This window comes from Pseudomonas sp. 58(2021) (assembly GCF_017491585.1).
Lineage (GTDB): Bacteria > Pseudomonadota > Gammaproteobacteria > Pseudomonadales > Pseudomonadaceae > Aquipseudomonas > Aquipseudomonas fluorescens_BT.
In genome coordinates this window covers 1-52584 of record NZ_JAFGYZ010000035.1, presented here as the reverse complement: position 1 = coordinate 52584, position 52584 = coordinate 1, and the positions used below count along the sequence as shown (strand labels likewise).

At 61.7% G+C, this 52584-nt stretch carries 44 protein-coding genes; 18 read left to right on the top strand and 26 right to left on the bottom strand.

Annotated features, from left to right (window positions below; all coding sequences use genetic code 11):
- On the bottom strand, nt 1-1357 hold a 1357-nt coding region (locus tag J5M72_RS27675), incomplete at its 3' end, for an acyclic terpene utilization AtuA family protein (RefSeq protein WP_207868108.1).
- Between the two features lie 187 nt (nt 1358-1544).
- Between J5M72_RS27675 and J5M72_RS27670 the strand changes: the two genes are divergently transcribed.
- From J5M72_RS27670 to J5M72_RS27660, 3 genes are all read left to right on the top strand, one after another.
- Entirely contained in the window at nt 1545-2168 is a 624-nt protein-coding gene (locus tag J5M72_RS27670; RefSeq protein WP_207868106.1) for a TetR/AcrR family transcriptional regulator, read from the top strand.
- Nucleotides 2169-2259: 91 nt separating this feature from the next.
- Nucleotides 2260-3057, top strand: coding sequence for a transporter substrate-binding domain-containing protein (locus tag J5M72_RS27665; protein ID WP_207868104.1), 798 nt, complete (start codon nt 2260-2262; stop codon nt 3055-3057).
- An 87-nt stretch (nt 3058-3144) separates the two neighbouring features.
- The gene (locus tag J5M72_RS27660) at nt 3145-4158 is read left to right on the top strand and encodes a GNAT family N-acetyltransferase (protein ID WP_207868102.1); all 1014 of its coding nucleotides are present in this window, start codon (nt 3145-3147) and stop codon (nt 4156-4158) included.
- A gap of 70 nt (nt 4159-4228) precedes the next feature.
- On the opposite strand, the gene J5M72_RS27655 is transcribed toward J5M72_RS27660, so the two are convergent.
- Nucleotides 4229-4783 (bottom strand): RNA polymerase factor sigma-70, encoded by a 555-nt coding sequence (locus J5M72_RS27655; RefSeq protein ID WP_169431282.1) that lies wholly within the window; start codon nt 4781-4783, stop codon nt 4229-4231.
- 379 nt (nt 4784-5162) lie between these two features.
- On the opposite strand from J5M72_RS27655, the gene J5M72_RS27650 reads away from it, so the two are divergent.
- From J5M72_RS27650 to J5M72_RS27640, 3 genes are all read left to right on the top strand, one after another.
- Complete coding sequence (locus tag J5M72_RS27650) at nt 5163-18164, top strand: non-ribosomal peptide synthetase (RefSeq protein WP_207868100.1); 13002 nt, start codon at nt 5163-5165, stop codon at nt 18162-18164.
- Nucleotides 18165-18312: 148 nt separating this feature from the next.
- A complete protein-coding gene (locus J5M72_RS27645) occupies nt 18313-19137 on the top strand; it encodes an alpha/beta fold hydrolase (protein WP_207868098.1) in 825 nt (274 codons plus the stop codon).
- Nucleotides 19138-19258: 121 nt separating this feature from the next.
- Nucleotides 19259-20782 carry a hypothetical protein gene (locus J5M72_RS27640; protein WP_207868096.1) on the top strand — a complete coding sequence of 508 codons (1524 nt, stop codon included), beginning with the start codon at nt 19259-19261 and terminating at the stop codon, nt 20780-20782.
- A gap of 48 nt (nt 20783-20830) precedes the next feature.
- On the opposite strand, the gene dsbG is transcribed toward J5M72_RS27640, so the two are convergent.
- Genes dsbG through dsbD form a run of 3 tightly spaced genes read right to left on the bottom strand, consistent with a single transcriptional unit; the run spans nt 20831 to nt 24182 of the window.
- Nucleotides 20831-21601: a thiol:disulfide interchange protein DsbG gene (dsbG, locus tag J5M72_RS27635; RefSeq protein ID WP_207868094.1), complete on the bottom strand. Its 771-nt coding sequence runs from the start codon at nt 21599-21601 to the stop codon at nt 20831-20833.
- Nucleotides 21577-22449, bottom strand: coding sequence for a TlpA disulfide reductase family protein (locus J5M72_RS27630; RefSeq protein ID WP_169431277.1), 873 nt, complete (start codon nt 22447-22449; stop codon nt 21577-21579). Before J5M72_RS27630 ends, dsbG begins: the two co-directional genes overlap by 25 nt.
- Entirely contained in the window at nt 22449-24182 is a 1734-nt protein-coding gene (dsbD, locus tag J5M72_RS27625; protein ID WP_207868092.1) for a protein-disulfide reductase DsbD, read from the bottom strand. Before dsbD ends, J5M72_RS27630 begins: the two co-directional genes overlap by 1 nt.
- A 153-nt stretch (nt 24183-24335) precedes the next feature.
- Between dsbD and J5M72_RS27620 the strand changes: the two genes are divergently transcribed.
- The 5 genes from J5M72_RS27620 to J5M72_RS27600 all read left to right on the top strand — a co-directional run bounded on the left by J5M72_RS27620 (nt 24336) and on the right by J5M72_RS27600 (nt 28787).
- Complete coding sequence (locus J5M72_RS27620; RefSeq protein WP_114884486.1) at nt 24336-25016, top strand: response regulator; 681 nt, start codon at nt 24336-24338, stop codon at nt 25014-25016.
- Nucleotides 25016-26338, top strand: a complete 1323-nt coding sequence (locus J5M72_RS27615; protein WP_207868088.1) for an ATP-binding protein — start codon at nt 25016-25018, stop codon at nt 26336-26338. The genes J5M72_RS27620 and J5M72_RS27615 overlap by 1 nt, the downstream gene beginning before the upstream one ends.
- A gap of 99 nt (nt 26339-26437) precedes the next feature.
- Complete coding sequence (locus J5M72_RS27610; protein ID WP_169431274.1) at nt 26438-26923, top strand: GNAT family N-acetyltransferase; 486 nt, start codon at nt 26438-26440, stop codon at nt 26921-26923.
- A 143-nt stretch (nt 26924-27066) separates the two neighbouring features.
- Nucleotides 27067-28479, top strand: a complete 1413-nt coding sequence (locus J5M72_RS27605) for an aspartate aminotransferase family protein (protein ID WP_207868085.1) — start codon at nt 27067-27069, stop codon at nt 28477-28479.
- A gap of 83 nt (nt 28480-28562) precedes the next feature.
- Complete coding sequence (locus tag J5M72_RS27600; protein ID WP_169431272.1) at nt 28563-28787, top strand: MbtH family protein; 225 nt, start codon at nt 28563-28565, stop codon at nt 28785-28787.
- Between the two features lie 83 nt (nt 28788-28870).
- On the opposite strand, the gene J5M72_RS27595 is transcribed toward J5M72_RS27600, so the two are convergent.
- The 11 genes from J5M72_RS27595 to soxR form a co-directional block, all read right to left on the bottom strand.
- On the bottom strand, nt 28871-29770 hold the full coding sequence (locus J5M72_RS27595; protein ID WP_207868084.1) for a zinc ABC transporter substrate-binding protein: 900 nt from the start codon (nt 29768-29770) through the stop codon (nt 28871-28873).
- Nucleotides 29771-30670 (bottom strand): metal ABC transporter permease, encoded by a 900-nt coding sequence (locus J5M72_RS27590; RefSeq protein ID WP_007906536.1) that lies wholly within the window; start codon nt 30668-30670, stop codon nt 29771-29773. It lies immediately after the preceding gene.
- Nucleotides 30670-31413 carry a metal ABC transporter ATP-binding protein gene (locus J5M72_RS27585; RefSeq protein WP_169431270.1) on the bottom strand — a complete coding sequence of 248 codons (744 nt, stop codon included), beginning with the start codon at nt 31411-31413 and terminating at the stop codon, nt 30670-30672. The genes J5M72_RS27590 and J5M72_RS27585 overlap by 1 nt, the downstream gene beginning before the upstream one ends.
- Nucleotides 31410-32339: a metal ABC transporter substrate-binding protein gene (locus J5M72_RS27580; protein WP_169431269.1), complete on the bottom strand. Its 930-nt coding sequence runs from the start codon at nt 32337-32339 to the stop codon at nt 31410-31412. Before J5M72_RS27580 ends, J5M72_RS27585 begins: the two co-directional genes overlap by 4 nt.
- Before the next feature lie 35 nt (nt 32340-32374).
- Nucleotides 32375-32950, bottom strand: coding sequence for a DUF6162 family protein (locus J5M72_RS27575; RefSeq protein WP_207868082.1), 576 nt, complete (start codon nt 32948-32950; stop codon nt 32375-32377).
- Nucleotides 32947-33279, bottom strand: a complete 333-nt coding sequence (locus J5M72_RS27570; protein WP_207868080.1) for a hypothetical protein — start codon at nt 33277-33279, stop codon at nt 32947-32949. Before J5M72_RS27570 ends, J5M72_RS27575 begins: the two co-directional genes overlap by 4 nt.
- Nucleotides 33276-33818 (bottom strand): thiamine pyrophosphate-binding protein, encoded by a 543-nt coding sequence (locus J5M72_RS27565; RefSeq protein WP_207868078.1) that lies wholly within the window; start codon nt 33816-33818, stop codon nt 33276-33278. The genes J5M72_RS27570 and J5M72_RS27565 overlap by 4 nt, the downstream gene beginning before the upstream one ends.
- Nucleotides 33815-35014: a PepSY domain-containing protein gene (locus J5M72_RS27560; RefSeq protein WP_169431265.1), complete on the bottom strand. Its 1200-nt coding sequence runs from the start codon at nt 35012-35014 to the stop codon at nt 33815-33817. Before J5M72_RS27560 ends, J5M72_RS27565 begins: the two co-directional genes overlap by 4 nt.
- Before the next feature lie 223 nt (nt 35015-35237).
- Nucleotides 35238-36113, bottom strand: coding sequence for an alpha/beta hydrolase (locus tag J5M72_RS27555; protein ID WP_207868076.1), 876 nt, complete (start codon nt 36111-36113; stop codon nt 35238-35240).
- 142 nt (nt 36114-36255) lie between these two features.
- Nucleotides 36256-36714, bottom strand: a complete 459-nt coding sequence (locus tag J5M72_RS27550; RefSeq protein ID WP_207868075.1) for a VOC family protein — start codon at nt 36712-36714, stop codon at nt 36256-36258.
- A 291-nt stretch (nt 36715-37005) separates the two neighbouring features.
- Nucleotides 37006-37467 (bottom strand): redox-sensitive transcriptional activator SoxR, encoded by a 462-nt coding sequence (gene soxR / locus J5M72_RS27545; RefSeq protein WP_207868074.1) that lies wholly within the window; start codon nt 37465-37467, stop codon nt 37006-37008.
- A gap of 90 nt (nt 37468-37557) precedes the next feature.
- On the opposite strand from soxR, the gene J5M72_RS27540 reads away from it, so the two are divergent.
- A complete protein-coding gene (locus J5M72_RS27540; protein WP_207868072.1) occupies nt 37558-37923 on the top strand; it encodes an antibiotic biosynthesis monooxygenase in 366 nt (121 codons plus the stop codon).
- Here J5M72_RS27540 and J5M72_RS27535 read toward each other — a convergent pair.
- The 4 genes from J5M72_RS27535 to msuE are packed head-to-tail and all read right to left on the bottom strand — an operon-like array spanning nt 37920 to nt 41964.
- The gene (locus J5M72_RS27535) at nt 37920-39023 is read right to left on the bottom strand and encodes a sigma-54 dependent transcriptional regulator (RefSeq protein WP_085710689.1); all 1104 of its coding nucleotides are present in this window, start codon (nt 39021-39023) and stop codon (nt 37920-37922) included. The two genes, J5M72_RS27540 and J5M72_RS27535, sit on opposite strands and share 4 nt — an antisense overlap.
- Before the next feature lie 23 nt (nt 39024-39046).
- Nucleotides 39047-40234 (bottom strand): acyl-CoA dehydrogenase family protein, encoded by a 1188-nt coding sequence (locus J5M72_RS27530; protein WP_207868070.1) that lies wholly within the window; start codon nt 40232-40234, stop codon nt 39047-39049.
- A gap of 10 nt (nt 40235-40244) precedes the next feature.
- Nucleotides 40245-41390 carry an FMNH2-dependent alkanesulfonate monooxygenase gene (gene ssuD, locus J5M72_RS27525; RefSeq protein ID WP_007955828.1) on the bottom strand — a complete coding sequence of 382 codons (1146 nt, stop codon included), beginning with the start codon at nt 41388-41390 and terminating at the stop codon, nt 40245-40247.
- Between the two features lie 10 nt (nt 41391-41400).
- Nucleotides 41401-41964 carry an FMN reductase gene (gene msuE, locus J5M72_RS27520; protein ID WP_207868068.1) on the bottom strand — a complete coding sequence of 188 codons (564 nt, stop codon included), beginning with the start codon at nt 41962-41964 and terminating at the stop codon, nt 41401-41403.
- A gap of 390 nt (nt 41965-42354) precedes the next feature.
- On the opposite strand from msuE, the gene J5M72_RS27515 reads away from it, so the two are divergent.
- From J5M72_RS27515 to J5M72_RS27500, 4 genes are all read left to right on the top strand, one after another.
- Nucleotides 42355-42624 (top strand): hypothetical protein, encoded by a 270-nt coding sequence (locus tag J5M72_RS27515; protein ID WP_207868066.1) that lies wholly within the window; start codon nt 42355-42357, stop codon nt 42622-42624.
- 101 nt (nt 42625-42725) lie between these two features.
- On the top strand, nt 42726-43340 hold the full coding sequence (locus tag J5M72_RS27510) for a LysE family translocator (RefSeq protein ID WP_207868064.1): 615 nt from the start codon (nt 42726-42728) through the stop codon (nt 43338-43340).
- Between the two features lie 206 nt (nt 43341-43546).
- On the top strand, nt 43547-44713 hold the full coding sequence (locus J5M72_RS27505) for an aminotransferase class V-fold PLP-dependent enzyme (RefSeq protein WP_207868062.1): 1167 nt from the start codon (nt 43547-43549) through the stop codon (nt 44711-44713).
- A 57-nt stretch (nt 44714-44770) separates the two neighbouring features.
- Nucleotides 44771-46579, top strand: coding sequence for an aminopeptidase P family protein (locus J5M72_RS27500; RefSeq protein ID WP_207868060.1), 1809 nt, complete (start codon nt 44771-44773; stop codon nt 46577-46579).
- On the opposite strand, the gene J5M72_RS27495 is transcribed toward J5M72_RS27500, so the two are convergent.
- A complete protein-coding gene (locus J5M72_RS27495; protein WP_207868058.1) occupies nt 46572-47480 on the bottom strand; it encodes a LysR family transcriptional regulator in 909 nt (302 codons plus the stop codon). The two genes, J5M72_RS27500 and J5M72_RS27495, sit on opposite strands and share 8 nt — an antisense overlap.
- A gap of 112 nt (nt 47481-47592) precedes the next feature.
- On the opposite strand from J5M72_RS27495, the gene J5M72_RS27490 reads away from it, so the two are divergent.
- The gene (locus J5M72_RS27490; RefSeq protein ID WP_207868056.1) at nt 47593-48591 is read left to right on the top strand and encodes a zinc-dependent alcohol dehydrogenase family protein; all 999 of its coding nucleotides are present in this window, start codon (nt 47593-47595) and stop codon (nt 48589-48591) included.
- Here the strand turns inward: J5M72_RS27490 and J5M72_RS27485 are convergent.
- A complete protein-coding gene (locus J5M72_RS27485; RefSeq protein WP_207868054.1) occupies nt 48588-49178 on the bottom strand; it encodes a 2-hydroxychromene-2-carboxylate isomerase in 591 nt (196 codons plus the stop codon). The genes J5M72_RS27490 and J5M72_RS27485 overlap by 4 nt on opposite strands.
- Before the next feature lie 35 nt (nt 49179-49213).
- On the bottom strand, nt 49214-49942 hold the full coding sequence (locus tag J5M72_RS27480; RefSeq protein WP_169431250.1) for an SDR family oxidoreductase: 729 nt from the start codon (nt 49940-49942) through the stop codon (nt 49214-49216).
- 93 nt (nt 49943-50035) lie between these two features.
- Here J5M72_RS27480 and J5M72_RS27475 point away from each other — a divergent pair, with 93 nt between their 5' ends.
- Nucleotides 50036-50605 carry a TetR/AcrR family transcriptional regulator gene (locus J5M72_RS27475; protein ID WP_169431249.1) on the top strand — a complete coding sequence of 190 codons (570 nt, stop codon included), beginning with the start codon at nt 50036-50038 and terminating at the stop codon, nt 50603-50605.
- 12 nt (nt 50606-50617) lie between these two features.
- On the opposite strand, the gene J5M72_RS27470 is transcribed toward J5M72_RS27475, so the two are convergent.
- The 3 genes from J5M72_RS27470 to J5M72_RS27460 all read right to left on the bottom strand — a co-directional run.
- Complete coding sequence (locus tag J5M72_RS27470; protein WP_041069802.1) at nt 50618-50899, bottom strand: hypothetical protein; 282 nt, start codon at nt 50897-50899, stop codon at nt 50618-50620.
- Between the two features lie 169 nt (nt 50900-51068).
- Nucleotides 51069-51956 carry a threonine/homoserine exporter RhtA gene (gene rhtA, locus J5M72_RS27465; protein WP_169431248.1) on the bottom strand — a complete coding sequence of 296 codons (888 nt, stop codon included), beginning with the start codon at nt 51954-51956 and terminating at the stop codon, nt 51069-51071.
- Nucleotides 51957-52199: 243 nt separating this feature from the next.
- Nucleotides 52200-52584 (bottom strand): hypothetical protein (locus tag J5M72_RS27460; RefSeq protein ID WP_243433522.1); only part of this gene is annotated, 385 nt, incomplete at its 5' end.

Genomic DNA, 52584 nt, shown 5'->3' with positions numbered 1-52584 from the left:
GATGAGAATGGCCGTCGATGTCGATCTGCAATGTGCAGGCGCTTTTGTCGATCAGGAACGAGAACAGCCGGATCAGCGGATACACCGTCGGCCGCCCGCCGACGATGCCGGTCAGGCCCGGCGCCATGCCGGTGGCGGCCTGGGCGATCTCGCGGGAGAACAGGATCAGCGCCTGTTTGTTCGGGTGGCGCACGGCGAGTTTGATCACCACTTCGCGGCTGTCCCGGCGCTGGCCGTGAGGGCCGTAGGTGGCTTCGCTGCCAAGCAGCTCGATATGGGTTTCGGTGTAAGGGCCCCAGCCGCGTTGCTCGAGCATTTCCGAAGTCTTGTCGATGATCGCCTGACTGACGCGCCGAGCCTTTTCCACCGCATCGATGCCGGCGATCAGGCAACTGGCGGTACAGCGGAAACCGTCCGGGTATGTCGCACTGACCTTGTATTTGTCGCTGGGTGGCAGGCCTTTGGCGCCGTGGACCCGAACCGCGTTTTTGCCTTGTTGCTGAAGTTTGACCTGACTGAAATCGCAGACCACATCGGGCAACAGATAGGCCTGGGGATCGCCGATTTCGTAAAGCATCTGTTCGCCGACGGTCAGCGGCGTGACCAATCCGCCGGAGCCTTCGGGTTTGCTGACAATGAACTGGCCGTCGGCGCTGACTTCGACGATCGGAAAGCCGATGTGTTCGTAATCCGGCACGTCGCGCCAATCGGTGAAGTTGCCGCCGGTGCACTGCGCGCCGCATTCGATGATGTGCCCGGCCAGGGCGGCTTGCGCGAGTTTGTCGTAGTCGTGCCACGACCAGCCGAATTCATGCGCCAGTGCGGCGCTGACCACTGCACTGTCGACCACCCGGCCTGTAATCACAATATCGGCGCCCAGGCGCAGCGCTTCGACAATGCCCGGCGCGCCGAGGTAGGCGTTGATCGACACGCACATCGGCGGCAGCGGGGCGCCGCTGAACATTTCCGTGATGCCTTGGGAGGCGAGGTGTTTGAAGTGAGGTTGCAGGTCATCGCCCGACAGCACGGCGATTTTCAGTGCCACGCCAGCCTTGTCGCAGGCCGCTTGCAGGGCGGCGGCACAGGCCTGGGGATTGACCCCGCCGGCATTGCTGATGACGCGTATCTTCTGTTCGGCCAGTTGCGGCAGCAGGGGCGCCAGGACTTCGATGAAGTCCCCGGCGAACCCAGCCTGCGGGTCCTTCATTCGCGCGCCGGCCATGATCGACATCGTGATCTCGGCCAGGTAGTCGAACACCAAATAATCCAGCTTTCCACCGGCTACAAGCTGCGCGGCGGCGGTCGAGGTGTCTCCCCAGAATGCGCTGGCGCATCCGATGCGAACCGTGGTGGGCATTTTCATCTCCGACTCAGCAACCTGTGACAGAAGTGCATCGAGGCTACCAAGCAAGCGCTTGGTTTGTAAACAGGCGAAATTATCTTCTGCCCAAGCGCTTGCTTGGTCGCGGCCGGCGGCTTAAATTGCCCGCGCAACCCTGCGGTTTCAGGGCGGCAGACGACTGAACGACTGTAGGAGAGAACGGGTGGACGAGCAAAAAGCCCTGAAGGTCATGCGCGAACTGGTCGACGAAGGCCAGTTGACCGACCCGGACAGCGCTCGCGGCAAACTGCTGCAAGTGGCGGCCCACCTGTTTCGCAACAAGGGCTACGAACGCACCACGGTGCGCGACCTGGCGGGCGCCGTGGGTATTCAGTCAGGCAGCATCTTTCATCACTTCAAAAGCAAGGATGAAATCCTGCGCGCAGTGATGGAAGAAACCATCCGCTACAACACGGCGCTGATGCGGGCGGCCCTGGCCGATGCGGCCAATGTCCGCGAGCGGGTGCTGGCGCTGATCCGCTGCGAATTGCAGTCGATCATGGGCGGCAGCGGCGAAGCGATGGCGGTGCTGGTGTATGAATGGCGCTCGCTGTCCGAAGACGGTCAGGCCAAAGTGCTGGCGCTGCGGGACATCTACGAAGAACTCTGGCTGCAAGTGCTGGGCGAGGCCAAGGAGGCAGGGTTCATTCGAGGTGACGTGTTCATTACCCGACGTTTTCTCACGGGCGCGCTGTCCTGGACCACCACCTGGTTCCGCGCCGGCGGCAGTCTGAGCCTCGATCAACTGGCCGAAGAAGCGCTGATTCTGGTGCTTGAAGAAGGCTGATCACTTTCTATCGGCCCGGGAAACTGGCTAACTGGGCGAAACCGCCTAGCTTGAATGCATGGAACGGTACTTTTTCGGGGAGTGGGGTGTTTTGAAGTCTTCGTCAAATCGGACGGCCGCCGGGCTGATGTTCGCAGCGCTGGCTGCATCCTGGGTTTTGCCTGCTCAGGCGGTGCAAGTGGTTCGGGTGGGGGCTGCGCATTTCCCGCCTTACACCATTCGCCCGGAAAACGGCGCCGACACGGGGCTGCTGCCGGAATTGGTCGCTGCATTGAACAGTGCTCAGAGCGACTACCGTTTTGAGCTTGTCCCCACCTCGATTCCACGACGGTTCGGCGATTTCAAGGAGGGCCGCACGGACATGGCGATCTTCGAGAATCCGGACTGGGGCTGGAAAGACATTCCCCACACCACGGTCGACATGGGGCTGGAAGACGCGGAGATTTTCGTCGCGGAAAACGAACCCGGTCGCCAGCAGAATTACTTCGCCGATCTCAAGGGCAAGCGCCTGGCGTTGTACAGCGGCTATCACTACGAGTTCGCCAACTTCAATGCCGACCCCAAATACCTCGCGGAAACCTACAACGCCACGCTGACCTATTCCCACGACAGCAACCTGTTGATGGTGCTGCGCGGTCGGGCGGACATCGCCCTGGTCACTCGCTCGTATCTGTTCGATTACCTGCTGCGCAACGCAAAGGTACGCGACGAGTTGCTGGTGTCCCAGCGCATCGACCAGATCTACCACCACTACGCGATTCTCAGGCCAGAGGCACCGATTACCGGCGAAGCGTTCGGCAAGCTGCTGCAAGGCCTGCGTGACAGCGGGCAGATGCTGAAGATCTTCGATCCGTACAAGATCGCCGTGGTGCCGGTGCCTCGCCCATGAGTTGCGGTTTTTACCGTCCGGCCTAAATTTCCCGCCCCGGCTCACGTCCCATCGTTGAACTGTCGACGATTATCGTGAGCCCGACCCATGTCCAATCTGAATGACCTGATTGCCCTGGCCTTGCCTTCGGGCAGTCAACTGATAGCCGATGCCACTGAAAGCCGTCTGAGCCTGAGCCTGGACGGGCAACCGCTGATTCGCCTGCGCCTTGATCGTGAAGGTCAGGGGCCGATCCAGATCGATGAACGTTATGCATTGCCACCGGGCCAGGCGCTGTGGGCAGCCTGTTATTGGCTGTTTGCCCGGGATCCGGCGCGTCAGCAATTGATCTGGCAACTGGATCAGGCGCCGACCGAAGCCTTGCTCAGCGGTTTGCTGGTGAGCACGGACGTGGCGGGCGAATACCGCTGTGAACGCACACTCTTCTGGCAACTGCCGCAACCGTGGCTGGGTACTTCGCTGACCGGCAGCTACCCGCAGCAAATGGTCATCAGCAACGGCAAGCGTCATCCGCTGCGTCCGGTGAAGCCGCGAGGTGAAGTCTATCGGCGTTTCGATGCGCGTCTCGGTGCGTGGATTTCCCTGCGGACCGTGGAGATCGAGCAGGATCTGGCGCGTTTCAACCGCTGGCAGAACAGTCCGCGAGTCGCCAGTTTCTGGCAGGAAGAGGGCAGCCTGGAACAGCATCGCGAGTACCTGAGCAAGCTCGACGCCGATCCGCATACGCTGACTCTGATCGGCTGTTTCAACGACCAGCCGTTCGCTTACTTCGAAGCCTACTGGGCCAAGGAAGATCGCATCGCGCCGTTCTACGATGCCGACAATTACGACCGTGGCATTCACATGCTGGTCGGGGAAGAAGACCATCGCGGCCCGCACAAGGTGGCGAGCTGGTTGTCGGCATTGGTGCACTACCTGTTTCTGGATGATCCGCGTACTCAGCGCGTCGTCGCCGAGCCGCGTGCCGACAACGCGAAGATGATCGGCCACATGCACAACCAGTGCTTCCACTGCGAAAAGGAGTTCGACTTCCCGCACAAGCGTGCGGCGTTGATGATCCTGGGGCGCGAGCGGTTTTTTGATCGCTGCAAACTGGCGTGACGTTTCGCTGAAACAAAAAAGATCGCAGCCCTTCAACGAAGGCTGCGATCTTTTTTTGGGTGGCCTGCTGTCAGCGACGGTTTGCGGTCATGACATCTGCACGGCTGCCCGACACCTTGCGGCAATGCACCAGCGCATCGCGAATCATGAAATTGACCAGGGTCGGCGAAACGCCGAGTTCCTTGGCGATGTCCTTTTGCGGTACGCCGTGCAGACGGTACATCTCGAAGGCGTAGCGCGTGCGGACCGGCAGCTCGGTCAATGCATCGGCAATGTGTTCCAGGGTCGAGAAGTTGATGTGCGAGGTTTCCGGCGAAGCGCCCTGAATGACCACGTTCAACCCTTCCTCCTCGGGGCCGGCGTACTTCTGCTCCAGCGCCTGTTTGCGGTAGTGATCGATGGCCAGATTGCGCACGATCTGGAACAGATAACTCAGCTGGGCCTTGATCGACGACGTGATCGGCGGCGCCGATTGCAGTCGGAAGAACGCATCCTGCACCACATCTTCGGCGCGTGACCGGCAGCCGGTAATGCGAGCTGCAATCTTGACCAGAATCAGTCGATTGTCGACGAATGCCTGAAGTAGCGGTGAATCGCACCTGCTTGTGGATACTTGTTCCGTCATGGAAATCACCTTGCTGCCAATAGGTTAGTGGGACGTCTGGGGGACGGGCCGTCCTACACATCGAGCGACAAATTATGTTGAATGATAATGATTGTCAATTGAGAAAGAGGGCTAATGATCCATAACGGTGCGAACTGAGAACTGCGACACGCCGCCGCACTCGTCCAAGCGCCCAGCCCCATTGGCGATCCAGCCTGCCGACTAATTATTTCAAGACGTCATCCGTTCTCATTGGTGAATGGATCCGGGTACGCAGCCCCGGACCTACCGCATTCCAATGCCTTGCACGGTCGGCGAAGACCGTGTCCCGCATGCCTTGCTCAGGCATGCCGCAGCCAACCCGATTCCACCAGCAAGCCGAATTCAGGCAGGAAACCTCATGACCGACGCGTTCGAACTCCCCAGCACCCTGGTCCAAGCCCTTCAGCGCCGCGCGGCCCTGACGCCGGATCGGCTGGCCTTGCGCTTTCTCGCCGAAACCGAGGAGCAGGCTGTGGTGCTCAGTTATCGCGAACTCGATCAGCGCGCCCGCACCATCGCCGCGGCGTTGCAGGCCGAGGCCGGATTCGGTGATCGCGCGGTGCTGCTGTTTCCCAGCGGCCCGGATTACGTCGCGGCGTTCTTCGGTTGCCTGTACGCGGGTGTGATCGCGGTGCCGGCCTATCCGCCGGAGTCGGCCAAGCGTCACCATCAGGAACGCCTGCTGTCGATCATCGCCGACGCCGAACCGCGTCTGCTGCTGACCAGCGCCGGCCTGCGCGACGCCTTGCAGCAAATCGAAGGCGCGCCGCCGCTGTTGTGCGTCGACACCCTCGACAACGCGCTGGCCGAGCGTTGGGTCGAGCCGACCTTGCCGCAAGACCACATCGCTTTCCTGCAATACACCTCCGGCTCCACCGCGCTGCCCAAAGGCGTGCAGGTCAGCCACGGCAACCTGGTGGCCAATGAACTGCTGATTCGCCACGGTTTCGGCATCGACGTGAACCCGGACGACGTGATCGTCAGCTGGCTGCCGCTGTACCACGACATGGGCCTGATCGGCGGTCTGCTGCAACCGATCTTCAGCGGCGTACCGTGCATCCTGATGTCGCCGGCATACTTCCTCGGCCGGCCGTTGCGCTGGCTCGAAGCGATCAGCCAATACGGCGGCACCATCAGCGGCGGACCTGACTTTGCCTATCGACTGTGCAACGAACGGGTCAGCGAATCGGCGCTGGAACGCCTCGACCTGAGTCGCTGGCGCGTGGCCTATTCGGGTTCCGAACCCATCCGTCTCGACACCCTCGAACGCTTCGCCGAGAAATTCACCGCGTGCGGTTTCAGCGAAGACAGCTTCATGGCGTCCTACGGTCTGGCGGAAGCGACCCTGTTCGTCGCCGGCACACCGCGCGGCACAGGGATTCCTGCATTGCGCGTCGACGATCAGGCTCTCGCGCAGAACCGCGCCGAAGCGGGCGAGGGCAGTCCGATCATGAGCTGCGGCATCAGCCAGCCCGATCATGCGGTGCTGGTCGTTGAGCCGAGCACGCTTGAAGCGCTGGCCGACAACGCTGTGGGTGAAGTCTGGGCCGCCGGCCCGAGCATCGCCCTCGGCTACTGGCGCAACCCCGAGGCCAGCGCCAGGACCTTTGTCCAGCACGCCGGCCAGACCTGGCTGCGCACCGGTGACCTGGGCTTCATTCGCGGCGGCGAACTGTTCATCACCGGTCGCCTGAAAGACATGCTGATCGTGCGCGGTCACAACCTCTATCCGCAGGACATCGAGAAGACGGTCGAGAACGAAGTGGAGGTGGTGCGCAAGGGCCGCGTTGCGGCGTTCGCGGTCAATCAGAATGGCGAGGAAGGCATCGGCATCGCAGCGGAAATCAGCCGCAGCGTGCAGAAAATCCTCCCGCCCGAAGCGCTGATCAAAGCCATTCGCCAGGCCGTGGCCGAGGCGTATCAGGAAGCACCGAGCGTGGTGGTGCTGCTCAATCCAGGCGCATTGCCGAAGACCTCCAGCGGCAAGCTGCAACGTTCGGCCTGCCGCAATCGTCTGGCCGACGGCAGCCTCGACAGCTACGCCGTATTCCCATCAGGCACTGCTGAAACCGCTCATGAGTCGACCGCGTCCGCCTCCGAACTGGAAACGCTGATCGGCAAAATCTGGGCTGAGCAACTGAACGTCCAGCAAGTCAACGCCGACGATCACTTCTTCCTGCTCGGCGGTAACTCAATCGCCGCCACCCAAGTGATCGCCAAGGTTCGCGAAGAGCTGAGCCTGGAGCTGAACCTGCGCATGTTGTTCGAAGCGCCAACCCTGTCCGCTTTCGCCGCTGCCGTGGCGCAGCAGCAACAGGACGGCAGCAGCGCCCAAGGGGAAATCACTGCGTTGTCGCGCAACGAAGCACTGCCGCAATCCCTGGCGCAAAACCGTCTGTGGATCACCTGGCAGCTCGACCCGCACAGCAGCGCCTACAACATTCCCGGCGCCCTGCGCCTGCGTGGCGAACTGGACGAGGATGCCCTGCGCGCCAGTTTCCAACAACTGATCGAGCGCCACGAATCCCTGCGTACGCGTTTCTTCGAACGCAACGGCGTGGCCCTGCAACAGGTCGAAGCGGCGGGCGAGTTCAACCTGCAACTGATCGACATCAGCGACCTGCCGGCCAGCGAGCGTGAAGCCCGCGCACAACAGATCCGCGAAGACGAAGCCCGTACCCGGTTCGACCTGGAGGAAGGCCCGCTGCTGCGGGTGACGCTGGTTCGCCTCGACGACGAAGATCACCAACTGCTGGTGACGATGCACCACATCATCGCCGACGGCTGGTCGCTGAATGTGCTGATCGACGAGTTCTCGCGTCTGTACGCCGCCGCTTCCCAAGGCCAGCGTGTAGAGCTGGCGCCGCTGCCGACCCAATACGCCGATTACGGCAGCTGGCAGCGCCAGTGGCTGGCGCAAGGCGAGGGCGAGCGGCAACTGGCGTACTGGAAAGCGCAATTGGGTGATGAGCATCCAACGCTGGAACTGGCGACTGACCATCCGCGTTCCGCCAAACAGATTCACAGTGCTGCACGCCACAGCGTTCGACTGGGGACCAGCCTCAGCGAATCAATCCGCCAGACTGCCCAGGCCCATCAATCCACGCCGTTCATGTTGTTGCTCTCGGCGTTCCAGAGCCTTTTGCATCGCTACAGCGGCCAACGCGACATCCGCATCGGCGTACCCAACGCCAACCGTCCGCGTCTGGAAACCCAGGGCCTGATCGGCTTCTTCATCAACACCCAGGTGCTGCGCGCCGACGTCGATTCGCGACTGCCGTTCACCGAACTGCTGGCGCAAACCCGTCAGGCTGCGCTTGATGCTCAGGCGAATCAGGACCTGCCATTCGAACAACTGCTCGAAGCCTTCCCGCAGGCGCGCGAACAAGGTCTGTTCCAGGTCATGTTCAACCACCAGCAACGCGACCTGAGTGCGCTCAAACGTCTGCCGGGCCTGCTCGCCGAAGAACTGCCGTGGCACAGCCGCGAGGCCAAGTTCGATCTGCAATTGCACAGTGAAGAAGACCGTAATGGTCGCCTGAGCCTGTCGTTCGACTATGCCGATGAGCTGTTCGACGCGACGACCATCGAGCGCCTTGCCGAACATTTCAGCAACCTGTTGCGCGCTGTCTGCGAACGTCCGGAGCAGGCCATCGGTGACCTGCCGCTGCTGACCGGCGGCGAATATTCTCAGCAAGACGCGTGGAGCGTCGCCCCGTGCGCCCCGGCGCAACAATGGCTGCCGGAGCTGCTGAATGATCAAGCGCGTCAGACGCCTGATCGCACCGCGCTGGTGTGGGACGGCGGCAGCCTGGACTTCGCCGAACTGCACGCCCAGGCCAACCGTCTCGCCCATTACCTGCGCGACAAAGGTGTCGGCCCGGACGTCTGCGTGGCGATAGCCGCCGAGCGTTCGCCGCAACTGCTGATCGGCCTGCTGGCGATCATCAAGGCTGGCGGTGCCTACGTGCCGCTGGATCCGGATTACCCGGCCGAGCGCCTGGCCTACATGCTCAGCGACAGCGGTGTCGAACTGCTGCTGACCCAGACTGCATTGCTCGACCGCTTGCCGGCCAGCGAAGGCGTCAGCGTGATCGCCATGGACACCCTGCACCTGGAAAACTGGCCGAGCCAGGCGCCGGGCCTGCACCTGCACGGCGACAACCTCGCCTACGTGATTTACACCTCCGGTTCCACCGGCCAGCCGAAAGGCGTGGGCAACACTCACGCGGCGCTGGCCGAACGGCTGCAATGGATGCAGAACACGTATCGTCTTGACCATACCGACGTGCTGATGCAAAAGGCGCCGATCAGTTTTGATGTGTCGGTGTGGGAATGCTTCTGGCCGCTGATCACCGGCGCGCGCCTGCTGATCGCCGGCCCCGGTGAGCATCGCGATCCGCATCGCATCGCGCAGCTGGTTCAACAGTACGGCGTGACCACGCTGCACTTCGTGCCGCCGCTGCTTTCGCTGTTTATCGATGAACCGTTGAGCGCCGAATGCACCAGCCTGCGTCGCGTATTCTCCGGCGGTGAAGCGCTGCTGGCGGAATTGCGCAACCGCGTGCTGGCGCAACTGCCGGCGGTGCAACTGCACAACCGTTATGGCCCGACCGAAACCGCGATCAACGTCACCCATTGGCATTGCAGTGTGGCCGATGGCGAGCGTTCGCCGATTGGCCGTCCGCTGGGCAACGTGGTCTGCCGCGTGCTCGACAGCGATCTCAATCCAGTGCCGTCCGGTGTGCCGGGTGAACTGTGCATCAGCGGCATCGGTCTGGCCCGTGGTTACCTCGGTCGCCCGGCGCTGACCGCCGAGCGTTTCGTGGTCGATCCGCTGGGCGAGCAGGGCGCACGCCTATACCGCACCGGTGACCGCGCACGCTGGACGAATGATGGCGTGATCGAATACCTCGGCCGTCTCGATCAGCAGGTCAAACTGCGTGGCTTCCGCGTCGAGCCGCAAGAGATCGAAGCCTGTCTGCTCGCTCAGGACGGTGTGGCTCAGGCCGCCGTACTGGTGCGTGAAACCGTCGCCGGCCCGCAACTGATCGGCTACTTCACAGCCGCGGACGCCAATGAAGATCAGGACGTACAAATCGCTCGCCTGATAACCGCACTGGCCGCCGAACTGCCGGAATACATGGTCCCGGCGCAACTGATGCGCCTGGACGCAATGCCCCTGAGCCCGAGCGGCAAACTCGACCGCCGCGCCTTGCCCGAGCCGCAATGGCAGGTGCGCGAACACGTCGAGCCGGTCACCGAGCTGGAACAGCAGATCGCCGCAATCTGGCGCGAAGTGCTCGGCCTGAAACAGATCGGCCTGCGCGACGACTTCTTCGCCCTCGGCGGTCACTCGCTGCTGGCCACGCAAATCATCTCCCGCACCCGCCAGGCCTGCGACGTTGAGCTGCCGCTGCGTGCCTTGTTCGAGCACAGCGAACTCGGTGATTTCGCCGAGCAGATCCGCCAGATCCAGGCCAGCGGCCGTACCAACAAACAGCCGCCGATCGCCAAGGTTGATCGCAGCAAACCGGTGCCGCTCTCCTATTCCCAACAGCGCATGTGGTTCCTCTGGCAGATGGAGCCGGACAGCCCGGCGTACAACGTCGGCGGCATGGCGCGGCTGCGTGGCGTCTTGCATGTCGAGCGTTTCGAAGCGGCGCTGCAAGCGCTGATCCTGCGCCACGAAACCCTGCGCACCACGTTCCCGAGCATCGACGGCGTGGCCCGTCAACAGGTGCATGCCGAGACCGGTGTGCGCATGGACTGGAAGGATTTCTCGACACTCGCCGCCGATGTGCGCGAACAGAAAGCCCAGCAACTGGCCGACGACGAAGCGCACCTGCCGTTCGATCTGGAGACCGGCCCGCTGCTGCGCGCCTGCCTGGTCAAGACCGCCGAGCACGAGCATTACTTCGTCCTGACCCTGCACCACATCGTCACCGAAGGCTGGGCGATGGACATCTTCGCCCGGGAACTCAGTGCGCTGTATGAAGCGTTCGTCGATGACCGCGAATCGCCGCTGGAACCGCTGACGGTGCAGTACCTCGACTACAGCGTGTGGCAGCGCAACTGGCTGGAGTCCGGCGAGCGTCAGCGTCAGCTCGACTACTGGACCGCGCAACTGGGCCGCGTACATCCACTGCTGGAACTGCCGGGCGACCGTCCGCGTCCGCCGGTGCAAAGTCACCGGGGCGAGCTGTTCCGTTTTGACCTCAGCGACGACCTCGCTGCCCGCGTCCGGGCATTCAACGCGCAGAACGGCCTGACCCTGTTCATGACCATGACCGCCGCCCTCGCGACCCTGCTTTACCGCTACAGCGGCCAGACCGATCTGCGCATCGGCGCGCCGGTGGCCAACCGGATCCGCCCGGAAAGCGAAGGCCTGATCGGCGCGTTCCTCAACACTCAAGTGCTGCGTTGCCAGCTCGACGGCCAGATGTCGGTCGGCGAATTGTTCGAGCAGGTGCGCCACACCGTGATCGAAGGTCAGTCCCATCAGGACCTGCCGTTCGACCATCTGGTGGAGGTGTTGCAGCCACCGCGCAGCGCGGCGTACAACCCGTTGTTCCAGGTGATGTGCAACGTGCAGCGCTGGGAATTCCAGCAGAGCCGCATGCTCGCCGGCATGACCGTCGAGTACCTGGCCAACGATGCGCGGGCGACCAAGTTCGACCTCAACCTGGAAGTCACCGACCTCGACCATCGCCTCGGTTGCTGCCTGACTTACAGCACCGACCTGTTCGACGAACCGACGATTGCACGCATGGCCAGGCACTGGCGCAACCTGCTGGAAGCGCTGATCGCCGACCCGCAGCAGCGCCTCAGCGAATTGCCATTGCTCGATGCACCTGAGCAACAACAGTTGCTCGACAGCCTAGGCGTCGAGCCGGGCGAGCATCGTCTCGACCAGTGCATCCATCACCTGTTCGCCGAACAGGCGCTGGCGCGTAAAGATGCGCCGGCCCTGACCTTCGCCGGACGGACCCTGAGCTACGCCGAACTCGACGCCCGTGCCAATCGTCTGGCCTGGGCCCTGCGTGAACGCGGTGTCGGCCCGCAAGTGCGGGTCGGTCTGGCGCTGGAGCGCTCGCTGGAAATGGTCGTCGGCCTGCTGGCGATCCTCAAGGCCGGTGGCGCCTATGTGCCACTGGACCCGGAATACCCGCTCGACCGTTTGCATTACATGATCGAAGACAGCAGTGTCGGTCTGCTGCTCAGCGACCGCGCGATGTTCAAGGCCCTCGGCGAACTGCCGTCGAACGTGGCGCGCTGGTGCCTGGAGGATGACAGCGCGGCGCTGGCCGATTACCCGGCCACCGAACTTCCGTTCATCAGCCTGCCGCAGCATCAGGCGTACCTGATTTACACCTCGGGTTCCACCGGCAAGCCGAAAGGCGTGGTGGTGTCCCACGGTGAAATCGCCATGCACTGCCAGGCGGTGATCGAGCGCTTCGGCATGCGTCCCGACGACTGCGAACTGCACTTCTATTCGATCAACTTCGACGCCGCCACCGAGCGTCTGCTGGTGCCGCTGCTCAGCGGCGCGCAGGTGGTGCTGCGTGCGCAAGGTCAGTGGGACGCGGAAGAAATCTGCGGCCTGATCCGCGAACACCGGATCAATATTCTCGGCTTCACCCCGAGTTACGGCAGCCAGTTGGCGCAGTTCCTCGCCACGCAAAACGACATCCTCCCTGTGCGGATGATCATCACCGGCGGCGAAGCGCTGACCGGCGAACACCTGCAACGGATTCGTGCAGCATTCAAGCCGAGCCTGTTCTTCAACGCCTACGGCCCGACCGAAACCGTGGTCATGCCGCTCGCCAGTCTCGTGCCAGAAGTGCTGGAAGAGGGCGCCGGCAGCGTGCCGATCGGCAGTGTGATCGGTGATCGCGTGGCCTACATTCTCGACGCCGATCTGGCGCTGGTGCCGCAAGGCGCGACGGGTGAATTGTTCGTCGGTGGCGCCGGTCTGGCGGTGGGGTATCACGAGCGTGCGGGCATCACCGCCGAACGTTTCGTCGCCGACCCGTTTGCCGCCGATGGCGGGCGCATGTACCGCACCGGCGACCTGGTGCGCCAGCGCGCCGACGGTCTGGTGGAATACCTGGGGCGTATCGACCATCAGGTGAAAATCCGTGGTTTCCGGATCGAACTGGGCGAGATCGAAACGCGCCTGCTCGATCACGACTCGATCCGCGAAGCGGTGGTGCTGGCGCTGGAGGCACTGAGTGGCAAGCAACTGGTCGGCTATCTCGTGACCGAGGTCGCTTCGCGAAGCGAAGCCGAGCAAGCCGAACTGCGCGAAGCCCTGAAGGCGCACCTGAAGACGCAACTGCCGGACTACATGGTGCCCACGCATCTGATTCTGCTGGCGAGCATGCCGCTGACCGCCAACGGCAAACTCGATCGCCGCGCCTTGCCGGCACCGGACCCGGAGCTCAATCGCCAGGATTACGTGGCGCCCAGCAACGAGCTGGAGCAGGCCCTGGCGCAGATCTGGTGCGAAGTGCTCAACGTCGAGCAGGTCGGTCTGAAGGACAACTTCTTCGAACTGGGCGGCGACTCGATTCTGTCGATTCAAGTGGTCAGCCGTGCGCGTCAGCAAGGCATTCACTTCAGCCCGCGTGACCTGTTCCAGCACCAGACCGTGCAGACGTTGGCGGCTGTCGCCAGCCGCAGTGAAACCGTGACCGCCGAGCAAGGTCTGGTGACTGGCGAATCGCGTCTGACGCCGATCCAGCACTGGTTCTTCGACACCGAAATTCCCGAGCGTCAGCACTGGAACCAGGCGTTGCTGCTGGAGCCGACTGTTGCGCTGGAACCTCATCGTCTGGAGCAAGCGCTGTTGGCGGTAATCGAGCAGCATGACGCCCTGCGTCTGCGCTTCAGCGAGATCAACGGTGCATGGCAAGCGACCCATCTACCGGTGACCGATGCCGCCGTGCTGTGGCAAGTCCGCGTGCCGTCGATGGACAAGTGCACCGAGCTGTTCGCCGATGCTCAGCGCAGTCTCGACCTCACCCAGGGCCCGCTGCTGCGCGCAGTGCTGGTCGATGGGCTGGACGCTCAGCAACGGCTGTTCATCGCGATTCATCACCTGGTGGTCGACGGTGTGTCGTGGCGCGTGCTGCTCGACGATCTGCAAACTGTGTATCGCCAACTCGACGCCGATCAGTCGGTGAAACTGCCGGCGAAAACCAGCGCCTTCAAGGACTGGGCGGCGCGTTTGCAGGCTTACGCCGGCAGCGAATCCCTGCGTGAAGAACTGAGCTGGTGGCAAGCGCAACTGGCCGGTCCGAACGCCGATTTGCCGTGCGAACGTCCCGAGGGCGGTCGCGAGAATCGCCATGCGCAAACCGTCAGCGTGCGTCTGGATGCCGAGCGCACCAAGCAGCTATTGCAACAGGCACCGAGCGCCTACCGCACGCAGGTCAACGACCTGTTGCTGACGGCGCTGGCCCGCGTGCTGTGCCGCTGGAGCGGTCAGCCGTCAGCGCTAATTCAACTGGAAGGCCACGGCCGTGAAACCCTGTTCGACGAGATCGACCTGACCCGCACCGTCGGCTGGTTCACCAGCGCTTATCCGTTGCGCCTGACCCCGCACAACATCGAAGAAGCCGCAGGGCAGGGCGCTTCGATCAAGGCGATCAAGGAACAACTGCGCGCCGTGCCGCACAAAGGGCTGGGCTATGGCGTGCTGCGTTATCTCGCCGATGACGCCAGTCGTCAGAGCATGGCGGCGTTGCCGAACGCGCCGATCACCTTCAACTACCTCGGCCAGTTCGACCAGAGCTTCGGCAGCGACACGCTGTTCCGTCCGCTGGATGAATCGGTCGGCGCGGCCCACGATCCGCATGCACCATTGCCGAACGAGTTGAGCGTCGACAGTCAGGTGTACGGCGGGGAACTGCTGCTGCGCTGGACGTTCAGCGCCGAACGCTACGACGCGCAGACCATCAACGAGCTGGCCGATGCCTACGTCGGCGAGTTGCAGAGCCTGATCGAACATTGCCTGCAGGACGAGGCCGGTGGCCTGACGCCGTCGGACTTCCCGCTGGCGAAACTGACCCAGGCTCAACTTGACGCACTGCCGGTGCCGGCGGCGCACATCGAAGACGTGTACCCGCTGACGCCGATGCAGGAAGGCATGCTGCTGCACACCTTGCTAGAACCGGGCACCGGTCTGTACTACATGCAGGATCGCTACCGCATCAACAGCGAACTCGACCCCGAGCGTTTCGCCCAGGCGTGGCAAGCGGTGGTCGCCCGTCACGAAGCGTTGCGTGCATCGTTCTGCTGGAACGTCGGCGAAGACATGTTGCAAGTGATCCACACCCCGGGTCGCACGCCGATCGAGTATCTGGACTGGAGCGCCATCGCTGACGTGGAGCAGGAACCGAAACTGCAAGCGCTGCTCAAGGCCGAGCGCGAGGCCGGGTTCGATCTGCTCAATCAGGCACCGTTCCACCTGCGCCTGATCAAGGTCGGCGCGGCGCGTTACTGGTTCATGATGAGCAACCACCACATCCTGATCGATGCCTGGTGCCGCTCGCTGCTGATGAACGATTTCTTCGAGATCTACACCGCGCTGGGCGAAGGTCGCCAAGCGCAACTGGCAGTGCCGCCGCGCTACCGCGATTACATCGGCTGGCTGCAACGCCAGAGCCTGGCCGAGGCACGTCAGTGGTGGCAGCAGAACCTGCAAGGGTTCGAGCGCACCACGCCGATCCCGAGCGACCGTCCGTTCCTGCGTGAACACGCCGGTGAAAGCGGCGGCATGATCGTTGGCGACCGCTACACCCGACTCAAAGTCGAGGACGGCGCCCGTCTGCGCGAACTGGCTCAGGCTCATCAGCTGACCATCAACACCTTCGCCCAGGCGGCGTGGGCGCTGGTGCTGCGCCGCATGAGCGGTGATCGGGACGTGCTGTTCGGCGTGACCGTGGCCGGGCGTCCGGTGGAGATGCCGGAGATGCAACGCACCGTCGGCCTGTTCATCAACAGCATCGCGCTGCGGGTGCAGATCCCGGCTGACGATCAGCGCGCCAGCGTGCGTCAGTGGCTGAGCGCTCTGCTCGACAGCAACATGCAATTGCGCGAGTACGAATACCTGCCGCTGGTGAACATCCAGGAACAAAGCGAACTGCCGAAAGGCCAGCCGCTGTTCGACAGCCTGTTCGTGTTCGAAAACGCCCCGGTAGAAGTCTCGGTACTGGACCGTGCGCAGAGCCTCAACGCGACCTCGGACTCGGGCCGTACCCACACCAACTTCCCGCTGACCGCCGTTTGCTATCCGGGCGACGACCTGGGTCTGCATCTGTCCTACGACCAGCGTTATTTCGACGAGTCGACCATCGAACGCATGCTCGGCGAGTTCAAGCGTCTGTTGCTGGCGCTGGTCGACGGCTTCCATGGCGACATGGCTGACCTGCCGCTGCTGGGCCATGAGGAACAGGACTTCCTGCTCCACGGCTGCAACCAGAGCGAGCACGACTATCCGCTGGAGCAGAGCTACGTCGAGTTGTTCGAAGCGCGGGTCGTGCAACATCCGCAACGCACCGCCGCCAGTTGCCTTGATCAGCAACTGAGCTATGCCGAGCTGAACCGGAACGCCAACCGTCTCGGCCATGCACTGGTCGCGGCCGGGGTGCAGATGGATCAACCGGTGGCGCTGTTGGGTGAACGTAACCTGGATCTGCTGGGCATGATCATCGGCAGCTTCAAGGCCGGTGCCGGTTATCTGCCGCTGGATCCGGGTCTGCCGAGCCAGCGTCTGCAACGCATCATCGAACTCAGTCGCACGCCAGTGCTGGTGTGCACCGAGGCTTGCCGTGAACAGGCGACGACCTTGCTGGATGAGTTCAGCTGCGCCAACCGCCCCCGTCTGCTGGTGTGGGAAGAGGTTCAGGCCGGCGCGGTTTCGTCGGCGAATCCGGGCCTCTTCAGCGGCCCGGACAACCTGGCCTACGTGATTTACACCTCGGGCTCCACCGGATTGCCGAAAGGCGTGATGGTCGAGCAGCGCGGCATGCTCAACAACCAGTTGAGCAAGGTGCCGTACCTGAACCTGAGCGACGCCGATGTGATTGCCCAGACCGCTTCGCAAAGCTTCGACATTTCGGTCTGGCAGTTCCTCGCCGCGCCGCTGTTCGGGGCGCGAGTGGACATCGTGCCGAACACCATCGCCCACGATCCGCAAGGCTTGCTGGTGCATGTTCAGCAGCAGGGCATCACCGTGCTGGAAAGTGTGCCGTCGCTGATTCAGGGCATGCTCGCTTCGGATCGCTTGAGCCTGGATGGCCTGCGCTGGATGTTGCCGACTGGTGAAGCAATGCCGCCGGAGCTGGCGCATCAGTGGCTGTTGCGTTATCCGGAGATTGGTCTGGTCAACGCTTATGGCCCGGCGGAGTGCTCGGACGACGTGGCGTTCTTCCGCGTCGACATGGCCTCGACTCGCGGCAGCTACCTGCCGATCGGTACGCCGACCGACAACAACATGCTGTACCTGCTCGATGGCGCACTGGATCTGGTGCCGTTGGGTGCGGTGGGTGAGTTGTGCGTAGCGGGCACCGGTGTCGGTCGTGGATATGTCAGCGATCCGCTGCGCACTGCGCCGGTGTTCGTGCCGAATCCGTTCGGAGCGCCGGGTGAGCGGCTGTACCGCACCGGTGACCTGGCGCGCCGCCGCAGTGACGGCGTGCTGGAGTACGTCGGTCGGGTCGACCATCAGGTGAAGATCCGCGGTTACCGGATCGAACTGGGTGAAATCGAGGCGCGTCTGCACGAGCAACCGGAAGTCCGCGACGGCGCGGTGGGTGTGCAGGAGGGCGTCAACGGCAAGCATCTGGTCGGCTACCTGGTCGCCGCAGATTGCGCATTGAATCAGAGCGAACGGCTGGAGCGGATCAAGCAGCGCCTGCGCGCCGAACTACCGGAATACATGGTGCCGCTGCACTGGTTGTGGCTCGACCGGTTGCCGCTCAACGCCAACGGCAAACTCGACCGCAAGGCCCTGCCGGCGCTGGAAATCGGCCAGTTGCAGAGCCAGGATTACCTGGCACCGCGCAGCGATCTGGAGCAGACCCTGGCCGATATCTGGGCCGAGGTGCTGAAGGTCGAGAAGGTCGGGGTACGCGACAACTTCTTCGAACTTGGCGGCCATTCGCTGCTCGCCACGCAGATCGCTTCGCGGGTGCAGAAAGCCCTGCAACAGGACGTGCCGCTGAGAGCGATGTTCGAGTGCAGCACGGTGGAGGAACTGGCCGAATACATCGAAGGGCTGGCGGCCAGTGACATTACCGAGGAGAAGGTGGATCGGCTCAATGACCTGATGGCGGCGCTGGAAGGGCTGTAAAGCACAGCCTGCGACAATGGCTATCGAAACCTGCGTTTCGTTGTGGCCGTTGTCGCAGATCGGGCTTTGTAATCCTTTCATATCATTGACGGCCGAGGCCGGTCCGCTCAGTCTTCGGGCTCCAGTTTCTTTGCCAGGGGGGTTATCGATGCCTTTTTTCACGGTTGACGGACAGGCGCTTCACTACATTGATCAAGGCACGGGCCCGGCGGTATTGCTGGCCGGCAGTTACCTGTGGGACCAGGCCATGTGGGCGCCGCAGATCGCAGCGCTGTCGCCTCACTATCGGGTGATTGCGCTGGACCTCTGGGGCCATGGTGAATCGGGGCGTTTGCCTGAAGGCACCACATCACTGGATGACATCGCACGCCAGGCGCTGGCCTTGCTCGATCATCTGGACATCGACCGGGTGACGCTGGTCGGGCTGTCGATCGGCGGCATGTGGGGCGTGCGCCTGGCACTGTCGGCGCCGCAGCGGCTCAACGGTCTGGTGCTGATGGACACTTACGTCGGCGTCGAGCCGGAGCCGACTCGCCAGTACTACTTCTCGCTGTTCAAACAGATCGAGGAAAGCGGCGGGATCTCCGAGCCACTGCTGGATATCGTGGTGCCGATTTTCTTCCGCCCGGGCATCGATAAAGAGTCGGCGCTGTATCAGGATTTCCGCGCAAAACTCGCCGGCTATTCAGCTGAACGCCTGCGCGAGAGCATCGTGCCGATGGGGCGCATCACCTTTGGCCGTGATGACCTGTTGCCGCGTCTGGGAGAGCTGAATGCGGCGACCACACTGGTGGTCTGCGGCGACCAGGACAAGCCACGCCCGCCGTCGGAAGCACGGGAAATGGCTGAGTTGATTGGCTGTTCGTGTGTGCTGGTGCCGGAAGCGGGGCATATCTCCAATCTGGAGAATCCCGGGTTTGTGACGGAGGTGTTGTTTACCTTTTTGTCTGAACAGAACCCTTCCGTCGACTGAATCACCTTTCTGCGTCCCGCGCTACTGTCAACTCTGACAGTAGCGCGCTCTTCTTGAGCAGGCATTAAATGGTTTTGCCCATTGTGGGCTGAATCGTGTGATCGCCGACAGGAGAGTCGTCATGTCCAGCCAATCAGCAAATGTTCCTGAGCTTCCGGTTCCATTGGTATCTGATGCTTCGCACAACTCAACATTACAACCTGCCAAGGTTCTGGGCGGTACAACCGTAGAAATCGTTTTTCCAGGGCTCACTACGGAACATAGTGTCCGGCTCTTCTGGGCAAGGTCCGGCCATATCGAAGAATTTACCACTCAGTCGAAGGAGGCTTCGCTTCCCGCTGAGGTTTTGATCCCTGCGTCGGTCATCGGTGAATCTGTCGGTAAACCCGTGCGAGTCTGGTACGAGGCAATCTTGAATGAAGAAGTGCAGCTTTCCCATACACTTGAGCTGACGGTAGAACACATTTCTCCCGAGGAGTTGCCGAAACCGCAGTTACCCGATGTCGTCAAGACCGAAGGTACTGAATTTCTGGACATGCGCAGGTTTTCAGGCAACGCGCGTGTTCGGCTTTTACCTTGGTTGTTCATCGCGCCGGGGCAGCTCATCTGGATCAACGTTGTCGGACAGCGCAATTATCCAACCCACGAAACGCTTGAATTGGTCAAGGCGCTGGAAGTGACATCCGAGCAGGTGAGCAACGGTCTGGAATTGACTATTGATCGAAACTTTTTGACTCAGCTTGACGATATATCGGCACTGACGCTAGAGGTGTTTGTCACGTTCGACAACAATCCGGATATTGGCACCGCGCATGAATTGCCGCGCTGGACAGCACTTTTGCGGAAATCCGACACCGATTTACTGGCACCGACTGTCAAACAGACACAGCATCAGGTGCTGAATCCGGAACTGGTCCCGGACGAGGCGATGATGGTCATCAAGTACAAGGACATGCGCCCTACCGACAGGATCATGCCGTTGTGGCGTGGCACTGCGGGCGAGGGGTCACCTGAACTGAAAGCGATAGATGGCAATTCATCAGGCGAGGTTACAGTCACCGTGAGTGCATCGGCAGTGGCTGCCAGTGAAGGTAAAACGGTTGACGCGAGCTACATCGTCTCGCGGGAGGATATCGATCGGCCATCACCCATCACTCGAGTAACGGTGCAGAAGCAGCGCTATGTTCATGAGGAAAATTTTGATAATCACGAAATAAAACTTGTCAGCGCCGCTGACAATTACACTTTCACCTTGCCCACCATGTCGATCACGCTGCTGGACGGGGCGGGATCGGCAGGCATCATGCGTTTTGGCTACAACACTATCGGGTTCATTGAAGAACTCTCTTTTGGCATGTGTATCAACTCGCCCAAGACATCGCCGCCTCAACACATTCAGTTTGAATTCAAGGCGGACTACGATCGAATTTCGTTCACTTGGGCCCACCTGCATCTTAAAGGCACCGTCGAATACTTTGATGCCAGTGGTGTATCCCTGGGAAGCAAGGATTACCACGGCCTGAACCAGGGCGGCGCCTTGCATCAATTGATCGACTTCGTGGCGCCACCGCAAACACGCATCAAGTCCATGACAGTGACATGCGAGGACTATAGCTTTCTCGACAACTTCATAAAGTGCGGTTGATTGTTCGAGCCACAATCAATGCCCGCTCCTGAGAGTGGGCTTTTTTCATTATTTCGGGCCGAGAATCTTCGCCAGTTTGTCCGGCGTCGGCGCGCCTTGCTGTTGTTGCAGTTCACCCTTGTCGTCCATGTAGAAGATCGCCGGGGTGGCCTGCAATTCCAGGTCTTCCATCAATTGCATGTTCGCTGCAAGTTTGGTCTGCACGGCGGCCGGAATGTTCTTCAAGGCCTTGAGTGTGCTGGCCTTGCCGGCCTTCTCGTGATCTTCCAGGGCCTTGGCCGGGTCTTTGGCAGCCAGCAGCGCAGCGGATTTGGCCGGGCTGTCTTCGCGGATGATGCCGACCATGATGTGCCGCAACTGCACCTTGCCGGCCTTGACCCAGGGGCGGGCCTGTTCCCAGAACATGTTGCAGTACGGGCAGTTCGGGTCGCTGAACAGGTACACGGTGCGGGGGGCATCCTTGTTGCCGTCCTGAATCCAGTTGCTTGCCTCGAACTTGGCCCAGACTTCCTTGGCCATCGGCGCGTAGACCAGTTTTTGCAGCGGCGCGCTGCTCAGGTCGTTGCCGTCGGCGTCGTACAGGTTGCCCAGCAGCACGTGCTTGCCGTCCGGCGTCAGGTACAGCGCCATCCCGCGGTTCTGGTATTGCGCGGCGTAACCACGCAGGCCGTCGGGCGCGTCGAACTGACCGACGATCCTGGCGCCCTTGGCTTCGATCTTCTTGATCGCTTCAGGCAGTTCTTCAGCGGCCTGGACCGACGGCAAGTGCAGCAGGGCGGCGCCCAGAGTCAGCGTCAGCAGGTGGCGGAGGCGGGGCATGGCAGTTTCCTTGAAGAAGTGGTGGCCGGATTCGGGCTGGAGGCCGGGGTGTCGAAGCTTTCCAGGGCGCGGGCCAGGCTGGCGTTCGACAACTCGCCCAGATGGCTGCCCAGCAGACGACCGTCCGGGCTATAGAACAGGGTAGTCGGCAGGGCCATGGAGCCCACGGCCTGGCCGAGGCGTCCGCTGCGGTCGAACAGCACGTTGTTCAGGCTCAGGCCCTGGGTTTCGAGAAACGTGGCGACGCTTTGCATGCTTTCGGCCTGGTTGACGAACAGGAACGTCAGGTCCGGGCGTTGTTGCTGGGCGTTCTCCAGCACCGGCATTTCCCGGCGGCACGGCGGGCACCAGGTGGCCCACAGGTTGATCACCAGCGGTCCGCCCTGATAATCGGTGAGTTTCACGGTTTCCCCGGCGGCGTTGCGCAGAGTGATGTCCGGCAGGCGCGTGCCTTGCTCGTAGATGTTCAGCGACAAGGTCGCCATCACCCAGAACGCCACACCGCTGACCACACCGAAACCCAGCGGTCGACGCAAGCCCGGCCGGCGCCAGCCGCGATACAGCGCCGCCAGCAAGAGCACGATCACCCCCGGCCAGGCGAGGAAACCGCCGTCGCGCAGATCGATGATCTGCCAGAGATCGTTGCGATAGTGGCCCCAGTACACAGCGACAAACGCAATGCGCGCCGCGAGCATGCCCAGCAGGAACAGGCTGAACAGCGCCGACTCGGGATTATCGCCGCCGCGCTTGGCCACCCGCCAGCCGACGAACGTCGCCAGCGCCAGGGCACTGATCAGCAGCAGGTGGTTAAGCGCGATGGCAAAGGTGCCGAGGGTGAAAGTCAGCATTAACGGGCATCTCGGGTGGTGGTCCAGCGTTGCAGGAAGGTGTCGGCATCGACCTCGCCGGTAATGCGCTGGCTGCGGCGCTCTTCACCGTCGGCACCGATCCACACAAAACTCGGTGGCCCCGGCACTTTGTAGCGGCCGAGCAGTTCGCGGCTGGCGGCATTGTCGGCGGTGACGTCGAGCCGCAGCAGACGCACGTCGTTCAGGGCCTGCATGACTCGCGCCTGGCCGAACACCTGTTTTTCCATGATTTTGCAAGACACACACCAGTCGGCGTAATAGTCGATGAGCACCCACTGGCCCTGGGCCTTGGCGGTATCGAGTTCACGTTGCAGGGCCGCGGGGTCCTTGATCGTGGTGAACGCCTCGTGGCCGTCCGGTATCGCGGCACCGGTGCGTCCGGCGCTGTAGATCTGCAGCGGCTGATACGGATCGTCGCCACCGCCCGCCGCGCCCACCAGCAGCAAGCTGCCCCATATGCCCAGCAACAGCGAACTGGCTCCAAACAACTGTGCGACCCGGCCGAAGCCTTCGGACTGTTTCCAGGCGCAATATGCCGCAATCAGCAACAGGGCCCCGCACAGCGCGAGCCACAGCGAAGGATCCAGCACCGGCCGCAACATCAGCACCGCCGTACCCAGGAACAGGAAGCCGAATATACCCTTGAGCAGGTTCATCCACGCGCCGGGTTTTGGCAGGAAGCGATTGCCGACGGTCACCAGCAACAGCAGGGGCACGCCGATGCCAATCCCCAGAGCAAACAGAATCAGCCCACCGTGCAACGCATTGCCGCTTTGCGCGATGTAGAGCAGAGCACCGGCCAGCGGCGCGGTCATGCACGGGCCGACCAACAGGCCTGACAGGGCCCCCAGAACACCTGCACCGATCAGGCTGCCGCCGCTGCGACTGCGCGAGGCATGCTCCAGCCGGTCACGCAGGGCCACCGGCAGTTGCAGTTCGAAAAAGCCGAACATCGGCAGTGCCAGGATCACGAAGATGGCCGCGAAAGCACCCAGCAGCCACGGATTCTGCAACCACGCCTGCAGGTTCGCCCCCAGCAGCGCCGCGATCACGCCCATCGATGCATAGACCAGTGCCATACAGATCACATAACTGCTGGCGAGCGCGAAACCGCGACGTGGCGTGGCACCGCTGCCGACCACCATGCCGGCCAGAATCGGCAACATCGGCAACGAGCACGGCGCAAAAGCCAAGAGCAGGCCGAGCCCGAAGAACACCAGCAAACTCCACCCCAGTGTGTGTTGTTGCAGGCCGCTGGCCAGCGCTTGATCCTGTGCCTCATCCGCCACCGCAGCGGCCGCTTTGCCTCCGAGGTCGATCACACGGGTCTGCGGTGGATAGCACAGGCCGGCATCGGCGCAGCCCTGATAACTGACCTTGATCTGGCCTTTGGCTGCTGCCGGGATTTTCAGTTCAAGACCCTGGCGATAGACCGGTTGCTCGCCGAAATACTCGTCACTGTGGGATTCGCCTACGGGCAGGGTCGGGGCATTCTCCGCCGCCAATCCATCGAATTTCAGGCGTTTCTGATACAGGTAGTAACCGTCGGTGATCTGCCAGAACAGTTGGGTTTCGCCGGAATCCAGACGTTCGGACGTCAGGACGAAGGCCTTGTCGACCGGGAGAAATTCCGGTTTTGTCGAAAAAGGATCGTTCCCTGCCTGGGCCAGACCCGAAATCAAAAATGCTAACAACAAAAAAATATGACGCATGGAGGAGCCTTGTCCCTGTGCAAGTGATGAGCACAATGGGCGGCGGCGATTAACCGATGATTAACCGCGGCACCCTTGTCGCTGTGGCGTTCGGGGCATAATGTCAGCTTAATCGGCCAACCGCCTAATCGGCTTTTTTCTACGGGACTCACCATGCACGTACTGGTTTGCGAAGACGATGAGTTGATCGCCAGCGGCATCGTCGCCGGGCTGACGGCCCAGGGCTTGACGGTCGAACACGTCAATACGGCCTCCAAGGCCCGGGCGATCCTCAAGGTCGCCGAATTCGACGTGATGGTGCTCGACCTCGGTCTGCCGGATGAAGATGGCCTCAAACTGTTGCAGCAACTGCGCCAGCAAGGTCTGGAAATTCCTGTACTGATCCTTACCGCGCGGGACTCGGTGACTGACCGGGTCGACGGTTTGCAGTCCGGTGCCGACGATTACCTTCTCAAGCCTTTCGATTTGCGGGAACTGTTCGCCCGTCTGCAAACCCTGTTGCGCCGGGTGGCCGGGCGCAGCGTCAACCTGATCGAGCACGGCGCGCTGACCTACGATCCGAGCAGTCGCGAAACCACCCTGGCGGGCCGTTCGGTGGACCTGTCCCGCCGCGAACAGTCCCTGCTGCAAGCCCTGCTGCACAACCGTGGCCGGGTGCTGTCCACCGAGCAATTGAAGGACAGCGTCTACGGTTTCAGCGATGAACTGGAAAGCAACGCGCTCAACGTGCACATCCATCACCTGCGCAGCAAACTCGGCAAAGGCATCGTCGAAACCGTGCGTGGTCTCGGTTATCGCCTGGGCCCGGCCGATGGTGGAGAACCTGACAAGTGATGAGTCTGCGCCTGCGCCTGAGCCTGACCCTCGGCGCCGCGTTCGCGCTGATCTGGGCCCTGGCGGCTGCCTGGATGCTCAGCGACCTGCGCAATCAGATGATGTTTTCCCTCGACCAGCGGCTGGTGGCGTCGGCGCGGATGGTTGCCGGGCTGCTGGAGCAGTTGCCTGCGATACCGAGCAAGGGCGACGGAACGCACTTCAGTGCAGAACAACTGAACATTCCCGGCGGTATGGCCTGTCAGGTCAGTTCGCTGCGTGGCGAAATCCTCGCCCGCAGCCACAACAATCCGGAACAGGCACTGGAGGCGCAGAAAATGGGCTTCCACGACCAGATGATCGATGGCGCGCCATGGCGCACGTTCACTTTGGCCCGTGGCGATGTGCGCATCACCACCGCCGACCGGGTGATCGAGCGCGAAGCCCTGAACATGTCGATCCTGCTGGCGGCCTCGGTGCCGGTGGGGGTGGCGCTGCTCGGCTGCCTGTGCCTGCTGTGGCTGGGGATCGGCCAGGGGCTGGCACCGCTCAATCGCTTGCGCGAAGCCTTGATGCGCCGCAACGCCGATTCCCTCGAACCGTTGCAGTTGCAGTCATTCCCCAGCGAGCTGAAACCATTGCTTGAAACCCAGAACCAACTGTTCCAGCGCATCGGCAAAACCATCGAGCGCGAACGTCGCCTGACCGGTGACGCGGCCCATGAACTGCGCAGTCCGCTGACGGCGATCAAGACCCACCTGCAAGTGGCGCGGATGACCGATGGCAGTGCCCGCGACCAGTCTCTGGCCCGGGCCGAGGAGGGCGCCGACCGCCTGCACCGGACCCTGGAGCAATTGTTGTTGCTGGCGCGGGTCGAGGGCAGTCTGTCGTTCGACGACGGCGTGCAGTGCAGTGCCGAGCAGGTTGCGAAACTGGCGATTCAGGACTCGGCCAGCGACCAGCGCCAGCGCATCAGGCTGCACCTGCCTGAACACTTGTCCGCTGCGCCCCTGCAAATGCCGGCGGTGCTGTCGATCGCGGCTCTGCGCAACCTGCTGGATAACGCTTTGCGTCACACGCCGACGGATGGCGCGGTGGACCTGAGCCTGGAAACCACCGCCAATCGCGTGCGTTTCGTGGTCCGCGATCATGGGCCGGGGATCGCCCCGGATGATCTGCAACACCTGACCCAACGCTTCTGGCGCAACGGTCAGAGCACCGGTTGCGGGCTCGGACTCGCGATTGTCCAGGCGATTGTCCAGCGCTGTGCCTGCACCCTGCATTTCGACAGCCGCCCGGACGGTTTGCGGGTCGAGCTGACCATGCCGCTGCAACCGGCCTGAGCCCGGCACATCAAATGTAACCTCTCTGCATTGGTCATCGGTCGGTTGCAACGCTATTGTCGCCCGGCCTTTGACTCAATGGACTGAGGGAACTGCGCCATGGATGCACCCATCTACATTTGCCCGGCCTCTGCGGCCGATGCCGGCATCATCAGCCGTATCGTCGAGCGTTCGATCCGCGTCGGCTGCGCGCTCGATCATCGAAATGACCCACTCCTCGTCGAGGCCTGGATTCGCCAGCAATCTCAGGAACACATCAGCGCCTGGCTCGCCGATCCGCAGCATTATCTGAACATTGCCCTGTTGCAGGACAAACCGGTCGGCGTCGGCATGGCCACTGTCGATGGCGATGTCACGCTGTGTCATGTGCAGCCGGAGTGGTTTCGTCGTGGCGCCGGCCGAGCATTGATGGCGGATCTCGAAGGCTGGCTGCGGACCCGCGGCAGCGACCGCTCGATGCTCAGAAGTACCCGCACCGGAGAGGCTTTTTATCGGCGTCTGGGCTACCGCGAGTCGGCGCCGCCGTTCATCCGCCACGGCATGCGCAGCCTGCCGATGCACAAGTCGCTGCCGCTGTCGGCATGACAACTGGCTCAAGGGTGTAAATCCTCGAGAGGCTGGTGCGTTTCCAGAACAGGAAAACCTGCATGTGCGCCCCGCGACCGGAACGCGCACCTGTGCGGTGTGCAGTTTTGGTCACTATCCATAGCGTATTGAGGGGTCGAGAGATGTCAGTCGCCACCAGCCTTATCGAAGAGTCGTCGGCCCGGATCGCCTCCGCGCCGGCTGAAACGCTGTATCAGTTCAGTGAATCGCCGTTGCTGGCCCGTCAGAGCCAGCAGGAGTCCAATGCCCGCAGCTACCCGCGGCGCATTCCCCTGGCGCTCAAACGTGCCAAGGGTCTGTATGTCGAGGACGTTGAAGGGCGCACGTTCATCGATTGCCTCGCCGGTGCCGGCACACTGGCCTTGGGGCACAACCACCCGGTGGTGATCGAGGCGATCCAGCAGGTGCTGGCCGATGAGCTGCCGTTGCATACCCTGGACCTGACCACGCCGGTGAAGGATCAATTCGTTCAGGACCTGTTCGGCCTGTTGCCCCCGGCGCTGGCTTCCCAGGCGAAAATCCAGTTCTGCGGCCCGACCGGCACCGACGCCGTGGAAGCCGCGCTGAAACTGGTGCGCACCGCCACCGGGCGCAGCACCGTGCTGTCGTTCTCCGGCGGTTACCACGGCATGAGCCAGGGCGCGTTGAGCCTGATGGGCAGCCTGGGACCGAAAAAACCGTTGGGCGCGCTGCTCAGCAATGGCGTGCAATTCATGCCGTTCCCGTACGACTACCGTTGCCCGTTCGGCCTCGGCGGCGCGGCGGGCGTGAAGGCCAACCTGAGTTACCTGGAAAACCTGCTCAATGATCCCGAGGCCGGTGTGCAATTGCCGGCGGCGGTGATCGTCGAGGCGGTGCAGGGTGAGGGCGGTGTGATTCCGGCCGACATCGAGTGGCTGCGCGGTCTGCGCCGCATCACCGAAAAGGCCGGCGTTGCACTGATCGTCGACGAGATCCAGAGCGGTTTTGCCCGTACCGGCAAGATGTTTGCCTTCGAGCACGCCGGCATCATCCCGGACGTGGTGGTGCTGTCCAAAGCCATCGGCGGCAGCCTGCCGCTGGCGGTGGTGGTCTATCGCGACTGGCTCGACACCTGGCAGCCCGGCGCCCACGCCGGTACCTTCCGTGGCAACCAGATGGCGATGGCCGCCGGTTCCGCAGTGATGCGTTACCTGGTCGAGCACAAGGTCTGCGATCACGCCGCCGCCATGGGCGAACGCCTGAGCGAGCATCTGCACATCCTGCAACGTGACTTCCCGCAACTGGGCGATATTCGCGGTCGAGGCCTGATGCTCGGCGTAGAGCTGGTTGATCCGGACGGTACGCCGGATGCATTGGGCCACCCACCGGTCTTCGCGCGTCTGGCGCCGCTGGTGCAGCGCGAGTGCCTCAAGCGCGGGCTGATCCTGGAGTTGGGCGGCCGTCATGGTGCGGTGGTGCGCTTCCTGCCGCCGCTGGTGATCACCGCCGCTGAAATCGATCGCGTCGCCGAGATCTTCGGCCGTGCGCTGAGTGCGGCGACCGCGGCCCTGTAAATTTTTCGCCGCGCCGAACGTTCCTTCTACATACCCGGCTGCACCCGCCGTGCAGCCCACCCTTACAACGATGGAGACACAGCATGACGTCAGTATTCGACCGCGAGGACATCCTCTTTCAGGTCGTGGTCAACCACGAAGAACAGTACTCGATCTGGCCGGATTACAAGGCCATTCCGCAAGGCTGGCGCGCCGTGGGCAAGAGCGGCATGAAGAAAGAGTGCCTGGCCTACATCGAGGAAGTCTGGACCGACATGCGTCCACTGAGCCTGCGTCAGAAGATGGAAGCGCAAGCGACAGCACAGTAAGTCTTCAGCCAAAAAGAAACCCGCTGGACTGGAAACAGTCAGCGGGTTTTTTCATGTCGATCATGACGGGTTTTCAACTGGCATTACGCGCCGCTCAAGCCCTTGAGCAGCGCATCCACATTCCCTTCCAGTTCAGCCACCGGATCCGCCGCATCGGTGCTCAGCACCAACAGATGACTGCCCGACTCGGCAATCGCCGCTTTCACCGCATCCGACGGCTGGCGATGGTGCAGCACCACTGCCACGTCGTTGTCCTTGAGCGTTGCCGTCAATTTTTTCAGGTCTTGCGGCGTCCATTCAGTGTCCGGTCGCGGATCCTGTCCGATCAGCTCCAGATTCAGGCTGCCGATCAGATAGCCGAAGTGATCGCTCAGGCTCATCACGCTCAAATTATCGGCACTGGCCAGACGTGCCTCGCTGTCGGCGCTGAGTTTCAACAGACGCTGTTTCAGCGCCGCCAGATTGGCTTCTATCTTCGGTTTGTCCTTCGGCGCCAGGCGCACCAGATCCGCGGCCATCACGTCCGCCATGCGCCCCATGTTGTTGCTCGCCAGCCACGGCTGGCTGTTCAGACCGTCGACCTTGAGCCCCGGTTGCACGGCAATGCCGGGCAGGGCACCGTCCACCGGGCGGGCGGCGTCGACTTCGACGATGCGGATGTTGCTGCGGCGGGCGATCGGGTACAGCGGATCATCGGCCCACAGCGAGCGCACGCCGATCACCGCATCGGCGCTGGTGGCCAGTTTGCTCAGCGCCGGGGCGCCGCGACCGGTGAAGTAGGCCGTCTGGCGACTGCCCGGCAGATTCGCCGGCGCTGCGCGTTCGAGGCTGATGTCAGTGCCTTTGAGCAGGACTTCGCCCAGGCCATAAGTGATGGGCAACGAGGCCAGCACCCGCAACGGTTTCTCGGCAGCCAGCAGAGGGCTCGAAAACGCGCCGCTGAGGGCGATGGCCAAGGTCAGTTGTCGCAATGAAAAAGCCATTTATCCAAGGTTCCCTTTCAGACTGGGGACGATGCCCCGGGCAATCGCGGCGAGGGCGAAGGCGATACCGGCGACCAGAATGATCGCGGCGCCGGACGGAATCGGCAGATCGAACACAATGGGCGCGAGAATCCCGCACAGCGTGCTGACCGTGGCAATCAGCACCGAACACCAGAAAAAGCCCTTGAGCGACTGGCTGAGCAACCGGGCGGCGGCTGCCGGAATCACCAGCAGCGCGCCGACCAGAATCGCGCCAATGACTTTCACTGCCGCGACGGTGATCAGCGTCACCAGAATCACGAACAGGTAATCCAGGGTCTTCACCGCGACGCCACGCACCGCCGCCAGCTGCGGGTTGAAGCTGGCCAGCATGATCCGGTTGTACAGCGGCAGGGCCAGCGCCATCACCAGTGAGCCGACAATCGCCAGCACCAGCAGATCGTTGCCGTTCACGGTCAGTACCGAGCCGAACAACACGTTTTCCAGGATGTGCACGTTGATCTTGCCCGCCAGGATCAGCAGCAGGCTGGCACCCAGAGCGAGAGACACCGACAGGAACACGCCGATCAAAGTGTCGGGTGCCAGGCCGGTACGGTTGCGCAGGTAATTGAGCAGAATGCCGAACAGCAGGCAGTAACCGAACAGGCTGCCGTACGGGCCGGTGTAGGGTTCGCCGAGCAGAATACCGATGGCCACGCCGGTCAGCGCCGCATGCCCCACCGCCTCGGAGAAAAACGCGAAGCGCTTGACCACCACCAGCGTGCCGAGGCCACCCAGCACCGGGCCGATCAACAGGCCGGCGAGCAGCGCATTGACCACAAAGCCGTAGGCCAGGGCTTCCGGCAGGTAACCGGAAGAGGCCCAGCCTTGCACCATCAAACGAAACGCTTCGTAACTCATCAGGCAGCGCTCCGTGGATGGGTGGAGAACAGGGTCAGCAGGCGTTCCGGGGTCAGGGCCTGTTGCGGCGTGGCGTCGAACAGCACCCGGCGGTTGAGGCCGGTGACGCGATTGGCCAGACGCCCGACCGCTTCCAGATCGTGCTCGATCCACAGCACGGTGATGCCCGCCGCACGCCAGTCGCCGAGCAAACGTTCGAACACCTGGATCCCGGCTTCGTCGAGGGCCGACATCGGTTCATCCAGCACCAGCAATTGCGGCGCAGGAATCAGGCCTTGGGCGAGCAGCACCCGCTGGCGTTCACCGCCGGACAGCGCGCCCATCCGGCGCTTGCGTTTATCCTGCATGCCGACCCGCTCCAGCGCATCGCCGATGGCGCCGGCGTAGCGTTTGCTCAGGCCGAGAAAGGCCGGGCGACGCTGACACATCGCAGCCATGAAGTCGTCGACGGTCATCGGCAGTCCCCGGTCGAACTCCAGCGCCTGCGGCACGTAGCCGATGGTGCCGGGCTCGCCGGGCCATTGCAGGCTGAGCCGGCCCTGATGGGGCATCTGTCCGAGCAGGGTCTTGATCAGCGAGCTCTTGCCGCCGCCGTTGGGGCCGACCAGCGCATGTACGTGGCCGGGCTGCACCTGGAAGGTCACCTTGTCCAGGATCGTGGTGCGACCCAGCGTCAGGCTGACCTCGGCAAATTCCAGGGTCGGGCCACTGCTGATGATTGAGAGGTTTTCCTGAGCCGTCATGCACCGGACTCCTGAATCGCCCGAACCACGGTGTTGAGGTTGCCGGTCATTTCCTTTTCATACTTGTCGGCGGTGTATTCGCCGTAGGAAATGTGCGACAGCGGGTACAGCTTCACACCGGATTCACGCTGGATGGTTTCGACGTAAGTGGAGGGGAAGTCCATCTCGGAGAAGATCACTTTCACGTCCAGTTCCCGCAGTTGATCGATGGTCTTCTTCAACTGACTTGGGCTTGGCTCGATGCCGTGGGCCGGCTCGACCACCGCCGTCACTTCCAGACCGAATTCGCGCAGCAAGTAGTCATAAGCAGCGTGCACCGTGGCCACTCGCAGTTCCGCGTTCGGCGCCTGGGTCAGTTTGGCCAGGGCGTCGGCGCGCATCTGCCGCAGGCGTTTGCCGTAGGCGCGGGCGTTCTGGGTGTAGGTCTTGGCGTTGTCCGGGTCGAGCTTGCCCAGTTCCCGGGCGATGTTGTTGACCTGGGCAATCGAGGCGCTGATCGAAAGGAACGTGTGCGGGTTCACCACTTTGCCGGCACCGCGCGCGGCCACTCCGGTGGCGGCCAGCAGCGGTACGTTTTCGTTGGCTTCGATGGTCTTGATGTCCGGTGTTTCGCTGGCGGCGATCATGCGGTCGGCGAAGTCGTCATGGCCGACGCCGTTGAGCACGATCACGTCGAGCCCGCTGATGCGCTTGATGTCTTCGGCGCGAGGCTCGTAGGCGTGGGGGTTGAAACCGGCGGGAATCAGCGGCACGACCTCGGCCTTGTCGCCGACGATGTTCGCCACATAGCTGTAATAAGGGTGCAGGGTGATGCCGATGCGCAGGCGCTTGGCCGGATCGGCGCTGGCCAGCGGGCTCAGCAGGCAGGCGCACAGGCCGATCAGCAGCAGGCGCAGGAAGGGGCGGCGTTGAGATGAACTAGGCATGGGCAAGCGGTCTTCTCTCGAATGAAGGCGTGGGTTCAATGACGATGTTCGCGGGTCACCCCGGCATCGAATTGCGCGACGATCTGTTTCCATCCGGCAGCGGTCAGTGCCGCGTCGGACAGGTCTGACGGCGCTTGCAGATCGGCGGCGCGGTTGAGCCAGATGTCCGGCGCGGCGTCATTCGCAGCGTTCAGGCGCATCAGAAACGAGCCGGCCACGGCCGGTGCCTGGCTGTTGCCGAAGTAGGCGGCATTGGCCAGCAATTGCCAGACATGGCCGCCACGACTCACAGAGCTGGCGTCCTGGGCGAAAGGTGCGAAACCTTCATTCGCCAGGTTCTGCGGGGTTGGCAGTGTTTGCTGTTCTTCACGCAACAGGTGGATTTCGTCGAGGGTTACCCGCAGGTCGGCGTAGATGCCTTGCTCGCTGGCGCCGAGGTCGCGACGGGCATCGAGCTGATGGCTGGAAACCGGCTCAGGCTCGTGGGAAACACCGCGCCACGCCACCACGGAACCGGCGACCGTGAGGATCAGCAGGCACATCAGCAGCACATTGAGGGTTTCATGGCCGGCGCCGGCGGGGCGAACAACTTGAGTGGTCGGCGTGGTCATGGGGCTTCGATATCCGCTTGGTCGATTTCGACCACATGGCCTGGGCCCGCGTCGAACAGCACGTAGAACTCGGCGCCGGGTTTCTTGAAGGTCAGGGTCGAATCGGCGCCGAGCTTGCCCGGCACCAGGATGGTTTCGTCGTAGCCGATCACATCGAGGGTCACCCCCGGTGCGCCGCTGCCGTCGGAGAAACCGCCGGTGCATTTGATCTGTTCGGCATCGATGGCCTTGCACTCGCACATCGGGTTGTGGGCCAGGGCGCTGGTACTGAAAACGGCACACAGCGCCAGCCATGCGGCGCTCATGCCAAGACGGAAAGGACGGCTCATGGTTTGGCTCCTTGTTTGTTCAGCCAGGCAACGGTGGCGGGTGAGGCCTGGCTCAGCGGAATCGAGGCTTGATGCATGCTGCCGTCCCAGCCTTCCATGGTGATCCACAGTTCGGCGTCGGCTCTGGTTTTTTCCGGCACCGGCAACTGGATGCCCATGCGGTACGGCGTGCCGAAGAAGATCGAACCGGCGGCGCGCAGGCTGCGCGGCTTGCCGATGCGCAGGTAGGTGGCCTTGACCGGCTCGATACAGGCATCGCACAGGGCGGCGTTGAAGCCTTTCAGATAGCCCGCTGGGCCGTCGGAACGCGGCGCTTCGTCGCGCAGTTCGGCTAGGCGCAGGCTCCACGGCCCGACCTGGATCTCGCCAATTTCGCGTTCGCCCAGGCCGCTGTCGCCACGGAACAGCGCGGCGTCGGCAAAGTATTTGGGCATGAAGCCCAAGGGGATCAGCAGCAACAGCACATTGATGTGGAAGCGCCATTTGTGCCAGATCATGCTCAGCCGGGAGGGCTGAGCCACGCTAGTGGACTTGCTCACAGGTTGGCCTCCGACGTTTCACGGCGCAGGGCCGGTTGCGCCTGAACGCGCTGTTTCTTGTGCTCGCGCTTGAGGGCATTGGCGGTGGCCAGCGCGGTGCGTTTGGTCCAGATCAGCAGGCCGCTGAGGACCATCATGCTCAGCAGCAGGCCGAAGAAGAACCAGATCAGCTTGATCCACAGGCCGCCGAAATCCCCGGTGTGCAGCGGGCGCATGGATTCGGTAACGAATTCCAGCGACGTGCGATCGGACAGCAGCCGTGAAGCCGCCACGTCGCCGCTGTACGGGTTGAGCGTGGCGGTCTGGTACATCAGCGGATACCAGCCGCGGCCGCCGATATCCATATGCGCGTAGGCATTGCCCGGCAGGCTGATGAAGCTGGCTTCGAGGCCGGGGATTTTCGTCTGGGCGATTTCGATGGCGCGGTCGAGGCTGATCCGCGGCGGTGGTGAACCGTCGCTCGACAGCGGCACGGCTTCACGGGACATGGCCGGGATGATCGGCTCGCTGGAAATGGAGATCTGGTTGTCCGACAGCAGCGCCTGGATCAGGAACCAGGTACCGGTGATCGAAATCACCGCGATGAACCAGATCGACCAGATGCCGCTCAAGCGGTGAAAGTCGCCCCAGAAGATCCGTGCGCCGTGATTGAAGCGCAGGGTCGGGCGGAAAAAGCCTTTCCAGAAGCGCTTGTATACCACCAGCCCGGTCACCAGCGAAGCCAGCATCGGCAGGCCGAGGAAGGACACCAGATACCAGCCCCAGCTGAAACCGTTGGTGAACGGCACCAGCCACCAGCCGTGCAGCGCACGAGTGAAGGCCTTGAAGTTGAAGTTTGGTGCCGTGCCCTGGATCACGCCGGTGTACGGGTTGACGTAGACCGTCAGCGAACGGCCGTCGGGGTAGCTGACGTCGACGTCGAGGGCAAAGTGCGATTCGTCCGGCCGGTTGATGCTCTGCACCAGGGTCTGCGGTTCGGCCTTTTTGATTTCGGCGAGGATCTGGTCATAGCTCAGGCGGGGCGCATCGTCCGAGGGGGCGCTGGCGCGCATTTGCGGGTTGGCCAGCCAGACGATTTCCTGGCTGACGACCGCCAGGGTGCCGGTGACGCAGACAATCAGGACAAAAAACCAGATCGGCAACGCGAGCCAGCTGTGTACCAGGAACCACAGTTTCGAGCGGGATTTCTTCGACATGATGACCGGTCTTGATTCGGTGAGAGGACTGGACGCTACGGGCTTCGCAGCGTGGGAGTCCCTGAAGGGCCGGTCGTGGCTTTTGCCTACGCGACCGGCCCGCATCTCTATAAGACGGATGACCGAAGCAAATCCCGATGAAAGATATGAAAGTAAATGTTTCGCGATCGCAATCTCACCACGCCGCCGGTCGGCGTTGTGGTGAGCGGGAGGAAGGGATGGCTCAGCGCAGGAACGCCAGCGCTTCGGCGAGCAACAGTTGCGGGACTTCTTCGGCGAGATAGTGGCCGGCTGGCAAAGACTTGCCGCGCACGTCGGTGGCCACCTGCTGCCATTCCCTGAGCGGGTCGAAGCAACGACCGACCGTACCTTCGGCACCCCACAGCACCAGCAGTGGCAAGCTCAGATGATGGCCGGCCTCGAGGTCGGCGCGGTCGTGTTCCAGATCGATGCCGGCACTGGCGCGGTAGTCCTCGCAGATGCCGCGTGCGCTGCCGGGCAGCTTGAGGCAGCGCAGGTATTCGCCGAAAGCCTCGTCGGTAAATGGCTTGAGCCCGGCGCTGCGACTGCCCATGACGCTGCGCAGATAGCCTTCAGGGTCGGCTTCGATCAGGGTTTCCGGCAGCGGTGCCGGGCGGATCAGGAAAAACCAGTGCCAATAGGCCCGTGCAAAAGCTTCGTTGGTCTGGCTGTACATCGCCAGCGTCGGCGCGATGTCCAGCAGCACCATGCGCTGCATGGCTTCGGGATGATCGAGCGCCAGGCGATGGGCAACCCGCGCACCACGATCATGGGCAAGGATCGAGAATTGCTCGAAGCCCAACGCGTTCATCAATTCCACGCCGTCGCGGGCCATCTCGCGCTTGGAATAATTGAGATGAGCTTCATCCGCCGGCGGACGACTGCTGTCGCCGTAACCACGCAGGTCGGCGGCGACCACAGTGAAGTGCTCGGCCAGTTGCTCGGCGACCTTGTGCCAGATGACGTGGGTCTGCGGGTGCCCGTGCAACAACAGCAGGCCCGGCCCGCTGCCTCTGATGCGGTAGGTGATGTCCACGCCATTGACGTGGCGCTGGTCTTTGACGAATCCGGCAAACATCGGGGGAGATCCTTTATTCAGGCGGGTGGCCTGCATCGTGGAATTGCCGGGCGTTCATGACAAGACGTGAAGCGTGGTTCGACGGTTCATGAATCGTGTAGGCCCATCCCGCGCGCTGCGCGGGAATGGACTCTCGTCGTTGCTAACCCTGCTGAAACATTTCCTTTGCCCGTTGCTCGATCTGCTCCTGGGTCAGATCTTCCTTGCGGGTGGCCAGGAACCACAGATGCCCGTACGGATCTTTCAACGTACCGCTGCGATCCCCGTAGAACTGATCCTTGACCTGGGACACGGCCGTCGCCCCGGCATCCAGTGCGCGCTGGAACGACTTGTCGACATCGGTCACATACAGATGCAAACCGACGGACACGGCTTTGTCCGGATTGCTCAATGGCCCTTGGTCACAGGGTGTGCCAAGCATGATGGCGCTGTCGCCGATGCGCAGTTCGCAGTGGCCGACGCGACCGTCAGGCATGCTCAGGCGCATGACTTCGGTGGCACCGAATGCTTTTTTGTAGAAGTCGATGGCTTCGGCAGCTTTGTGAATGCCGAGATACGGGGTAATGCTGTGATACCCCTCGGGAATAGGTTGAACGCTCATGGCGTACTCCTTTTTTTGTCGCCCTGTTTTTATGGGTGGTTGAAGGTGTGGCTTCGCCGGGGTTACCGGTCGCTCAACTATAGGCGTGTGTCGCCGGCCCGACCGAGTACCCGACGAGCAGTGTTCAGCCATCGACAGTTCAGCAACAGAATGCGCGGGCTTTTATCGCTCATTCGTCAAACCGACCCTGGCCAGGGAAGGCGTGGATCTGGACATCAAGGTCTTCACCGACTTCATCCGAGAAGGGCAAGAGCCTGTACATCGAGTTTCTGGTCGCCCGTCCCGACCACATCAACGACCCGGGACATCGAGAAAGTGCGCCCCCGGTCCTTGCTCGCCCAGCACATCACCCTGATTGCGCAGCGGACAGGCTTGCATCGACAGGCATCCGCAACCGATGCAACCGGTCAGTCGATCCCGCAGCAGCGTCAACTGATTGATCCGTTCGTCCAGCTCCCGCCGCCACTGCTCCGACAGCATTTTCCAGTCCGACGCCGTCGGCGCGCGGTTGTCCGGTAGCTGTTTCAACGCCTCGCCGATTTCCGCCAGTGGAATCCCCAGCCGTTGCGCCACCTTGATCAACGCCACTCGCCGCAGCACTTCCCGTGGATAACGCCGCTGGTTGCCGGCATTGCGCTGGCTCTTGATCAATCCCTTGGATTCATAAAAGTGCAGGGCGGTCACCGCCACGCCGCTGCGTGCCGCGACTTCGCCGACGCTGAGTTGTCTGTGCAGATTTTCCGCAGTGACCATTTGAAAATTGCCCCTTGACCTCAAGTTAACTCGAGGTTTTACCCTGCAGGCCTTCGAACCGCAAGATTCACCTGACAGAGTGGGGATGTCATGCAAGCACCCGCAAAAAACCGCAGCTTCACCCAATTGATCGAATTCGAAATCGAGCCCGGCCAGCAACTGGCGCTGGTCTCGGCGCTGGCGGTGCAGACCGAACGTCTGGCCCAGCGTTACTCAGGCTTCGTCAGCGCCAGCGTCCAGGCCAGTGACGACGGTCGGCGAGTCTTGAGCTTTCTGCAATGGCAATCCCGCGAGGCGGGGGAGGCAGCGTTCCAGAGTTTCGAAACCGGCGAGCAGGACTTCTGGCAACTGATCCGCACCCATCAGGCGCGCACCGTGACCTTCGGTTCATTCCAGGTGCTGAGCAGCATCGCCCGCAGTCACGACGACGGCTTGCACTGCCAGTTGGTGGGCTAGATCGACAACTGGATCAAGCGCTCTCCCTGCAGGTTTTCCGTGGGTCGCCGCTTGTTCACCGCCAGTTCGCCGATCTTGATCAGCCGCGTGCGGGTCACGTTGCGGCTCAAGCCGAGCAGTGCGGCGGTGTGTACCTGGTTGTAGTGGCAGAAGCGATAGGCCGAACGCAGCAACGCGTCCTCGACCTTTTCATGCAGGGCGCCGGCCTGTTGTTCGAAGAGTTTCTGGAAGGCACGTTCGAGCAGCGCTTCCGGTGAGTCGTCGACGCTGCCGTGCTGATCGTCCGGACGGTCAATGCGCAGGTTCGACAGGCGCAGATCATCGCGCTCGATCACGCCGTTGCGGCAAATCAGCAGCGTGTGGTGGATGACGTTTTCCAGTTCGCGGATGTTGCCCGGCCAACTGTAGCCGCGCAGTTTGTGTTCGGCGCCGGGGCTGATGGTGATGCGCCCGTAACCCAGACGCTGACTGTAGGCCTCGATGAAATGCCGGGTCAGCGGCAGGATGTCGCCGGGCCGCTCGCGCAACGGGCTCAGCTCCAGATTGACCACGTTCAGCCGGTAATACAGATCCTCGCGAAAATGCCCGGCGTTGATGGCTTTCTCCAGTTGCACGTTGGTCGCGGCGAGCACTCGGACATCGATGGGAATACTCTTGCGCGAACCGAGTCGCACCACTTCGCGTTCCTGCAACACCCGCAGCAATTTGACCTGGATGGCCATCGGCAGATCGCCGATTTCATCGAGGAACAATGTGCCGCCATCCGCCTCTTCAAACCACCCGGCCTTGGCGCTGAGAGCGCCGGTGAAAGCGCCTTTTTCATGGCCGAACAGTTCGGCTTCCACCAGCGATTCGGAAAACGCTCCGCAGTTCACCGCAATGAACGGCCGGTTGCGCCGGTTGCTGAGGTTATGGATGTGCCGCGCCACCAACTCCTTGCCGGTGCCGGTTTCGCCGATGATCAGCACGCTGGCTTCGCTCGGCGCGACTTGTTGCAGATGCGCGAGCAGGGCCTGGGACTTCGGGTCTTCGAAGACCTGAGCGGTGGCGCGAATCGAAGTGGCCAGGGCGGGTGAGGGCGGCAGGGTCAGCAGTTGCATGGGTCTCGCTCCACGAAAGGAAATCAGGAATAGAACGTCGGCACCGGCAGGGCCTGATTCAGCGCCCAGTCGCCCAGCTCATGGAGTTTGTAATCCAGAGGGTCGTGCAGGGTTTGCGTGCGCAGGTTGCGCCAGTGGCGGTCGAGGCGCAGCGATGCGTGGGTCGAACGGGCGCCGGTGACTTCGAACAACCGGCTGCAAATCTCCAGGCCCTGGCGGCTGGCGGCGACCTTGGCCGTGGCAATCGCCGTGGCCAGATGACCGCGTTCTTCGGCGCTGAGGTTCGGGCCTTTGGCCCAGGCCTCGTCGAGCAACGCAGCGGCGCGTTCCACCAGCAGGCGGATGCCCTCGAGGGCGACCCAGAACTCGCCGTAATGGGCCAGCACATAAGGATCTTCACGTACCTCGCGCACCGAGGATTTGTGCCAGACACGGGTTTCGCTGAGGGTGTATTGCCGCGCTTCTTCGAAGGCGCCTTCGGCGATGCCGAGGAACATGTGGGTGAACGTCAGTTGCGCGATCAATGGGCGCAGACAGGCGAATGGTGTGCTCAAAGGGCCCGGATCCAGCAGCAGTTCCGATTCCTCGACCCGCACCCGTTCGAACGTGGCGCTGCCGCTGTCGGTCTGGCGCTGGCCGATGTTGTTCCAGTCGTTGTGCAGGGTGATGCCGCTGCGCCCGCTGGGGATCGCCGCGATCATCAGTTTGCCGCCGTTGCTTTCGTCCACCGCCGAGGCGATCAGCATCTGCGAATCGCTGGCGCCGGAGCAGAAGCTCTTCTTGCCGGAAAACTCGCGCCAGCCACCGAGGTCCTTGACCACGGTGCGGGTGTCCAGCGGATTGAGCGCGTTGCCCCAGAACCAGTTCTGCCGCGCGGTCTGTTCGAACCACGGCTGCCATTGTTCCGGGCGGGAAAACAGGCGCACGGTGGCGAGCATCAAATGATGAAAACCGAAGACGTGGGCGATCGAGCTGTCGACCTTGGCGAATTCGCGCACGACTTGCAGGGTTTCGCTCCAGCGCGCGCCGAGGCCGCCGTAACGGGTGGGAATGCTCAGGGCCAGCAGACCGCTGTCGCGCAGGGCGTCGCGTTCGGCTTTCGGCGTGCCGCCACGCTCGTCGCGCTCGACGGCGGTCAGGGCGAATTCAGCGGCCAGTTGGCGGGCGGTCTGCAACGGGGAAAGCAGGGTGCTTTGCGGTTTGGCAGTCACTCGGTCTTCCTCAGGCGTTGGCTTTGGCGGGCAGAACATCATTGGCGATCATTTCGCCAAACGGCCCGGTGAGGTTGGTGACGCCGCGTCCGGCCAGGCTTGCATAGGGCTCGGGCAACAACGGGAAGACCAGTTCGGCAAAGCGGTAGGCCTCTTCCAGATGCGGGTAGCCGGAGAAAATGAAACTCTCGATGCCCAGGTCCGCGTATTCCTTGATCCGCGCCGCAACCTGCTGAGGGTCGCCGACCAGCGCGGTGCCGGCACCGCCGCGCACCAGGCCGACGCCGGCCCACAGGTTGGGGGCGATTTCCAGGTTGTCGCGGCGCCCGTCGTGCAGGGCGGCCATGCGCCGCTGGCCTTCGGAGTCGAAGCGCGAAAAGGATTTCTGCGCGGCCTCGATGGTTTCGTCGCTGATGTGCTCGATCAGTTTGTCGGCGGCTTTCCAGGCTTCTTCGGCGGTCTCGCGCACGATCACGTGCAGGCGGATGCCGAACTTCACCTTGCGCCCGTGGCGGGCAGCGCGTTCACGCACATCGGCGAGTTTTTCGGCGACGGCTGCCGGTGGTTCGCCCCAGGTCAGGTACACGTCGACCTGCTCGGCGGCCAGATCGTGGGCTGCGTCGGAGGAACCGCCGAAATACAGCGGCGGATAGGGTTTCTGTACCGGCGGATACAAGGCTTTGGCGTTCTGCACCTTCAGGTGTTTGCCTTCGAAATCCACCGCCTCGCCTTGCAACACGCGGCGCCAGATCTTGAGGAATTCGTCGGTGACTTCGTAGCGTTCGCTGTGGCTGAGGAAACTGCCGTCGCCACGGTTTTCGTCCGGGTCGCCGCCGGTCACGACGTTGATCAGCAAGCGGCCGTTGGACAGACGATCCAGGGTGGCGGCCATGCGCGCCGAGACGGTCGGCGAAATGATCCCCGGACGGATCGCCACCAGATAACGCAGGCGTTCGGTCAGAGGCACCAGCGCCGAGGCGATCACCCACGAATCCTCGCAGGAACGCCCGGTGGGAATCAGCACGCCGTGGTAGCCGAGGCTGTCGGCGGCTTGCGCCACCTGTTTCAGGTAATTGAGGGTGACCGGGCGCGCGCCTTGGGTGGTGCCCAGATAGTGACCGTCGCCGTGGGTCGGCAGGAACCAGAAAACATCCATGAACAGCTCCTCAGGCGATTTTCAGCAAAGGTTTGATAGGTGTGCCGAACAGCGGCGCGGCGCGTTCGGCGGCCAGGCGAATGCGGGCCTTGAGCGGTTCGCTGGTGATCTGGTAGTCGGCGAAATCGGCTTCGGTGGCGTACACGCCGATCGGCAGGGTCACTGCCTGGAAGAAACTGAACAGCGGGCGCAATTGGTGATCGAGGACCAACGCATGGCGTTCGCTGCCACCGGTGGCGGCGAGTAGCACAGGCGTGTCGATCAGCGCATTCAGGTCGATCAGGTCGAACAAATGCTTGAGCAAGCCCGGATAGGAGCCGCGATAAACCGGCGCGGCGACGATCAGCAGGTCAGCCTGTTCGATGGCTTGCAGTTCGGCTTCGATCTCGGCGGGCAGTTCCTGACGGGACAGTGCGGCGCCGAGTGGGCGGGCGATGTCTCCGAGTTCGATCAAATGGCTCTCGATCGGCAAGTGACCGGACAATTCGGTCAGCAGAGCCTGAGTCAGCACCAGCGTGCGCGATGGACGCCAGGTTCCGCCGGACAAGGCGACGACTTTCAATGGACGCGACATGATCAGTTCCTTTTTCAACAGTTGCTCGGCGAGCAGTGAGTAGTCACTGGAGCAGAGCAAGCGCTGTACCAATTCCTTTGAGGCCCGTATTGCGGGGCTTTGAGCGTTGTCAGTGGCTGTGCTTTTGTGACTTTCAGGCCGGTTTGTTGAACCGCTGTTGCCTGGGAAACAGTTGCTGGAGCAACAGTGCCGAACGCGATGAAGGATTTATAAAGGCTGACTGTTATTCCGTAAAAGACTGTTAATTGATATTGATAGAACTTTTGTGAATATTTGAACCTGACCTGTCGGAAACCTGATAGCCACTATTGAGAGCGTTGATTTCTGCCACGGCCAGCTCGGGCGTAGCCTTTGCTCATCGACCAACACCCGCCACGGCAGGACGCTCCCATGAATCGTTTACTGACTGTTTCCCTGATGTTCGCTGTCTCCGTTCTCGCCGGTTGTGCGAGCCACGTTTCCCCGGAACTGCGCCCTTACACGGCGGAAGAAACCCGCGAACTGGCGCTGGAAACCCTGAATCGCAGCGGCTTGTCGTTCGAGGAATACCACGCGAAGAAAGCCCTGCTGCTCGGCCAGCCACAGAAGCCTTTCGGGTTTGATAACAAGGGTGAAATGAGCGCAGAGCGGGCCGTACAGCTGCACGGTCGTCCTAGCTGATCCGTAACTGTACTGCTCGAAGTTTTACCCAACTGTCTGTGGGTTTGCGCGGCGCCGTGGGATAGGGTCAACACCTGAATGACCCTGACGGACTGCCTGCCATGACCCTTTCGCTCGACCTGCTGCTGGGCTTTGCCCTGTTTGCCCTTGTCACCTCGATCACACCGGGGCCGAACAACACCATGTTGCTGGCATCGGGCGTGAATTTCGGCTTTAACCGCACCATCCCCCATATGCTCGGCATTACCTGCGGCTTCTTTGTGCTGGTAGTGGCGGTGGGTTTTGGCCTGGGCGCAGTGTTCCAGACCTATCCGTTGCTCTATACGGTCCTGCGTTACGTCGGCGCGGCGTACTTGCTGTATCTGGCGTGGACAATCGCGCATTCGGGCCCGGTCAGCGATAGCGAGCAGGGTGATGCGAAGCCGATCAGCTACCTCGGCGCGGCGGCTTTTCAGTGGGTCAATCCCAAGGCGTGGATCATGGCCATCGGTGCCATCAGCACCTACACGCCGATGCAGGGCTATTTCACCAACGTGATCGTGATTGCGGCGGTGTTCGCCATCATCAACCTGCCGAGCGTCGGCGTCTGGGCGGCGTGCGGGACTTTGCTGCGCAATGTGCTCAAGGAGCGCCGCTGGTTGCGGGTGTTCAACTGGGGCATGGCGGCGCTGCTGGTGATTTCGCTGTATCCGTTACTCCTTGAAAGCATTAGCTGACGCAGTGCTACAACCGCCGGCCCGATGCCTGTTAAAGTCGCGTTCAGGAGCGTTCCTACGCACTTTTAAATGAAGTTGTTCTTCTTTAACGGCATCCGATCAGGTATTGATGACGCTCTCGAACCCGGGCGCAGCTCACAAGGCTGCGCCGTGCCGTTTGTAGACACGAGCTTCCTGATCCCGGAACACGCTCTGCGAGTCTTTTTATGAACACACGTGCGCTGTATTTCGATTACGCCGCCACCACCCCGGTGGACGAGCGGGTCATCCAGGTGATGATCGAGTGTCTAGGTTTCAATGGTAACTTCGGCAACCCGGCTTCCAGTTCCCACGCCTTTGGCCAGCAGGCCCGGCAAACGGTCGAGCACGCTCGCCGGCAAGTCGCCGAACTGGTCGGTGCCCAGGCGCAGCAGATCGTCTGGACCTCCGGCGCCACCGAATCCAACAACCTCGCGCTTAAAGGCGTGGCCCAGGCCCGTGGAGTATCCGGCGGGCACATCATCACCAGTCAGATCGAACACAAGGCCATCCTCGACACCGCCCGGCAATTGCAGGACGCCGGTGTCGCCGTGACCTATCTGGTGCCGGACGCCGAAGGCCTGATCACCCCGCAAGCGGTCAGTGAAGCGATGCGTGATGACACCTTTCTGGTGTCGCTGATGCTGGTCAACAACGAACTCGGCACCGTCAACGACATCCCGGCCATCGGCGAAGTGGTGCGTGGGCGCGGGGCGTTGTTTCATGTCGATGCGGCCCAGGGTGCCGGCAAGGTCGCGATCGATCTGGCGCAATGGCCGGTGGACCTGATGTCGTTCTCGGCGCACAAGCTCTACGGCCCCAAAGGCATTGGCGCGCTGTATGTCGGCCCGCGTGCGCAGCAGCGCTTGCAGGCGCAGATACACGGTGGCGGTCACGAGGGCGGCTTGCGCTCCGGTACGTTGGCGACTCACCAGATTGCTGCCATGGGCTCGGCCTTTGCCCTGGCCGCCGAAGCTTTCGATGACGAGAAGAAAATCATCGTCGCGTTGCGCGAGCGATTGCTCGAACAGCTCTTGAGCCTGCCCGGCGTACGCCTCAACGGCAGCTCCACCCAACGTATTCCGCACACCTTGAGCCTGACTTTCAGCGAAGGCGAGTTCAACCCGGCGGCGCTGAGCCATTCGATCGCGTTTTCCGCGACCTCGGCCTGCAATTCCGCGAGCAACGCACCGTCCCATGTTTTGCTGGCATTGGGGTATGACGCGCATCTGGCGGGGCGCACGATTCGCCTGAGCCTCGGCCGTTTCACCACCGCCGAAGACATCGACAAGGCTGCAGAACTGATCAAGACCGCCTGCGCCAGTGCTCCGGCATTCTGGGCGACAGGGCTTTAACGAGCTGGCTTCGAACGGCACCAAACAATAACGATGAAGTGATTGGCAGGAGACATGATGAGTACCCAGACCTTGACCGAAGGAACGGTTCCCCAGCGCCTCGCGCACACCCGTGAACTGATGCGTCGCGAGGGTATCCACGCATTGCTGGTACCGTCCGCCGACCCGCATCTGTCGGAATACCTGCCGGGTTACTGGCAGGGCCGGCAATGGCTGTCGGGTTTCCATGGCTCGGTCGGCACATTGATTGTCACCACCGATTTCGCCGGGGTCTGGGCCGACAGTCGCTACTGGGAACAGGCGACCAAGGAACTCAAGGGCAGCGGCATCGAACTGGTGAAACTGCAACCAGGTCAGCCGAGCCCGCTGGACTGGCTGGCCGAGCAGACGCCGGAAGGTGGCGTGGTCGCGGTCGACGGCGCAGTGATGGCCGTCGCGTCAGCGCGTACGCTGGGCAGCAAGCTCGAAGCGCGGGGTGCCCGTCTGCGTACCGACATCGACTTGTTGAAAGAAGTCTGGAGCGACCGCCCGGCGCTGCCGAATGCGCCGATCTATCAGCACCTGCCACCGCAGGCGACTGTCAGCCGTGGCGAGAAACTCGCCAAACTGCGTGAAACCCTGCAGGAACGTGGTGCCGATTGGCACTTCATCGCAACTCTCGACGACATCGCCTGGCTGTTCAACCTGCGCGGCGGCGATGTGTCGTTCAACCCGGTATTCGTTTCCTTCGCGCTGATCAGTCAGCAACAAGCCACGCTGTTTGTGGCCTTGAGCAAGGTTGATGCTGAGCTGCGTGCCGTGCTGGAAAAAGACGGCGTGACCCTGCGTGACTACAGTGAAGTCGCTGACGCCTTGCGTGCGATTCCGAGTGGCGCGAGCCTGCTGGTGGATCCGGCACGGGTCACCAGTGGTTTGCTGGATAACCTCGACAGTGGCGTGAAACTGGTCGAAGGCCTGAACCCGACCACGCTGGCCAAGTCGCAGAAGAGCCTGGCGGACGCCGGGCATATTCGTCAGGCGATGGAGCAGGATGGCGCGGCGCTGTGCGAGTTTTTCACCTGGCTGGAATCGGCCTGGGGTCGTGAACGCATTACAGAGCTGACCATTGACGAGAAGCTCACTGCTGCTCGTGAGCGTCGTCCGGATTACGTGTCGCTGAGTTTCAACACCATCGCTGCATTCAATGCCAACGGCGCGATGCCGCATTACCACGCTACCCCGGAAGAACACGCGGTGATCGAGGGTGATGGCTTGTTGCTGATCGATTCCGGTGGTCAATACCTGGGCGGCACTACCGACATTACGCGCATGGTGGCTGTTGGTACGCCGAGCGAAGAACAGAAACGTGACTGCACCCGAGTGTTGAAGGGCGTGATTGCGTTGTCCCGCGCGCATTTCCCGAAAGGCATTCTGTCGCCGCTGCTGGACGCGATTGCCCGTGCGCCGATCTGGGCCGAAAACGTGGATTACGGCCATGGCACCGGTCACGGTGTGGGTTATTTCCTCAATGTGCACGAAGGCCCGCAGGTGATTGCCTATCAAGCGGCGCCGGCGCCACAGACTGCCATGCAGCCGGGCATGATCACCTCAATCGAGCCGGGCACTTATCGTCCGGGCCGCTGGGGTGTGCGGATCGAGAACCTGGCGATGAACGTAGTGGCTGGAAGCAGCGAGTTCGGCGAGTTCCTCAAGTTCGAAACCCTGACCCTGTGCCCGATCGATACCCGTTGTCTGGAGCCGTCGTTGCTGACGCAGGAAGAGAAGCAGTGGTTCAACGCCTATCACGCCGAAGTGCGCGAGCGTCTGAGTCCGCTGCTTGATGGCGCGGCACTGGAATGGTTGAACACGCGTACTGCCGCTATTTAAACGGTTGAAGCTCGGGCGCTGCTGCCAGCGCCCGGGTCATGAAATCGACAAACGCGTTGACCCTGGCGGACTGGCGACGGTTCGCCGGGAACACGGCGTGAATCGGCAATGATCGGGTCTGGTAGTCCTGCAACAGGGCGACCACTCGCCCCACCTTCAAATCCTCGCTGAACAGCCAGACCGGTGACAGCGAAATCCCCAGTCCTCCCAAAACCATTTCGCGGATCGCTTCGGAGTTGTTGCTCTGTGCATTGCCTTTGATGCGCACCTCGTGATGTTGGCCGGCCTTTTCGTAGGTCCACAGGTTTTGCGATTCGAGCAGGTTGAATTGCAGGCAGTTGTGCTGCGCAAGATCCTGCGGCGATTGTGGGGGTTCAAGGCGTTGCAGGTAGGCAGGCGCTGCGACGGTGACGCGATGGGTGGTGCCTATACGACGGGCGATCATGCCGCTGTCGTTCAATTCGCCGATGCGCAGGCTGACATCCAGGCCTTCGTTGACCAGATCCAGGTTCTGGTCGTTCAGCTGCAGGTTGATCTGAATCTGTGGGTATTGCTTGAGAAAGTCGGGCAGTCTTGGAGCGATCTGCAGGCGACCGAAGCTGACTGATGAACCGATTCGTAACGCCCCGGCGACTGTTTCCCGCCCCGACTGGAAACTGTGTTCGGCAGCATCCACCGCAGCAAGGATTTTTCGGCACTCGTTGTAGTACCGCTGACCTTCATCGGTCAGCGACAGCCTGCGCGTACTGCGGGCAATCAGCTTGCCACCCAGCTGGATTTCAAGGGCGCGCAGGACTTTGCTGATGGTCGGCTGGGTGGTCTGCAGTTCCCGGGCAACGGCGGAGAAACTGCCGCGTTCGACCACCCGGACGAAGATCGCCATTGCGTTGAGCTTGTCCATGAAACGCCTCATTCATGCCGTTTTGGCATGCTCAATATAGTCATTTGGTGTCTTATCGGCATGGGTCTGTTGCGGGAACATGGCTTCACTTTCTCCCACAGGAATGACCGAAATGACCGACTCACTGCATATGCGCGCGCTGATGGTGGACACCGCTGACGGTCCGCTACGCCTGGTTTCCCTTGAACGCCCGGTGGCGGGCGCCGGACAGGTATTGGTGCGGATCAAGGCCAGCGGTGTGAATCCGCTGGATCTGAAAATCCGTGCGGGGCAGGCCGCCCATGCTCGACAGCCGTTGCCGGCGGTGTTGGGGCTGGATCTGGCGGGTGTGATCGACTCGGTGGGAGAGGGCGTACAGGGCTGGGCGCCGGGCGATGAGGTTTACGCGTTGGCAACCGGCATAGGAGGCGTGCAGGGTTCTCTGGCCGAGTTTGCGGTGGTCGATGCGCAGCTTCTGGCGCGCAAACCGGGCAATCTGAGTATGCGTGAGGCGGCGGCTTTGCCGCTGGTGCTGATTACTGCCTGGGAAGGATTGGTGGATCGTGCTCGGGTGAGTGCCGGGCAAAAGGTATTGATTCAGGGTGGGGCAGGTGGCGTTGGGCATGTGGCGGTGCAAATTGCTCGCGCGTTCGGTGCCGAGGTTTTTGCGACAGGTTCCGCAGGACAACGGGGGATCATCGAAGGGTATGGCGCGACGTTCATTGATTACCGAGAGACGTCGGTCGAGGACTATGTCGGTCAATACACGGCGGGAGAGGGGTTCGATATCGTTTATGACACGGTGGGCGGCGAAACGCTGGATGCGTCCTTCAAGGCCGTGCGGATCTACCACGGTCATGTGTTGAGTTGTCTGGGCTGGGGGCAGCATGCTCTGGCGCCGCTGTCATTTCGGGGCGCGACCTACTCCGGGGTATTTACCTTGTTGCCGCTGCTGACCGGGAAGGGCGGCGAGCATCATGCCGAGATTTTGCGCCAGGCGGCCCTGTTGATCGACGCCGGAGAGGTGAAACCATTGCTCCATGCGCGTCGGTTTACGCTTGAGTCAGCCGGCGAAGCCCATGAACTGCTTTCATCGAAAGCAGCGCAGGGACGTCTTGTCGTAGAGATCTAGCGCAGGGCTTCTTCAACGAAGTCGAGCCGGTCCTGACCGAAGAACAACTGATTGTCGATAAACATGCTCGGCGCACCGAAGACGCCACGCTTCACGGCTGTTTCGGTGTTGTCCTTGAGGGCAGTCTTGACCGCTTCATCATTGGTCAGTGCCTGTATCTGTTCAGGATTGAAGCCGTGTTCGGTCAGCACGGCTGCGACTGTTGTCGGTTCGTCGAGGCTGCGTCCTTCAACCCACAGTGCTTTGAACAGGCAGTCGATGAACGCCAGGAAGCGCTCCGGGTGCCGTAATTGAATGCCGGTCACCGCTCGCATCAACATCAACGTATTGATCGGGAAGTGCGGGTTGAACCTCAGGGGGACGCCGTAACGTTTGGCGTAGCGGTCGAGATCCTGGAACATGTAACGGCCCTTGGCCGGGATCATCGCCGGTGAAGCATTTCCGGTGGCTTTGAACACGCCGCCCAGCAACATCGGGATATAGATCAACCGGCTACCGGTCTCGGCGCAGATTCTCGGCAGTTGGGTGTACGCCAGATAGGTGGCGGGGCTGCCGAGGTCGAAGTAGAACTCCACGGTTTTGCTCATGTTCGCTGCACTCTGTTTTTTGTTATCGGGGGGGGTTACCAGCGTTCATTCCAGGGACGCAGATCCAGCTCGAAGGTCCAGGCATCCCTTGGCTGACTGTGCAGGTACCAATAGTTCTCGGCGATGTGCTCTGGATCGAGAATACCGTCCTGATCCCTGGTTGCGTATTTGTCGGGGAAGTTGCTGCGGATGAAGTCGGTGTCGATGGCACCGTCGACTACTATGTGGGCAACGTGAATGTTCATCGGGCCGAGTTCCCGGGCCATGCTTTGCGCCAGTGCGCGGATGCCGTGCTTGGCGCCGGCGAATGCGGCAAAACCGGAGGCTCCGCGCAGTCCGGCAGTAGCACCGGTGAACAGAATGGTGCCGCGCTGGCGGGTGACCATGCGCTTTGCCACCTCGCGAGCGTTGAGAAAACCCGAGAAGCAGGCCATTTCCCAGATCTTGAAATACTTGCGTGCGGTTTCTTCGAGAATGCTGCAAGGCACGTTGGCGCCGATGTTGAAAACGAATGCTTCGATCGGACCGAGGCGGGTTTCGATATCTTCGATCAGCGCAATTACGTCTTCTTCTTTGCGCGCGTCACAGGCAAATCCATGGGCTTGGCCGCCGTCCGCCTGAATGGCTTCCACCAACGGCTGCAGTTTTTCGGCGCTGCGCCGTGTGACGCACGCGATGAAACCTTCTTTGGCAAACCGCTTGGCGATGGCACCGCCCGTGGCGTCACCTGCACCGACAATCAATACGATCTTCTTGTTATTCATGGGTGGAGCCCTTTGGTAAACGATCGTTAAGTGAACGAACGTTATGCTAGGATTCGGTCAGCGTCAAGACAGCTCACCCCCGAGGAAAAAACCATGCGTTACTCCGCCAGCCACAAACTGGAAACCCGAGAAAAACTGCTGCAAAGCAGCGCGCTGTCGGCGAAAAGCTCGGGTTTCTCGACGGTTGGGGTTGATGCTCTGATGAAGGCAATCGGATTGAGTGGAGCTGCGTTCTATAGTCACTTTTCATCGAAGAGTGAGTTGTTCGCGGCGATCGTTGAGCGTGAGTTGAGTCAAAGTCTGGAGCGGCTGGGCGGGAAGGAAACGCAGGACAGGCAGCGCTTGCAGCGCTGTCTCAAGCAATATCTGAGCATGGCTCATGTCGAGCAGCCCGAGTCGGGCTGTGCGTTACCGGCATTGGGCGCCGAGATAGCCCGTTCGGATGAGTCGGTTCGTGAGCAGGCTGAATTGTGGATCTGCCGACTTCAGGAGAGCTGGGCACTGATACTGGAGAGCGACAGCCTGGCGTGGGCGATTCTGTCGCAATGTGTCGGGGCATTGGTGGTGGCGCGAATGCTTGCTACGCCCGAGATTCAGCGCAGGGTGCTGGACGCGAGCCATCAGGAAATTCAACGCCAGCTCGATGAGCAATGCGCCGAGTGAAATGGCGTCGGACTATTTACAGATGACGATCATGCTGCGGCTGGTATAACCGGCCGGATTCAATCCGAACGGATAATCACCCGGTTCTTCCACGGCGTCGCCAGACTTGGCGATGACTTTGTAACCCTTCGGTGCACAGGAATTGGCAGCGCTGGTATAGCACTTGTCCCAGGAAGACGAGAGACCAGAGCAGTTGATATGCAGCCCTTTCTTGCCGTGCTTCACCTGGGTTTTCGATGTCGCTGCACAGCCCGCAACTGCGAGTACGGCGATCAGTATCAAAATTCGTTTCATTACCATCCTTAATGGCAGCCTCGAGTCTGGCGCTCGGGTCTGCCCGTATTCGCTCGCGCTGTAGGCGTTCTGATGTCCCTATCCGAAAAAGTCCATGTCTGGCACTGAGTTACGAGGCTAAACATGGCCTAAATGAGCGCCAATTGCCAGACCTAAGTCAAATCCTGTCTCAATCTGCCGCAACCGCTGGCTTGGCGGCCGCGCCCATTGTCATGGTTGCACCCACGGAGGCCAGAATAATGCACAGGATTGCCATCCATTGCGCAAACGTCAGGTACTCCTGCAGGAACAGCAGACCCGACAAGGCGCCGAATGCGGGTTCGATACTCATCAGCGTGCCAAAGGTGCGGGCCGGCATACGGGTGAGGGCAACCATTTCCAGGGTGTAGGGCAGCGCGGTGGAAAGAATGGCCACGCCAATTGCGACGGGAATCAGCGATGGTGTCAGTAGCGCCGCACCCGCATGGACGATGCCGATGGGGGCGACAAACAGAGCCGCGATCATGACGCCCAGCGCCGCTGTAGTTACACCGTTGTCGGCACCGGCCTTCTGCCCGAATAGAATATACAGCGCCCAACAGGCACCAGCCCCCAGTGCATAGCCGGCACCCACAAGATCCAGACCGGTACTGGTCGCTCCTGTCGGTATCAGCAGAAGCAGTCCAACAGCGGCAAGGGCGATCCAGAGGAAGTCGATGGCACGACGGGAAGCATAAATGGCAACGGCCAGTGGGCCGGTGAACTCCAGAGCGACGGCAATCCCTAGCGGCACGGTACGCAGCGACATATAAAAGAGGAAGTTCATCCCGCCCAGGGCCATTCCGTAGACGATGACTGTTCGCAGTGACCTGCCGGTCAGCTTCGCTCTCCATGGGCGCAACAGCAACAGCATGATTACGCTGGCAAATATCAGACGCAATGTTGTCGTTCCTTGGGCGCCGACCACGGGAAACATGCTCTTGGCCAGCGATGCTCCGGATTGGATGGACGCCATGGCTATTAATAGCAGGCCAACCGGAAACAGGATTGAGGCCAGGCTGCGGGGTTGCTCATTCATTGCGCTGAGTCGTCCAAAAGAGTAGCGGAGGTGTGTTTTGTTTTTGATATTGGGCAATATATTGCGCACTGATTTCCTGCTCGTCTATATAGCAGGGGGCTTTTCGCATCGCTTGATAGAAAAACGAAATTAAGTGTTGACGGCAGATTCTGGAGGTCTATAATTCGCCCCACTTCCGGCGCAGTCGAAACGGAAAACTCCTTGAGATTCAATGAGTTACACGGTTTTCGATAGCGGTTTGCTTCAGATCATCGAAGCCTGGAAGGAGTTGGAAATGCCGGTTTTCCTGGCGCTTTCAACGGTTCGATCTTCTCGGTCGAAAGCGGAGAAAAAGAGGTGTTGACAGCAGCGTGTAACGCTGTAGAATTCGCCTCCCGCTGACGAGAGATCGGAAGCGCAAGTGGTTGAAGTTGTTGAAGAAATCTTCGAAAACTTCTGAAAATAATCACTTGACAGCAAATGAGGCTGCTGTAGAATACGCGCCTCGGTTGAGACGAAAGCTCTTAACCAACCGCTCTTTAACAACTGAATCAAGCAATTCGTGTGGGTGCTTGTGGAGTCAGACTGATAGTCAACAAGATTATCAGCATCACAAGTTACTCCGCGAGAAATCAAAGATGTAACCAAC

Excerpts from the sequence above, each read along its gene's own strand:
- J5M72_RS27575 (WP_207868082.1), bottom strand. The coding sequence starts at position 32,950 with ATGACCACGCCGACCACTCAAGTTGTTCGCCCCGCCGGCGCCGGCCAT.
- J5M72_RS27640 (WP_207868096.1), top strand. The coding sequence starts at position 19,259 with ATGTCCAGCCAATCAGCAAATGTTCCTGAGCTTCCGGTTCCATTGGTA.
- J5M72_RS27555 (WP_207868076.1), bottom strand. The coding sequence starts at position 36,113 with ATGTTTGCCGGATTCGTCAAAGACCAGCGCCACGTCAATGGCGTGGAC.
- J5M72_RS27560 (WP_169431265.1), bottom strand. The coding sequence starts at position 35,014 with ATGTCGAAGAAATCCCGCTCGAAACTGTGGTTCCTGGTACACAGCTGG.
- J5M72_RS27650 (WP_207868100.1), top strand. The coding sequence starts at position 5,163 with ATGACCGACGCGTTCGAACTCCCCAGCACCCTGGTCCAAGCCCTTCAG.
- J5M72_RS27515 (WP_207868066.1), top strand. The coding sequence starts at position 42,355 with ATGAATCGTTTACTGACTGTTTCCCTGATGTTCGCTGTCTCCGTTCTC.
- soxR (WP_207868074.1), bottom strand. The coding sequence starts at position 37,467 with ATGGTCACTGCGGAAAATCTGCACAGACAACTCAGCGTCGGCGAAGTC.
- J5M72_RS27505 (WP_207868062.1), top strand. The coding sequence starts at position 43,547 with ATGAACACACGTGCGCTGTATTTCGATTACGCCGCCACCACCCCGGTG.
- J5M72_RS27580 (WP_169431269.1), bottom strand. The coding sequence starts at position 32,339 with ATGCCTAGTTCATCTCAACGCCGCCCCTTCCTGCGCCTGCTGCTGATC.
- J5M72_RS27540 (WP_207868072.1), top strand. The coding sequence starts at position 37,558 with ATGCAAGCACCCGCAAAAAACCGCAGCTTCACCCAATTGATCGAATTC.
- msuE (WP_207868068.1), bottom strand. The coding sequence starts at position 41,964 with ATGTCGCGTCCATTGAAAGTCGTCGCCTTGTCCGGCGGAACCTGGCGT.
- J5M72_RS27570 (WP_207868080.1), bottom strand. The coding sequence starts at position 33,279 with ATGAGCCGTCCTTTCCGTCTTGGCATGAGCGCCGCATGGCTGGCGCTG.
- J5M72_RS27500 (WP_207868060.1), top strand. The coding sequence starts at position 44,771 with ATGAGTACCCAGACCTTGACCGAAGGAACGGTTCCCCAGCGCCTCGCG.
- J5M72_RS27495 (WP_207868058.1), bottom strand. The coding sequence starts at position 47,480 with ATGGACAAGCTCAACGCAATGGCGATCTTCGTCCGGGTGGTCGAACGC.
- J5M72_RS27470 (WP_041069802.1), bottom strand. The coding sequence starts at position 50,899 with ATGAAACGAATTTTGATACTGATCGCCGTACTCGCAGTTGCGGGCTGT.
- dsbD (WP_207868092.1), bottom strand. The coding sequence starts at position 24,182 with ATGCGTCATATTTTTTTGTTGTTAGCATTTTTGATTTCGGGTCTGGCC.
- J5M72_RS27645 (WP_207868098.1), top strand. The coding sequence starts at position 18,313 with ATGCCTTTTTTCACGGTTGACGGACAGGCGCTTCACTACATTGATCAA.
- J5M72_RS27610 (WP_169431274.1), top strand. The coding sequence starts at position 26,438 with ATGGATGCACCCATCTACATTTGCCCGGCCTCTGCGGCCGATGCCGGC.
- J5M72_RS27620 (WP_114884486.1), top strand. The coding sequence starts at position 24,336 with ATGCACGTACTGGTTTGCGAAGACGATGAGTTGATCGCCAGCGGCATC.
- J5M72_RS27585 (WP_169431270.1), bottom strand. The coding sequence starts at position 31,413 with ATGACGGCTCAGGAAAACCTCTCAATCATCAGCAGTGGCCCGACCCTG.
- dsbG (WP_207868094.1), bottom strand. The coding sequence starts at position 21,601 with ATGCCCCGCCTCCGCCACCTGCTGACGCTGACTCTGGGCGCCGCCCTG.
- J5M72_RS27510 (WP_207868064.1), top strand. The coding sequence starts at position 42,726 with ATGACCCTTTCGCTCGACCTGCTGCTGGGCTTTGCCCTGTTTGCCCTT.
- J5M72_RS27600 (WP_169431272.1), top strand. The coding sequence starts at position 28,563 with ATGACGTCAGTATTCGACCGCGAGGACATCCTCTTTCAGGTCGTGGTC.
- J5M72_RS27605 (WP_207868085.1), top strand. The coding sequence starts at position 27,067 with ATGTCAGTCGCCACCAGCCTTATCGAAGAGTCGTCGGCCCGGATCGCC.
- ssuD (WP_007955828.1), bottom strand. The coding sequence starts at position 41,390 with ATGGATGTTTTCTGGTTCCTGCCGACCCACGGCGACGGTCACTATCTG.
- J5M72_RS27485 (WP_207868054.1), bottom strand. The coding sequence starts at position 49,178 with ATGAGCAAAACCGTGGAGTTCTACTTCGACCTCGGCAGCCCCGCCACC.
- J5M72_RS27660 (WP_207868102.1), top strand. The coding sequence starts at position 3,145 with ATGTCCAATCTGAATGACCTGATTGCCCTGGCCTTGCCTTCGGGCAGT.
- J5M72_RS27655 (WP_169431282.1), bottom strand. The coding sequence starts at position 4,783 with ATGACGGAACAAGTATCCACAAGCAGGTGCGATTCACCGCTACTTCAG.
- J5M72_RS27490 (WP_207868056.1), top strand. The coding sequence starts at position 47,593 with ATGACCGACTCACTGCATATGCGCGCGCTGATGGTGGACACCGCTGAC.
- rhtA (WP_169431248.1), bottom strand. The coding sequence starts at position 51,956 with ATGAATGAGCAACCCCGCAGCCTGGCCTCAATCCTGTTTCCGGTTGGC.
- J5M72_RS27550 (WP_207868075.1), bottom strand. The coding sequence starts at position 36,714 with ATGAGCGTTCAACCTATTCCCGAGGGGTATCACAGCATTACCCCGTAT.
- J5M72_RS27595 (WP_207868084.1), bottom strand. The coding sequence starts at position 29,770 with ATGGCTTTTTCATTGCGACAACTGACCTTGGCCATCGCCCTCAGCGGC.
- J5M72_RS27590 (WP_007906536.1), bottom strand. The coding sequence starts at position 30,670 with ATGAGTTACGAAGCGTTTCGTTTGATGGTGCAAGGCTGGGCCTCTTCC.
- J5M72_RS27615 (WP_207868088.1), top strand. The coding sequence starts at position 25,016 with ATGAGTCTGCGCCTGCGCCTGAGCCTGACCCTCGGCGCCGCGTTCGCG.
- J5M72_RS27475 (WP_169431249.1), top strand. The coding sequence starts at position 50,036 with ATGCGTTACTCCGCCAGCCACAAACTGGAAACCCGAGAAAAACTGCTG.
- J5M72_RS27630 (WP_169431277.1), bottom strand. The coding sequence starts at position 22,449 with ATGCTGACTTTCACCCTCGGCACCTTTGCCATCGCGCTTAACCACCTG.
- J5M72_RS27480 (WP_169431250.1), bottom strand. The coding sequence starts at position 49,942 with ATGAATAACAAGAAGATCGTATTGATTGTCGGTGCAGGTGACGCCACG.
- J5M72_RS27535 (WP_085710689.1), bottom strand. The coding sequence starts at position 39,023 with ATGCAACTGCTGACCCTGCCGCCCTCACCCGCCCTGGCCACTTCGATT.